At 67.6% G+C, this 55,155-nt stretch carries 53 protein-coding genes and 1 tRNA gene; 35 read left to right on the forward strand and 19 right to left on the reverse strand.

Translation table 11 applies throughout. The annotated features are described in order from the left end of the window. The 5 genes from AC3WPZ_RS08785 to AC3WPZ_RS08805 form a co-directional block, all read left to right on the forward strand. The coding region (locus AC3WPZ_RS08785) for an energy transducer TonB family protein (protein WP_492439212.1) at positions 1-490 on the forward strand (490 nt) is incomplete at its 5' end. A 32-nt stretch (positions 491-522) separates the two neighbouring features. Beyond that, a complete protein-coding gene (locus AC3WPZ_RS08790) occupies positions 523-2,082 on the forward strand; it encodes a putative porin (protein ID WP_492439214.1) in 1,560 nt (519 codons plus the stop codon). Further along, entirely contained in the window at positions 2,069-2,926 is an 858-nt protein-coding gene (locus AC3WPZ_RS08795) for an ankyrin repeat domain-containing protein (protein WP_492439216.1), read from the forward strand. Before AC3WPZ_RS08790 ends, AC3WPZ_RS08795 begins: the two co-directional genes overlap by 14 nt. Further along, on the forward strand, positions 2,926-3,579 hold the full coding sequence (locus AC3WPZ_RS08800) for a hypothetical protein (protein ID WP_492439218.1): 654 nt from the start codon (positions 2,926-2,928) through the stop codon (positions 3,577-3,579). Before AC3WPZ_RS08795 ends, AC3WPZ_RS08800 begins: the two co-directional genes overlap by 1 nt. A 14-nt stretch (positions 3,580-3,593) precedes the next feature. After that, positions 3,594-4,415, forward strand: a complete 822-nt coding sequence (locus AC3WPZ_RS08805; RefSeq protein ID WP_492439220.1) for a DUF3047 domain-containing protein — start codon at positions 3,594-3,596, stop codon at positions 4,413-4,415. A 6-nt stretch (positions 4,416-4,421) separates the two neighbouring features. On the opposite strand, the gene AC3WPZ_RS08810 is transcribed toward AC3WPZ_RS08805, so the two are convergent. The 3 genes from AC3WPZ_RS08810 to AC3WPZ_RS08820 form a co-directional block, all read right to left on the reverse strand. Then, positions 4,422-4,682: a hypothetical protein gene (locus AC3WPZ_RS08810; protein WP_382160839.1), complete on the reverse strand. Its 261-nt coding sequence runs from the start codon at positions 4,680-4,682 to the stop codon at positions 4,422-4,424. A gap of 170 nt (positions 4,683-4,852) precedes the next feature. Further along, on the reverse strand, positions 4,853-6,031 hold the full coding sequence (gene epsL / locus AC3WPZ_RS08815; protein ID WP_492439222.1) for an XrtB/PEP-CTERM-associated polysaccharide biosynthesis outer membrane protein EpsL: 1,179 nt from the start codon (positions 6,029-6,031) through the stop codon (positions 4,853-4,855). Positions 6,032-6,075: 44 nt separating this feature from the next. Beyond that, on the reverse strand, positions 6,076-7,497 hold the full coding sequence (locus AC3WPZ_RS08820; protein WP_492439223.1) for an undecaprenyl-phosphate glucose phosphotransferase: 1,422 nt from the start codon (positions 7,495-7,497) through the stop codon (positions 6,076-6,078). Between the two features lie 197 nt (positions 7,498-7,694). Between AC3WPZ_RS08820 and AC3WPZ_RS08825 the strand changes: the two genes are divergently transcribed. The 3 genes from AC3WPZ_RS08825 (at position 7,695) to AC3WPZ_RS08835 (ending at position 11,510) form a co-directional block, all read left to right on the forward strand. Beyond that, entirely contained in the window at positions 7,695-9,188 is a 1,494-nt protein-coding gene (locus AC3WPZ_RS08825; RefSeq protein ID WP_492439225.1) for a mannose-1-phosphate guanylyltransferase/mannose-6-phosphate isomerase, read from the forward strand. 148 nt (positions 9,189-9,336) lie between these two features. Then, positions 9,337-10,893, forward strand: coding sequence for a PhoX family protein (locus AC3WPZ_RS08830; protein ID WP_492439227.1), 1,557 nt, complete (start codon positions 9,337-9,339; stop codon positions 10,891-10,893). Positions 10,894-10,922: 29 nt separating this feature from the next. Then, positions 10,923-11,510 carry a PEP-CTERM sorting domain-containing protein gene (locus tag AC3WPZ_RS08835; protein WP_382160824.1) on the forward strand — a complete coding sequence of 196 codons (588 nt, stop codon included), beginning with the start codon at positions 10,923-10,925 and terminating at the stop codon, positions 11,508-11,510. A 55-nt stretch (positions 11,511-11,565) separates the two neighbouring features. Here the strand turns inward: AC3WPZ_RS08835 and AC3WPZ_RS08840 are convergent, their stop codons facing one another. Beyond that, positions 11,566-12,750: a benzoate/H(+) symporter BenE family transporter gene (locus AC3WPZ_RS08840; protein WP_492439230.1), complete on the reverse strand. Its 1,185-nt coding sequence runs from the start codon at positions 12,748-12,750 to the stop codon at positions 11,566-11,568. 170 nt (positions 12,751-12,920) lie between these two features. Here AC3WPZ_RS08840 and pdxR point away from each other — a divergent pair, with 170 nt between their 5' ends. The 4 genes from pdxR (at position 12,921) to AC3WPZ_RS08860 (ending at position 17,608) form a co-directional block, all read left to right on the forward strand. Further along, a complete protein-coding gene (pdxR, locus tag AC3WPZ_RS08845; protein ID WP_492439269.1) occupies positions 12,921-14,405 on the forward strand; it encodes a MocR-like pyridoxine biosynthesis transcription factor PdxR in 1,485 nt (494 codons plus the stop codon). A 49-nt stretch (positions 14,406-14,454) separates the two neighbouring features. Then, positions 14,455-15,654 carry an MFS transporter gene (locus AC3WPZ_RS08850; protein WP_492439232.1) on the forward strand — a complete coding sequence of 400 codons (1,200 nt, stop codon included), beginning with the start codon at positions 14,455-14,457 and terminating at the stop codon, positions 15,652-15,654. A 116-nt stretch (positions 15,655-15,770) separates the two neighbouring features. Continuing rightward, positions 15,771-16,643 (forward strand): dihydrodipicolinate synthase family protein, encoded by an 873-nt coding sequence (locus AC3WPZ_RS08855; protein WP_492439234.1) that lies wholly within the window; start codon positions 15,771-15,773, stop codon positions 16,641-16,643. After that, on the forward strand, positions 16,643-17,608 hold the full coding sequence (locus AC3WPZ_RS08860; RefSeq protein WP_492439236.1) for a tripartite tricarboxylate transporter substrate binding protein: 966 nt from the start codon (positions 16,643-16,645) through the stop codon (positions 17,606-17,608). Before AC3WPZ_RS08855 ends, AC3WPZ_RS08860 begins: the two co-directional genes overlap by 1 nt. 21 nt (positions 17,609-17,629) lie before the next feature. Here the strand turns inward: AC3WPZ_RS08860 and AC3WPZ_RS08865 are convergent, their stop codons facing one another. Continuing rightward, a complete protein-coding gene (locus tag AC3WPZ_RS08865; protein ID WP_492439238.1) occupies positions 17,630-18,538 on the reverse strand; it encodes a LysR family transcriptional regulator in 909 nt (302 codons plus the stop codon). An 86-nt stretch (positions 18,539-18,624) separates the two neighbouring features. On the opposite strand from AC3WPZ_RS08865, the gene AC3WPZ_RS08870 reads away from it, so the two are divergent. Genes AC3WPZ_RS08870 through AC3WPZ_RS08880 form a run of 3 tightly spaced genes read left to right on the forward strand, consistent with a single transcriptional unit; the run spans position 18,625 to position 20,854 of the window. After that, on the forward strand, positions 18,625-19,071 hold the full coding sequence (locus AC3WPZ_RS08870) for a cupin domain-containing protein (protein ID WP_492439240.1): 447 nt from the start codon (positions 18,625-18,627) through the stop codon (positions 19,069-19,071). Positions 19,072-19,123: 52 nt separating this feature from the next. Then, complete coding sequence (locus AC3WPZ_RS08875) at positions 19,124-20,080, forward strand: Bug family tripartite tricarboxylate transporter substrate binding protein (protein ID WP_492439271.1); 957 nt, start codon at positions 19,124-19,126, stop codon at positions 20,078-20,080. 18 nt (positions 20,081-20,098) lie between these two features. Next, positions 20,099-20,854 carry a GntR family transcriptional regulator gene (locus AC3WPZ_RS08880; RefSeq protein WP_492439242.1) on the forward strand — a complete coding sequence of 252 codons (756 nt, stop codon included), beginning with the start codon at positions 20,099-20,101 and terminating at the stop codon, positions 20,852-20,854. Positions 20,855-20,876: 22 nt separating this feature from the next. Here the strand turns inward: AC3WPZ_RS08880 and AC3WPZ_RS08885 are convergent, their stop codons facing one another. Together AC3WPZ_RS08885 and AC3WPZ_RS08890 are read right to left on the reverse strand one after the other, a co-directional pair. Further along, positions 20,877-23,924: a transglycosylase domain-containing protein gene (locus tag AC3WPZ_RS08885; RefSeq protein ID WP_492439244.1), complete on the reverse strand. Its 3,048-nt coding sequence runs from the start codon at positions 23,922-23,924 to the stop codon at positions 20,877-20,879. Between the two features lie 64 nt (positions 23,925-23,988). After that, positions 23,989-24,984: a LysR family transcriptional regulator gene (locus AC3WPZ_RS08890; RefSeq protein ID WP_382323471.1), complete on the reverse strand. Its 996-nt coding sequence runs from the start codon at positions 24,982-24,984 to the stop codon at positions 23,989-23,991. A gap of 107 nt (positions 24,985-25,091) precedes the next feature. Between AC3WPZ_RS08890 and AC3WPZ_RS08895 the strand changes: the two genes are divergently transcribed. Further along, entirely contained in the window at positions 25,092-26,111 is a 1,020-nt protein-coding gene (locus AC3WPZ_RS08895; protein WP_382323472.1) for a bile acid:sodium symporter family protein, read from the forward strand. Here the strand turns inward: AC3WPZ_RS08895 and AC3WPZ_RS08900 are convergent. Beyond that, positions 26,101-26,952, reverse strand: coding sequence for an alpha/beta hydrolase (locus AC3WPZ_RS08900; RefSeq protein WP_444688354.1), 852 nt, complete (start codon positions 26,950-26,952; stop codon positions 26,101-26,103). The two genes, AC3WPZ_RS08895 and AC3WPZ_RS08900, sit on opposite strands and share 11 nt — an antisense overlap. 126 nt (positions 26,953-27,078) lie before the next feature. On the opposite strand from AC3WPZ_RS08900, the gene AC3WPZ_RS08905 reads away from it, so the two are divergent. The 12 genes from AC3WPZ_RS08905 to otnI all read left to right on the forward strand — a co-directional run bounded on the left by AC3WPZ_RS08905 (position 27,079) and on the right by otnI (position 37,573). Next, a complete protein-coding gene (locus AC3WPZ_RS08905; protein WP_382323474.1) occupies positions 27,079-27,867 on the forward strand; it encodes a FadR/GntR family transcriptional regulator in 789 nt (262 codons plus the stop codon). An 80-nt stretch (positions 27,868-27,947) separates the two neighbouring features. Beyond that, entirely contained in the window at positions 27,948-28,382 is a 435-nt protein-coding gene (locus AC3WPZ_RS08910; RefSeq protein ID WP_382323475.1) for a VOC family protein, read from the forward strand. Further along, entirely contained in the window at positions 28,382-29,476 is a 1,095-nt protein-coding gene (locus tag AC3WPZ_RS08915; RefSeq protein WP_444688353.1) for an ABC transporter ATP-binding protein, read from the forward strand. Before AC3WPZ_RS08910 ends, AC3WPZ_RS08915 begins: the two co-directional genes overlap by 1 nt. Positions 29,477-29,499: 23 nt before the next feature. After that, positions 29,500-30,834 carry an ABC transporter substrate-binding protein gene (locus AC3WPZ_RS08920; protein WP_382327257.1) on the forward strand — a complete coding sequence of 445 codons (1,335 nt, stop codon included), beginning with the start codon at positions 29,500-29,502 and terminating at the stop codon, positions 30,832-30,834. Positions 30,835-30,846: 12 nt separating this feature from the next. Next, positions 30,847-31,737 (forward strand): carbohydrate ABC transporter permease, encoded by an 891-nt coding sequence (locus tag AC3WPZ_RS08925; RefSeq protein ID WP_382323478.1) that lies wholly within the window; start codon positions 30,847-30,849, stop codon positions 31,735-31,737. Beyond that, on the forward strand, positions 31,734-32,567 hold the full coding sequence (locus AC3WPZ_RS08930; protein WP_444688352.1) for a carbohydrate ABC transporter permease: 834 nt from the start codon (positions 31,734-31,736) through the stop codon (positions 32,565-32,567). The genes AC3WPZ_RS08925 and AC3WPZ_RS08930 overlap by 4 nt, the downstream gene beginning before the upstream one ends. Before the next feature lie 28 nt (positions 32,568-32,595). Continuing rightward, positions 32,596-33,189 (forward strand): cupin domain-containing protein, encoded by a 594-nt coding sequence (locus AC3WPZ_RS08935; RefSeq protein ID WP_382323480.1) that lies wholly within the window; start codon positions 32,596-32,598, stop codon positions 33,187-33,189. Between the two features lie 19 nt (positions 33,190-33,208). Next, positions 33,209-33,922, forward strand: coding sequence for an alpha/beta fold hydrolase (locus tag AC3WPZ_RS08940; protein WP_382323481.1), 714 nt, complete (start codon positions 33,209-33,211; stop codon positions 33,920-33,922). A 20-nt stretch (positions 33,923-33,942) separates the two neighbouring features. Beyond that, entirely contained in the window at positions 33,943-34,833 is an 891-nt protein-coding gene (ltnD, locus tag AC3WPZ_RS08945) for an L-threonate dehydrogenase (protein ID WP_492439249.1), read from the forward strand. After that, positions 34,830-36,098, forward strand: coding sequence for a 3-oxo-tetronate kinase (gene otnK, locus AC3WPZ_RS08950; RefSeq protein ID WP_444688351.1), 1,269 nt, complete (start codon positions 34,830-34,832; stop codon positions 36,096-36,098). The genes ltnD and otnK overlap by 4 nt, the downstream gene beginning before the upstream one ends. Then, positions 36,095-36,757 carry a class II aldolase/adducin family protein gene (locus tag AC3WPZ_RS08955; RefSeq protein ID WP_382323484.1) on the forward strand — a complete coding sequence of 221 codons (663 nt, stop codon included), beginning with the start codon at positions 36,095-36,097 and terminating at the stop codon, positions 36,755-36,757. The genes otnK and AC3WPZ_RS08955 overlap by 4 nt, the downstream gene beginning before the upstream one ends. Positions 36,758-36,769: 12 nt before the next feature. Next, positions 36,770-37,573, forward strand: coding sequence for a 2-oxo-tetronate isomerase (otnI, locus tag AC3WPZ_RS08960; RefSeq protein WP_492439252.1), 804 nt, complete (start codon positions 36,770-36,772; stop codon positions 37,571-37,573). A 22-nt stretch (positions 37,574-37,595) separates the two neighbouring features. Here otnI and AC3WPZ_RS08965 read toward each other — a convergent pair whose 3' ends face one another. Continuing rightward, the gene (locus AC3WPZ_RS08965) at positions 37,596-39,050 is read right to left on the reverse strand and encodes a sulfatase family protein (protein ID WP_492439254.1); all 1,455 of its coding nucleotides are present in this window, start codon (positions 39,048-39,050) and stop codon (positions 37,596-37,598) included. After that, entirely contained in the window at positions 39,050-39,991 is a 942-nt protein-coding gene (locus tag AC3WPZ_RS08970) for a Bug family tripartite tricarboxylate transporter substrate binding protein (RefSeq protein WP_444688349.1), read from the reverse strand. The genes AC3WPZ_RS08965 and AC3WPZ_RS08970 overlap by 1 nt, the downstream gene beginning before the upstream one ends. Before the next feature lie 164 nt (positions 39,992-40,155). On the opposite strand from AC3WPZ_RS08970, the gene AC3WPZ_RS08975 reads away from it, so the two are divergent. Beyond that, positions 40,156-41,091: a LysR family transcriptional regulator gene (locus AC3WPZ_RS08975; RefSeq protein WP_382327253.1), complete on the forward strand. Its 936-nt coding sequence runs from the start codon at positions 40,156-40,158 to the stop codon at positions 41,089-41,091. A 14-nt stretch (positions 41,092-41,105) separates the two neighbouring features. On the opposite strand, the gene AC3WPZ_RS08980 is transcribed toward AC3WPZ_RS08975, so the two are convergent. Genes AC3WPZ_RS08980 through AC3WPZ_RS08990 form a run of 3 tightly spaced genes read right to left on the reverse strand, consistent with a single transcriptional unit; the run spans position 41,106 to position 43,358 of the window. Further along, positions 41,106-41,411 (reverse strand): YciI family protein, encoded by a 306-nt coding sequence (locus AC3WPZ_RS08980; RefSeq protein WP_382325486.1) that lies wholly within the window; start codon positions 41,409-41,411, stop codon positions 41,106-41,108. Positions 41,412-41,443: 32 nt separating this feature from the next. Beyond that, positions 41,444-42,298, reverse strand: coding sequence for an isocitrate lyase/PEP mutase family protein (locus AC3WPZ_RS08985; protein WP_444688348.1), 855 nt, complete (start codon positions 42,296-42,298; stop codon positions 41,444-41,446). 43 nt (positions 42,299-42,341) lie between these two features. Next, positions 42,342-43,358: a Bug family tripartite tricarboxylate transporter substrate binding protein gene (locus AC3WPZ_RS08990; protein WP_444688347.1), complete on the reverse strand. Its 1,017-nt coding sequence runs from the start codon at positions 43,356-43,358 to the stop codon at positions 42,342-42,344. Between the two features lie 153 nt (positions 43,359-43,511). Here AC3WPZ_RS08990 and AC3WPZ_RS08995 point away from each other — a divergent pair, with 153 nt between their 5' ends. Next, positions 43,512-44,396, forward strand: a complete 885-nt coding sequence (locus AC3WPZ_RS08995; RefSeq protein WP_382323489.1) for a LysR family transcriptional regulator — start codon at positions 43,512-43,514, stop codon at positions 44,394-44,396. Between the two features lie 76 nt (positions 44,397-44,472). Here AC3WPZ_RS08995 and AC3WPZ_RS09000 read toward each other — a convergent pair whose 3' ends face one another. The 4 genes from AC3WPZ_RS09000 to AC3WPZ_RS09015 form a co-directional block, all read right to left on the reverse strand. Next, positions 44,473-45,171 carry a TetR/AcrR family transcriptional regulator gene (locus AC3WPZ_RS09000; RefSeq protein ID WP_492439274.1) on the reverse strand — a complete coding sequence of 233 codons (699 nt, stop codon included), beginning with the start codon at positions 45,169-45,171 and terminating at the stop codon, positions 44,473-44,475. Positions 45,172-45,250: 79 nt separating this feature from the next. Beyond that, positions 45,251-46,420 carry a CaiB/BaiF CoA transferase family protein gene (locus tag AC3WPZ_RS09005; RefSeq protein WP_382327247.1) on the reverse strand — a complete coding sequence of 390 codons (1,170 nt, stop codon included), beginning with the start codon at positions 46,418-46,420 and terminating at the stop codon, positions 45,251-45,253. Then, positions 46,417-47,490 carry a hypothetical protein gene (locus AC3WPZ_RS09010; RefSeq protein WP_382160781.1) on the reverse strand — a complete coding sequence of 358 codons (1,074 nt, stop codon included), beginning with the start codon at positions 47,488-47,490 and terminating at the stop codon, positions 46,417-46,419. Before AC3WPZ_RS09010 ends, AC3WPZ_RS09005 begins: the two co-directional genes overlap by 4 nt. Positions 47,491-47,497: 7 nt before the next feature. Then, complete coding sequence (locus AC3WPZ_RS09015; RefSeq protein ID WP_382323490.1) at positions 47,498-48,664, reverse strand: acyl-CoA dehydrogenase family protein; 1,167 nt, start codon at positions 48,662-48,664, stop codon at positions 47,498-47,500. Positions 48,665-48,819: 155 nt separating this feature from the next. On the opposite strand from AC3WPZ_RS09015, the gene AC3WPZ_RS09020 reads away from it, so the two are divergent. Genes AC3WPZ_RS09020 through AC3WPZ_RS09035 form a run of 4 tightly spaced genes read left to right on the forward strand, consistent with a single transcriptional unit; the run spans position 48,820 to position 52,793 of the window. Then, the gene (locus AC3WPZ_RS09020; protein WP_492439256.1) at positions 48,820-50,010 is read left to right on the forward strand and encodes a CaiB/BaiF CoA transferase family protein; all 1,191 of its coding nucleotides are present in this window, start codon (positions 48,820-48,822) and stop codon (positions 50,008-50,010) included. Next, positions 50,007-51,032 carry an NADPH:quinone oxidoreductase family protein gene (locus AC3WPZ_RS09025; RefSeq protein ID WP_492439258.1) on the forward strand — a complete coding sequence of 342 codons (1,026 nt, stop codon included), beginning with the start codon at positions 50,007-50,009 and terminating at the stop codon, positions 51,030-51,032. The genes AC3WPZ_RS09020 and AC3WPZ_RS09025 overlap by 4 nt, the downstream gene beginning before the upstream one ends. Before the next feature lie 26 nt (positions 51,033-51,058). After that, on the forward strand, positions 51,059-52,021 hold the full coding sequence (locus tag AC3WPZ_RS09030; protein ID WP_382323493.1) for a Bug family tripartite tricarboxylate transporter substrate binding protein: 963 nt from the start codon (positions 51,059-51,061) through the stop codon (positions 52,019-52,021). 1 nt (position 52,022) lies between these two features. Continuing rightward, positions 52,023-52,793, forward strand: a complete 771-nt coding sequence (locus AC3WPZ_RS09035; RefSeq protein WP_492439260.1) for an enoyl-CoA hydratase/isomerase family protein — start codon at positions 52,023-52,025, stop codon at positions 52,791-52,793. 61 nt (positions 52,794-52,854) lie between these two features. On the opposite strand, the gene AC3WPZ_RS09040 is transcribed toward AC3WPZ_RS09035, so the two are convergent. After that, positions 52,855-52,945 (reverse strand) — tRNA-Ser (locus AC3WPZ_RS09040). 105 nt (positions 52,946-53,050) lie between these two features. Between AC3WPZ_RS09040 and AC3WPZ_RS09045 the strand changes: the two genes are divergently transcribed. Continuing rightward, the gene (locus AC3WPZ_RS09045) at positions 53,051-54,484 is read left to right on the forward strand and encodes a sensor histidine kinase (RefSeq protein WP_382160734.1); all 1,434 of its coding nucleotides are present in this window, start codon (positions 53,051-53,053) and stop codon (positions 54,482-54,484) included. A gap of 42 nt (positions 54,485-54,526) precedes the next feature. Here AC3WPZ_RS09045 and AC3WPZ_RS09050 read toward each other — a convergent pair whose 3' ends face one another. Further along, positions 54,527-55,120, reverse strand: a complete 594-nt coding sequence (locus tag AC3WPZ_RS09050; RefSeq protein WP_204732508.1) for a LuxR C-terminal-related transcriptional regulator — start codon at positions 55,118-55,120, stop codon at positions 54,527-54,529. Positions 55,121-55,155: the final 35 nt, after the last annotated feature.

The following is a 55,155-nucleotide window of genomic DNA, read 5'->3' on the forward strand; positions in this document are numbered from 1 at the left end:
GCCCAAGACACCGCCGCCCCCACCGCCACCGCCGCAGGAGCAGCAGAAGATCGACGTGCCCAAACCGGACGCGGCGCCCGAGCAAGCCGCTCCCGCGCCGCCGGCCGGCCCCACCTCGTCCTTGCCCGACAACGGCACTGGCGGCGCCTTCGGCCTGCCACCGGGGGACGGCAGCCTGCGCATCGGGCCTGTGGGGGGCAGCGGCGGCGGCAACCGCTTCGCCTGGTACGGCGCGCTCGTGAAGGAGCGCATCACCGACGCCGTGCTCAAGGACAAGAAGCTGCGCGAGGCCACCGACTACCAGCGCGTGGTCAACGTGTGGGTCGACCCCAGCGGCCAGATCACGCGCGTCGAGCTGGTGGGCGCGAGCCCGGCGCCCGAGCTGGACGAGGCGCTGCGCCTGGCCTTGCGCAGCCTGGCGCCGGTGCGCGAGGGCGCGCCCGGCGACATGCCCCAACCGATCCGGCTGCGCATCTCCGCGCGCTCCTGACGACCCCAACCCCTTTCCTGCCGAGACACCCCATGAAATCACCCCTGCACCACGCGATGCGCCAGGTCTCCCTGGCGGCCCTGATGGTCGTCGGCCTGGCCGCCACCGCCCATGCCGACGAACGCGAAGACCTGGAGACGCTCAAGCAGACCACGCTCAATCTGATCCAGGCGCTGGTGGACCAGGGCGTGCTGCCGGCCGCCAAGGCCGACGCGCTCGTGAAGCAGGCCGAGGCCAAGGCCCGCGCGGCCGTGGCCGAAGCGAAGAAGACCGAACAGTCCACCGTGCGCGTGCAGTTCGTGCCCGAATCGGTGCGCAAGCAGATCGCCGACGAGGTGCGCGAAGAGGTGGTGGCCCAGGCCAAGATGGAGCGCTGGGGCGACGTGAACGCGGTGCCCGAGTGGGTGGACCGCTTCCGCTTCGAGGGCGATGTGCGGCTGGGCTACCAGCGCGACATGTTCGACGAGGGCAACGCGCCCGAGATCTTCCACCAGGTGGACGGCCAGAACGTGAGCAACACGCTGGAAGACCGCGACCGCACCCGCCTGCGCGCGCGCCTGGGGGTGAGCGCGCGCGTGACGCAGGACCTCACGGCCTCGCTGCGCCTGACCACCGGCAGCAGCAGCGACCCGGTGTCGACCAACCAGACCCTGGGCAACTACGGCAGCAAGTACAACTTCGCGCTCGACCGCGCCTTCCTGCGCGCCCGCTCGCCCGACTTCCTGCCCTGGCTCACCACCACGGCCGGCCGCATCCCCAACCCCTTCTTCAGCACCGACCTGGTGTGGGACGACGACCTCGCCTTCGACGGCATCGCGCTGCAGTTCGAAGACCCCGCGGCCGCCACGCGCACCTGGCGCCCCTTCGGCACCGTGGGCTGGTTCCCGCTGCAGGACAACGAGAAGTCGGCCAGCAACCAGGCGCGCAACAAGTCGCTGCTGGCCGCGCAGGTGGGCGTGGAGTGGGTGCCCAGCAACGACCTGCGCGCCAAGCTCGGTCTGGCGATGTACGACTACCGCAACGTCAGCGGCGTGCGCAATGCCTTCAACAGCAACACCCAGGACGCGACCCAGCCCGCCTTCCGCCAGAAGGGCAACTCGCTGTTCAACCTGTCCAACCCCGCGAACCTGGGCGGCCCCTTCGGCCTGGCGGCGGACTACCGCGTGCTCAACCTCACCGGCACGGTGGACTACAACCTGTTCAACCCGGTGCACCTGATCCTGAGCGCCGACTATGTGCGCAACATCGGCTTCAACCCGTCGCGCGCGCTGGCGCGCTCGGGCCGGCTGCTGCGCGAGGAGGACACCGGCTACATGGTGCGCGCGGCCGTGGGCATGCCCAACATGCTGCTCAAGGGCGACTGGCAGCTCTCGCTGGCCTACCGCTACCTCGAGGCCGACGCCGTGCTCGACGCCTTCACCGACTCCGACTTCCACCTCGGCGGCACCAACAACAAGGGATTCATCGTCGGCGCGCAGTACGGCCTGAGCCGCAACACCTGGCTCAGCGCGCGCTGGCTCTCCAGCCGCGAGATCAGCGGCCTGCCGCTGTCCATCAACACCCTCCAGCTGTACTTCAATGCGAAGTTCTGAGGACGCTCGCCGCCTGGCGTGGTGCACCACGCTGGCCCTGGCCGCCGGCCTGGGGGCCTGCGCGCAGCACGACCCGCGGCAGCTGGCGCTGCGCGACCGCATCGAGCAGGGCGCGCTCACGCCCGAGGACAGCGAACGCTTCTTCACCGGCGAACGCGAGCACCAGGCGGTGGTCAGCGCGCGGCGGGACGTGCCGCCCCGGCTCGCCAGCGCGCTGGACCGCGATCTCGCGCAGGCGGTGGCGAGCGGCGAGGTGGAGCGCGCGCGCCAGCTGATCAAGGACGGTGCGCAGGTCAACGCGGTGGACGCGGGCGGCCAGACCGCGCTGCTGATCGCCGCGCGCGCCGGCGACCTGGAAATGGCCCGGCTGCTGCTGCGCTCGGCGGCCGACCCCAATGGCCGGGGCGGCCCCTTCACCCCGCTGGGCGCGGCCGCGCTGCACGGGCACGCCCCGCTGGTGCGCCTGCTGCTGCGCGCGGGGGCCGAGGTGGATGCCGTGGGCCTGAACGGCCAGACGCCCCTGATGAACGCCATCAAGCTCGACCGCCTCGAGGCGGCGGCCCTGCTGCTCCAGGCCGGTGCCGACACCCGCACGGCCGACCGCAGCGGGGACGACCCGCTGGTCGCCGCGATCCACGAAGACCGGCCGCGCATGCTGGACCTGCTGCTGGCCCACGGCGCGGACCCCAACCGGGCCGACGCCAACGGCCTCACGCCGCTCTACTGGGCGCGCCAGCTCCAGCGCGATGCCCTGGCGCAGCGCCTGCTGGCGGCCGGCGCGCGCGAGGACCAGCAACGGCAGACCCTGCGGGCCAGCCGCCCCTACCCGAAGGAGGATTTCTGATGCGCAAAGCCACATGCCGGGGCCTGATCCTCGCGCTGCTGATGGTGGGTGTGGGTGGCGTGGCCACCGCCCAGGACGACAAGCGCGCCACGCGCGAGCGCGAGGCCCTGCGCCGCTCCCAGCAGCAGGCCCAGAAGGCCACCCAGGACCTGGGCGCGCTGCAGGAAAAATTCAACGCCGCCGAAAAGGAGCGCGAGCAGCTGGCCGGTGAGGTGGACGGCGCGCAGAACCGCGCGCGCAACGAAGCCGCGCGCGGCCAGCGCCTGCAGCGCGAGCTGCAGGCCGTGACCGGCGAGCGCGAGGCGCTGCGCACCGAGAAGGCCGCGCTGGAGCAGCGCCTGCAGGCGAGCACAGCGCGCGGCGCCCAGCTCGAACGCGACCTCGCCGCCGCGCAGCAGCGCGGCCAGCAGCTGGACGCGCAGGGCGCGACCCAGCGCGAGCAGATCACTGCCTGCGAAACCCGCAACAGCGGGCTCTACGCCACCGGCCGCTCGCTGATCGAGCAGTGCCGCGACCGCAGCGAGAACGACAGCGTGCTGCGCCTGGAGCCGTTCACCGGCATCCACCGCGTGGGCATCGAGAACATGCTGGAGTCGCACCGCGACCAGCTCGACGAACACCGAACCCCGCCGGCGGCCGCCGCCGGCCGTTGAAGGAGCAGCGCCGCATGGCCAAGGGAACGATGCTGGCGGCGCTGATCGCCGCCGCCGTGCTGGCCGGCTGTGCCTCGCGGCCGCTGGACGACAGCGATGCCGAGGCCGTGCCGGCGTCGGCCTGGGCGCGGCAGATGCACTGGGCGGGCGCCGACGGCCGGGCCACCTGGACGCACCTGCGCTACGGCAGCCAGACGCCCACGCACTACAGCCCCACCTTGCACGAAGGGCGTGCCGCGCTGCTGGCGCGCAGCGAGGCGGGCAACAGCACGCTGCGCATGAAGCTCGCGCCGCAGGACGTGGGCGCGGCGCGCTGGCTCTCGTTCTCCTGGTTCGTGCCCGCGCTCAACGAGCAGGCGGACCTGCGCGACGCGGACATCGACGACGCGGTGGTGCGCGTGATCCTCGCCTTCGATGGCGACCGCAGCCGCATGGCGCCGCGCGACCACATGCTGTCGGAGATCGCGCAGCTCGTCTCGGGCGAGCCCTTGCCCTTCGCGACGCTGATGTACGTGTGGGACCACCGCTACCCGGTGGGCAGCGTGATCCCCAACCCGCACACGCAGCGCATCCGCAAGCTGGTGGTGGAGTCCGGCCCGCAGCGCCTCAACCAGTGGGTGGACGTGGAGCGCGACATCGAGGCGGACTACCGCCTGGTGTTCGGCGAGGCGCCGGGCCGCCTCACGGCCATCGGGGTCATGAGCGACTCCAACAACACCGGTGAAAAAGTGCAGGCCTGGTTCGGCCCGCTGAGCCTGTCGGCCGAGCCGCGCCACGGCCTGCCGCTGCGCTCGGCGGAGGTGGACCGCTCGATCGAGGGCCGGGACCTCCGTTGAACGGGCTCAGGCCTTGGCTTGAGCGAGTTCCGCGGCCTGCACCGACACGTCCAGCAGGCGGGCCTTGCTGCTGTAGTGGCGGTCCAGGCGCCACTCGTTCAGGATCTCGATCGCCAGTTCGAAGCGCGGGTAGTTCATCGCGTAGAGCTGACCGAGGGGAAACGCCTGGTCGGATTCCAGCGCGATCACGAGCGCGGACAGCGTCTTCGAATCGCTGTTGTCCGGGTTGGCTTGTATCAGCTTGCGGGCTTTCTTGACGGCGAGCATGGTGGGTCCTTTGCGAGGGTGGGAGGCGGTTCAGGCGGAGGGGGAAGCTCGATTCATGCTAGCGCAACGGACGCAAAAAACGCGCCCGGTGCCGCGATAAAAGTGCACCCGAATGAACCGTCATGTAACCGACATTTTTCTGTCACAGTCCATGCCTTTCGAGCGCCCATTCACTGCGAGGTGCGCAGGCTCAGGCCGACCAGCGCCTGTGTGCTGGAGAACGCCAGGCCGGGGCGGTTGCCGCGCCGCTGGGTGTGCTGCAGCGAGGTGTTGAGCGAGAGGTTGCGGCTCACCGCCCAGCGCAGGCCCAGGCTGGCCTCCTGCGTGGCTTCGCGCGTGGGGTCGGGCGCTCGGCCCGGGGGCGGGCCGAGGAAGCGGCGGCGCGTTTCGCCCAGGCTGGCCTGCAGCGTGGTGCGCGCGGCGATCTGCCACACGTGGCCGAGCTGCAGCTTGTCGGTGCGCACGTGGCTGGCGTTGAGCGACTGGTAGCTCGACACGTCGGACGACCACTGCAGGGTCCACAGGGTCTTGGCCGTGGCCGACCAGCGCAGCGAGAGCGCGGCGTTGGTGCCGTCGTAGTCGCGCAGCGCCAGGCGCTCGTGCCGGCGCTGCAGGTGGACGAGGTTGAGCTCGACCGTGGTCTTGGCGCTGGCGAGCCAGCGCACGTCGAGCACCTGCTCGTCCTGGTCGAACTCGGTGTCGCGCAGCAGCACCGGCGGCCCCAGGCCGGCCAGGGTGCTGCCGCTGCCCTTGCGCAGCCGCCAGGTGACGGAGCTGCCGGAGCTCGCGTCGTAGCGTAGCCCGGCCTCGGCCGAGCGCAGCACATAACTTTCTTCACCGAGCAGGGGCTGCTCGTTCTGGTTGCGCGTGCGCAGCACGCCCGCGACCAGGCGCCAGGCGCCGTCGATCTCGTACACCGCGTCGAAGGCCTCGTGCCGCTGGGTGCGCTGGTTGCCGCTGGTGAGCACGCTGGCGTCGTCGAAGCTGTTGACGCTCTCGTCCTGCTCGGCGCGCAGGCTGCCGCGCAGGCGCGGCGTGAGGGCCCAGCGCCAGGCCAGGTCGTAGTTGGTGGCCAGCAGGTCGAGCCGCTGGTGGGTGCGGTAGCGGTAGTCGACCAGGCTCACGTCGAGCTCGATGCGCTGCAGGCTGTGCGTCTTGGCGTAGCGCAGGCCGAGCGAGCTGATGTCCATGGTCTCCCCGGCGCTGGGCCGGCCCAGCACGGTCTGTGGCCGCACGCCGTCGGGCAGGCGGAACAGGTTGTCGTCGTGCCGCAGCGTGTACGAGGCGGAGAGGTCCAGGCCGTCGGTGTCCTGGGCCAGGGCGGCGCCGGCGGATCCGAGGGCGAACAAGGCGGTCGCCCAACGGGCGAGGCAGGCAAGGCGAACCATGTCGGTCAATACGCCTGCTGGTCTTTGAACACCAGGCGGATCGTCTTGAGCACGATCAGCAGGTCCAGCTTGAGCGACCAGTTGCGCAGGTAGTCCAGGTCGTACTCGATGCGGCCTTCCATCTTCTCCAGCGTGTCGGTCTCGCCGCGGTAGCCGTTGACCTGGGCCCAGCCGGTGATGCCGGGCTTGACCTTGTGCCGCACCATGTAGCCCTTGATGAGCTTGCGGTACAGCTCGTTGTGCGCCACCGCGTGCGGGCGCGGCCCCACGATGCTCATGCGGCCCTGCAGCACGTTGATGAACTGCGGCAGTTCGTCCAGCGAGGTCTTGCGCAGGAAGGCGCCCAGCGGCGTGATGCGCTTGTCGTCGCGGCGCGCCTGCTGGATGTTCGGGCCGTCCTCGGCCACGGTCATCGAGCGGAACTTGTAGACCACGATCTCTTCGCCTTCCTGCCCGTAGCGGCGCTGCTTGAAGATGACCGGGCCCGGCGAGCCGAGCTTGACGGCCAGCGCGATTGCCAGCATGACCGGGGCCAGGCCCAGCAGGATGAGCGAGGCCAGCACGGCGTCGCTGCCGCGCTTGAGCAGGCCGTTGAGGCCCTGGAACGGCGTGTCGCAGACCGAGATCACCGGCATGCCGCACAGCAAGGTGGGCTTGCTCTGGATCAGGTCGGTCACGAACATGTCGGGCACGAAGTAGATGGAGGCGGTGGTGTCCTTGAGGTCGTCCAGGATCTTCAGGATGCGCGGCTGCGAGGCCATGGGCAGCGAGATGTAGATCAGGCTGATGCGCTGGCCGTGGATCACCTCGGCCAGGTGCTCGAAGCGGCCGAGCAGGGTGAACGGGGCATCGGTCCGCAGGCGCTCGCGGCTGCGGTCGTCCACGAAGCCGACCACGTCGATGTTGTTGAAGACGGCGGCCTTCAGGCTGTGGGCCAGGGCCAGGCCCTGGTGGTTCATGCCGACGACGAGGGCGCGGTCGGGCGGGCCCTGCAGGCGCACCAGGGCGGGCGCGGCGCGGCGCAGCAACAGCCAGGCGAGGGTGTCCACCACCGGCACCGCCACGGCCCAGGCCATGAGCAGGTCCGGCGGGTAGGCGCGCAGGTAGCCGGTGACCAGGCCCGCGGCCAGCAGCAGGCCCAGGGTGGCGCCCCAGCTCAGCAGCACGTCGATCACCAGCGCGCGGGCGGAGACGGTGAGGCGCGCCGGGCCGGGGAAGGTGAGGGCGAACACCACCAGGCCCAGGATGAAGTACTCCGGGTGGATGCCGCCATCCATGGCGCGGGCCAGCGCCCAGAGGCAGGCCACGCCCACCAGCGGGCTGAGCGAAATTTCCAGCGCATGCAACAGGCCGCCCCGGCTGGAGGCGCTCGGGTGGCTGCGTGGGAGGGTGGTGGGCGAAAGGCCCTGGGCGGTCGTCTGGGTCAAGGGAGTTCCCCCGGTGCAACGGGCTGTCGCCAGGGGCGGAACGCGCCGATGGCAGGGGGCCAGTCTGCCGGCCGTATGTGACACCTTGAATGCACGATGAAGACAGGCGCGGGACAACTGGCAACGGTGGCGCCGCGCTGTCATGCAGGCCACATGCAAGCCCCCTACATTCGCGCTTTTTCTTCCAGGTCTCCACCATGCCTTCCATTTCCGTCGTTCCTGTCGTTCTCTCGGGCGGCTCCGGCAGCCGCCTCTGGCCCCTCTCGCGCGACCAGCACCCCAAGCAGCTGCTGGCCCTGGCCGGGGCCGATTCGCTGCTGCAGGCCACGCTGCGCCGCGTGGCCGAGCTGCCGGGCCTGGGCGTGGCACGGCCGCTGGTGGTGTGTGGGGAGGCGTACCGCTTCGTGATCGCCGAGCAGCTGCGGCAGATCGGCTGTGAGGGGCAGATCGTGCTGGAGCCCGTGGGCCGCAACACGGCACCGGCCATGGCGGTGGCCGCGCACGCGGCGGGCAGCGAGGGCGACGATCCGCTGATGCTGGTGATGCCGGCCGACCACATGATCCCCGACGCCGCCGCCTTCGGCCGCGCCGTGGCCGCCGCCGCGCCGCTGGCCATGGCCGGTGCGATGGTGACCTTCGGCGTGGCGCCCACCACGCCCGAGACCGGCTACGGCTACATCCAGCGTGGGCCGGCGTTCGCGCTCGCCGCCGACGGCACCACCGTCTGGTCAATCGCCCGCTTTCTGGAGAAGCCCGACGAAGAGACCGCCGAACGCCTGGTGCGCGAGGGCGAGTGCCTGTGGAACGCGGGCCTCTTCATGGTGCGCGCCTCGGTCTGGCTGCAGGCGCTGCGCCACTGCCGGCCCGACATCGCCACCGCGGTCGCCACCACCTGGGACGCGCGCCGCACCGACAGCGACTTCGTGCGCCTGCCGATGGCGGCGTTCGCGGCCTGCCCGAGCGACTCGATCGACTACGCGGTCATGGAGCGCCTGGTCGCGGGTGGCGCGCGCGACCCGGCGCTGCCGCATGGCGTGGTCGTGCCGCTGGCGGCGGGGTGGTCCGACGTGGGCGCGTGGAATTCGGTCTGGCAGTGCCTGCCCAAGGACGAGGCGGGCAATGCGGTGCAGGGCGATGTGGTGTTGCGCGATGCGCGCAACACGCTGGTGATGGCCGAGCGCCGCCTGGTGGCCTGCTGCGGCGTGGACGACCTGGTGGTGGTGGAGACCGCCGACGCGGTGCTGGTGGTCCACAAGGACCGGGCACAGGAGGTCAAGCAGATCGTGGAGCAGCTGCGGCGCGAGGGCCGCGCCGAAGCGACGGCCCACCGCAAGATCCACCGCCCCTGGGGCTGGTACGACAGCGTGGATGCGGGCGCGCGCTTCCAGGTCAAGCGCATCCTGGTCAAGCCGGGTGCCGTGCTCTCGCTGCAGATGCACCACCACCGCGCCGAGCACTGGATCGTCGTCAAGGGCACGGCGCAGGTGACCTGCGACGACCGCCAGTTCCTGCTCACGGAAAACGAGTCCACCTTCATCCCGCTGGGCAAGACCCATCGGCTGGAGAACCCGGGCCGCTTCGATCTGGAAATGATCGAGGTGCAGTCGGGCTCCTACCTCGGTGAAGACGACATCGTGCGCTTCGACGACGTGTACGGCCGCGTGCCGGCCGCCGCGCCGCTCATGCGCTGAGGGGTTGCAAGGGTCCGTTCGGACCATTTTTCTTTGCGGCGCCGACATCAAACGCAGCCCATCGTCCAGCGCGGTGTCACCGCGGGTTCATGGCCTCGCGGGATGCTGGGGACTCCCGTTTTCCCCACCACTCCCACGAGGAACTTCCATGTCAGACCAGTCCAACGGCCATCCCGATCTTTCCCGCCGCAACATGCTGCTGGGCGGCAGTGCCGCGGCCATCACCGCCGCGTTCACCGGCCCCATCACCGCGATGGCCAACACCATCGACCAGGGCTACAACGCCAGCTGCTCGCCGGCCGATGCCTCCGCGCTCGTCACCAGCCCCTACGGCCCGACCGCCCCGGTGAACGACATGGTCACCGGCCTGCCCCTGATCGAACTGCCCGCCGGTTTCAGCTACAAGAGCTACGGCTGGCGCGGCGACATCATGAGCGACGGCCTGCCCACCCCGGGCAACCACGACGGCATGGGCGTGGTCGTCTCGCGCCGCGTGGGCCGCAGCAACGAAATCATCCTGGTGCGCAACCACGAGCAGGCCACCTCCACCAACGCCGCGAACATCATCGGCGGCAGCCGCTCCAACGTCGCCAAGTACGACACCGGCCTGACCGGCAGCGACTACCAGATCGGTGGCAACACCAACCTCGTGTTCCGCGACGGCAACTGGGCCGAGAGCTACGCCACCTTCGGCGGCATCTACCGCCCGTGCGCGGGCGGCGCGTCGTCCTGGGGCAGCTGGCTGAGCAACGAAGAGATCGGCAGCAACGCCATCAGCAGCGAAGGCAAGAAACACGGCTACATCTTCGAGATCCCGGCCGACACCAGCCTGAACGCCGCCAACGTCAACCCCATCCGCGACATGGGCCGCATGGCGCACGAAGCCAGCGCGCTGGACCCCGACACCGGCTACTGGTACCTGACCGAAGACGCGGGCAACGCCAACACGCTGTACCGCTTCCTGCCGAACAACATCAACGGCGGCCTGGGCTCGCTGCACGAAGGCGGCCGCCTGCAAGGCCTGGCCGTGCGCGGCCGCCCCGGCGCCGACCTGCGCTTCCCCACGCTGTGCCAGGAATTCCAGTGCGACTGGGTCGAGATCGCCGATCCCGATGCCGACCGCGCGTCCATGAGCACCTCGGTGGGCACCGTCACCGGCAGCGGCCCGTTCCGCGGCGCCTACGCCAACGGCGGCGCGATCTTCGGCGCCAACGAAGGCTGCTGGGTCGCCAACGGCGTGGTGTTCTTCACCGACAAGGCCACCAGCTCGGCCACCTCGTCCCTGCCGGCGCGCGCGGGCGTGATCTGGGCGCTGGACCTGTCCACCCTGGTGCTCAAGGCCATCTTCGTGAGCCGCGACCGCGTGGTCGGCAACTCGCCCGACAACATCTGCGTGAGCCCGCGCGGTGGCCTGCTGTTCAACGAAGACGGCGGCAACAGCAGCCCGACCAGCCAGCCCATCCCCTCGCAGGACCTGAAGGTGCTCACGCCCGCCGGCAACAGCTACATCTTCGCCCGCAACAACTACAACTTCACGCGCGCCCAGCTCGACGCCGTCGGCAAGACCGGCGCCACCACCGGCAACCAGCGCAACACCGAATGGGCCGGCAGCGTGTTCAGCCCCGACGGCCGCGTGCTGTTCGTGAACATCTACACCGGCGTCACGCTGGCCATCACCGGCCCTTGGACCAAGGGCAGCCTTTGAACCCCCGCACCCCGCAACAGGACCACACCATGAAAAAACCACTTCTCTCCCTCGCCGCCGCCGCCGCCCTGCTGGCCGCCATGCCCGCCCACGCCATCAGCTTCAACGGCGTGATGGGGGGTGATTCGGAGTTCCGGGACTTCAGCACCGACGGCCTGCTGTCGTTCGACATCGACTTCTCGTCGCTGGCGCCCATGACCCTGAACTACACCATCGACGCGGCCGACCTGATCGGGGGCAGCCTCTCGTTCAACGCCCTGCTGGCCAACTTCCTGGGCAACGCCGGCTTCGAAGGCCTGTCGTTCAGCCTGAGCACCGGCACCTTCGGCAACCTGGGCACGGTCACGCCGCAGTTCGGCGCCGTCAGCGCGATCAACTTCAACGGCAGCAACGCCAGCGTGAACTTCTCGCAGCCCGAGTTCCTGGACGTGGCCATCGGCAACTCGCTGAACAACGGTGGCGTGAACTGGTCCATCAACGGCCTCAACGCCGGCGACAGCCTGAGCATCACCGTGGCCGCCGTGCCGGAACCCGAAACCTATGCCCTGCTGCTCAGCGGCCTGGGCATGGTCGGCTGGCTGTCGCGCCGCCGCCGCCCGCAAGCCGTCGCCGCCTGATGGGTTGATCCTCCGGGCTCGCACCGCCCACCCGCTGGGGCGGTGCGGGTCCGGGTCAGCGTGGGGTCTCCGTGTGGAGTGCCAGGTGGGCGGCCAGGCCGATCAGCAAGCCCCAGAAGGCACCACCAATGCCCAGCATCTGGACGTTGGCGGCCGCGGCGAGAAACGTGATCAGCGAGGCTTCGCGTGTCTTCGCGTCGGCCATCGCGGCGGTCAGGCTGCCGCCAATGGTGCCCAGCAACGCCAGGCCCGCCAGGGTGGCGATGAACGTGGCCGGCAAGGCCATGAAGACGGCCGCCAGCGTCACGCCGAAGACGCCGACCAGGATGTAGAGCACGCCCGCCGCCATGCCGGCGACCCAGCGCTTCGAGGGGTCTTCATGTGACGCCTTGCCCGTGCAGATGGCCGCCGTGATGGCCGCCACGTTGAAGGCATGCGAGCCGAAGGGCGCCATGAGCAGGGACCCCAGGCCGGTGACCGCCACGATGGGGTTGGCGCTCGTGCGGAAACCGTCGTTTCTCAGCACCAGCATGCCGGGCATGTACTGCCCCGTGAGCGTGATGAGGAAGAGCGGCAGGGCCAGGCTCAACAGGGCGTGGACGCTGAAGTCGGGCTGCGTGAACACGGGGCTCGCCACGCGGAGTTCGAGTCCGCCGAGGTCCACCCGCCCTTGCGCGAGCAGGTAGGCCAGGCCGAGCAGGAGGACGCCCACGATCGCGTAGCGCGCGGTCAACCGTTTGAGCGTGAGGTACGCGCCGATGAGAAGGCCCGCGAGCCATGGGTCGAGGCTCATGCCTGCGAAGGCGCCGATGCCGAACTGCAGCAGGATGCCCGCCAGCAGGCCCGCGGCGATCCCTGGCGGGATCCACCGGATGAGCTTCTCGAAGCCACCGGTCAGGCCGAGCACCACGAAGGCCGCCGCCGACATCAGGTACGCACCGACCGCCTCCGCGTACGAGGTGGTGGCCAATGCCGTGACCAGGAAGGCGGCCGCTGGCGTGGACCAGGCGGTGATGATGGGCTCGCGGCTGAACCAGCTCAGCAGAACGCCCGTGACGCCCACGCCAATGGAAACGGACCACACCCACGAGGCGGTCATCTCCGGACTCAGGCCGGCGACCTTGGCCGCCTGGAACACCAGGATGAACGTGCCGCCGTAGTTGACGATGACCGAGACGATCCCCGCGACCACGGGGTGGGTGAGATCATGGACGTGAAAGCGAGGGACGGCGGTTGACATGGTGTGCGGGACATCCTGTGGGCGGAGGCGGGGACACGGTTGAAAGCCTGGTTTTTACGGGGAAATTGGTTGGTTGTGTCCAGCCATTTTTGACACATCTATCAGACCATTTGGGCAATGCCTGAATGGTAGGATCCGGTCGATTGAATCCAAAAACACCGCCAGACCAATTGTTCAAGCATGCCCAGCTCGAATCCGTGAAGGCCTGGATCGGTGACCCGGCCCAGCGTGCCTTGCCGCTGCATGCGCGGATTCAGCGCGCCATCCGGCAGCTGATCCTCGATGGGGTCCTGGATGCCGGCAAGCCACTGCCTGCTTCCCGGATGCTGGCGATGTCCCTGGAGGTTTCGCGCGACACCGTGGAGGCCGCTTACGGCCAACTGCACGCCGAGGGCTTCATCGAGCGCCGGGTGGGCAGTGGCAGTTTTGTGTCGGGGCGCGCGCGGAGGTCGCCCAGCCGCCATGCCGCGCGGCGCCCGAGCGCGCAGCGGGAAGCCGCGCGCCTGAGTGAACGTGGCGCCGCGATGTTCCGGCAAGGTGGCGTGCGGGAGTTCCTCGGTTCGCGCCCTTTTGCACCTGGCGTGCCGGAGACGCGGTCTTTCCCCATCCAGGTGTGGGAGCGCCTGCAGCGGCAGGTCTTGAAGGAGCACGGCAGCCAGGCCCTGGCCCACGGGCCCGCGCAGGGCGTGGAGTCCTTGAGGCGGGCCATTGCCGACCATGTCAACCTCGAGCGCGGGGCCCATGCGAGCCCTGAGCGTGTGCTGATCCTCACCAGTTCGCAGCAGGCGCTCACCCTGTGCGCGAACGTGCTGCTGGATGCCGGCGACAGGATCTTCGTCGAAGACCCCGTCTACCACGGGGCGCGCAAGGCGTTCGATGCGGCGGGCCTCGAATGCGTTCCCGTTCCCCTGGACGCCCAGGGCATGCGGACCGACCACCTGCAGGCGTCGGGCGTGCCCGGCAAGGCCGTCTTTCTGACGCCCTCCCATCAGTTCCCCACGGGCGCGACGCTGGCGCTGGACCGTCGCCTGGCGGCGATCGAGTGGGCTCGGCGAAACCAGGCGTGGATACTGGAAGACGACTACGACAGCGAGTTCCACTACGCCGGCAAACCCACGGCCTGCGTCCAGGGGCTGGATGCCCATGAGCGGACCCTCTACATCGGCACCTTCACCAAGTCGCTGTTTCCGGGCCTGCGCATTGGCTACATGGTGCTGCCCGCGCCGCTCGTGGAGCCCATGACCGCCGCGCGCACGCTGTTGGACGGGCACAGCGCCCCGATTCCCCAGCTCACCCTGGCCCGATTCATGGAAGGCGGGCACTTCGGGGCGCACGTGCGCAGCATGCGAGGGATCTATGCCGGGCGCCGCGACAGGCTGGCCGATCTGCTGGGCCGGCACCTGGCCGGATGGCTGGAGCCTCATGTGCCGGCTGGCGGGCTGCAGATGCCTTGTCTGCTGAAAGGCGGGATGCCCGAGCGTGACGTCGTCGATGCGGCTGGCCGCGCGGGCCTGGACCTGCTGGGCCTGAGCGGGCTTTACGTGGGCCGCCAGCAGACCCCGGGTTTCGTGATGGGGTTTGCCGCGCACACCCCGGCGGAACTGGACGCCGCCGTGAAGAAGCTCAGGAAAGTCTTCGAAACATGGGGCCGCTAGCGCAAGGCGCCCGCCGAGGCGCGCGATCGCCATCGAAAAGGAACAGGCAATGAAACCATCGGCCAACGGCCTGCTGACGCAGGTGTCCATCGTCCATCTGATCAGCCACCTGCACATCATGGCGGTGCCCGCCATGCTGCCCTTGCTGCCCGCTGCTATGCAGGTGGGCTTCGTGGAGCTCGGTGTCGCGATTGGCGTGTTCAACGTCGTTTCGGCCGTGGTGCAGGCCCCCCTGGGCTTCCTCGTGGATCGTTGGGGTGCCCGACGGATGTTGATGGCCGCGCTCGTGCTGGGAGCCGCCGCGTTCGCGCTGGTGGCCGCCGTGCCCACCTACCCGGCGCTGCTCGTGGCCATGGCCATCGCGGGCCTGGCGAACGGTGTGTACCACCCCGCCGACTATTCGCTGCTCTCGCGGGGCATCGCGCACGAGCGCATGGGCCGGGCATTCTCGATTCACACCTTCGCCGGGTTCCTGGGGGGCGCGCTGGCGCCGCCTCTCATGGTCGGCGCGGCACTGGCCTGGTCGCCTCGCTGGTCGTTCGCCATCGCGGCCCTGGCCGGCGCCATCGGGTTCGCGGTCCTGCTTCTGGGCGGTCGCGAGCCGGTGGTCCAGGCCAGCGCATCGCCGCGCGCAGCCGAACGGCCGCGAACGGGTTCCGCGATGGCGCCGGTGGCCACCCTCGCGGTGCTCACGCTGCTGTTCACCATGCTCAGCCTGAGCACCGGTGCCATCGAGCGGTTCTCGGTGTCGGCTCTGGTGCAGGGGTTCGATGTCTCGCTCGGCGCGGCCAACCTCGCCTTGACGGTGTTTCTGTTCGCCAGCGCGATCGGGGTGCTCGCCGGTGGGGTGCTGGCCGACCGCACCGCCCGCCATGGCCACGTGGCGGCGGCCGCGTTCGCGATGGCCGCGATGCTGGTGGTGGGGGTCATCCAGGTCCCGCTCTCCGCGCCGGCGCTCGCCGTGGCCTATGGCGCCATCGGGTTCCTGAGCGGCATCGTCGCCCCCTCCCGGGACATGCTGGTTCGCGCGGCCTCACCGGCGGGCGCCGAAGGCAAGACCTTCGGCATCGTGTCCACCGGTTTCAATGTGGGGGGTGTCATCGGCCCGGTTCTGTTTGGCTACCTGCTCGACAAAGGCCTGGCCAGTGGCGTCCTGTGGGCCTCGGTGTGTTTCATGGCGATCACGACGGCCATGGTCCTGTTCCAGGAGCGGAAGGAACCCATCCGTCCCGCGCTGATCCGGCGCTGACGCCGGTTGCCGCGCGCTGGCGAAAGGTATCAAGCGCACACAAAGATTGAATTGGACGGCCAGGGGGGCCGTTTCTAGACTGCGTGCAGTTTGGAAACGGAACAACCCCTATGCAAATGAATGGCATCGTTGGCTACCTGCTCACCCCTTGCGATGCAAGCGGCCAGGTGGACCACGCTCTCCTGGCTCGACATGTCGAGCGTCTCGTGAACCTGGGGGTGCACGGCCTCGCACCGCTGGGCAGCGTGGGCTGTCTGCCCTACCTGGGTGACGGCGAGCGCGACGCCGTCATCCGCACGACCGTGGCGGCCGCGGCCGGCCGCGTTCCGGTGCTCGCGGGGGTGTCCAGCCTGGGCACCGCCCAGACGATTCGCCATGCCCGGTTCGCGCAGGAGGCCGGGGCCAGCGCCATCCAGGTGCTGCCCAGCACGTACTGGACGCTGACGGAGGCGGAGATCTTCGAGTACTACCGGCAGGTCGCGGAAGCGGTCTCCATCCCGGTGATGGTCTACAACAACCCATTCACCACCGGCCTGGACCTGCCGGTCGATTTTCTGCGCCGGCTCACGGCCTTGCCGAACGTCTCGCTCATCAAGGAAGCCAGTCCCGACGAGACCAAGATCGCACGCCTGCGGGAGGCCTGTCCCGATCACGTCGGCATCTTCGTCGGCCTGAACCGCATGGCACAGCGGGGATTCCAGGACGGCGCGGCGGGCTGGTGCACGGCCGCGCCCAACGTCTGCGCGTCCTTCATTCTCAACTTCCATCGCTGCATGGCCGCTGGCGATGTCGCCGGCGCCCAGCGCTGGTTCGCCCGCCAGTCCGAGCTGCTGAATTTCCTGATGGACCACGGGCTGCCACGCACCGTCACGGCCGGGCTCGAGCTTTGCGGTGTGCCGGCGGGGCGGCTGCGTGCGCCCTTGTCCCCTTTGACGCCAGCGCTCCACACGGCGATGAAAGACATTCTTGAAACCATGGAGATCATCTGATGACCCGCATCCTTCGCCGCCTGGCGGCATCTTGCCTGGCCGCTGCCGCGCTCGTGACCACCGCGCACGCGCAGAACTACCCCACTCAGCCGGTTCGCCTGGTGGTGCCTTTCGGTGCGGGCGGTGTCACCGACATCACCGCGCGCGTGTTCGCCGAGGGGCTGTCCCGTGAACTCGGTCAACCGGTCGTGGTGGAGAACCGCGCTGGCGCGGGGGGCGGCATTGCGGCCGGTGTCGTCGCCAAGTCCCGGCCCGATGGGCACACGCTGCTGGTCATCACCAATGGCATGTTCGCGGTCAATCCCCTGATCTATCCCAGCCTTGCCTACGACCCCCGGAAGGACTTCACGTACGTGGCCATGCTGGCGAACACGCCCACCATCCTCGCGGTCCATCCGAACAGTCCGTACGCTTCGCTGCCCGAACTGATGAAGGCCGCGGCGGCCGAGAAGGACAGGCTCAGTTTCTCGACGGCGGGCGAGGGCTCGGACAACTACCAGGTCCTCCAGTTGCTTCAGCAGGCGACGGGCACCCAGCTGCTGCCGGTGCCCTACAAGAGCGGCAGCGAGTCCTTGACGGCGGTGATCACCCGCACGGTGGATGTCACGGCGATTTCGGCGGTGACGGCGGTCAGCTTTGTCGAGTCCAAGCAGATCCGCCCGTTCGCGGTCACCTCCTCCAGGCGCCTGGCCCATCTGCCGGACATCCCGACGGTCAAGGAGGCGCTGGGCAAGAGCGTGGAAGGCGGCTCGCTCTCGGGCGTCGCGGCACCCGCTGGAACCCCCGCGGAGGTGGTGAAGCGGCTCAATGCCGCGATCGCCAAGGTCGCCGCCAGCCCCCTGGTGCAGGAGAAGATCTACTCGAAGGGCAGCGAAGCGGTCGACCCCACGCAGGCCGCGTTCGAAAAACGGGTTCGCGATGAACAGGCGAAGTGGGCCGCGCTGCTGAAGCCGGCGGCCAGGTAGGCGCGAGAGCGCCGCGCGGCTTCAGAAACCGGGTGGCGCCGCCAGCACTTCGCGGGCCGTGTCCACGAACCAGGGCACGGCCGGGTTGATCGACCTGGAGGGTGTCGCCAGCGCCAGGGGATAGGTCAAGGCCTGGTCTTCAGAGTCGGTCAGCGGCACGAAGCGCACGTGGTCGATGGCGATGCGGCGCGAGGCCTGGGGCACGATGGCAATGCCCAGGCCCGCCGCGATGAGGGGCAGGGTGATCAAGGCATGCGAAGACTCCTGGAGCGCCTTGGGGTGGAAGCCGTCGCGCCGGCACAGGGCCATGACCTCGCCCGCGAAACCCGGGCTGTCGGAATGGGCCAGGGTCACCAGCGTCTCTTCGCCCAATTCGGAGAGCTTGACGGTTTTCCGGTTCGCGACAGGGTGGTGGGACGGGACCGCCAGGACCAGGTGCTGCCGGGGCAGCGCCATCCACTCGATGCCGGGGACACCGGAAGAGGGCGGCACCAGAAAAGCGGCATCGAGTTCGCCCCGTTGCAGCTCACCCAGGATCCCCACGGTGCTGCCACTGCTCAGGTGCAGGCGAACCGAAGGAAAGCTGGCCGCGAAACGGTGCAGCAGGACGGGCAGCAGTTCCAGCGATGCACTGGGGACGGAACACACCCGCAAGCTGCCGATGCGGCCCTGGTCGGCATCGCGCGTGGCCTTGATCGCGGCCTCGGCGCCATCGAGGAGGCGTTGGGCTTCGCCGAGAAAGACACCACCCGCCATGGTCAGGCGAACGCCCAGGCGATCGCGCTCGAAGAGCTGCACGCCCAGATCGGACTCCAGCCGCTTGATGGCGATGCTCAGAGGGGGCTGCGTCATGTTCAGGCGTTCGGCGGCCTTTCGGTAGTTGAGTTCGGTCGCCAGCACGACGAATTGGCGCAGTTGTCTGAGGTCCATGGGGTGTCTCCACAGTGGATTTTTGTATCCAGTAATTTTTCGCGAGCGTTCCTAGAATGCCGCTTCTTTTTAACAGGAGTCCCTTCATGAGCATTGTTGATTCGACCGTCGCCCCGCTGGTCCACCAGATGCCCCAGTACCGCCGCCCGGAAGACATGGGGTGGGAGATGGGGCGTTTCAAGAACAAGACCAAGTTCCTGTTCCACACGCGGCCCGAGTGCCCGACAGAACCCAATGCCGGCTTCCTGCGCTACGAGCCTGGCGCGGGATTCAAGCTGCACAAACACGATTTCGCGCAGGTCTGGTATGTGATCGAGGGCGAGTTCGACATGGGTGGCAAGTTGTTCGGCCCGGGCACGGTGGTCTTCCACCCGGACCCCCACATCGAAGAGGCGCTCACCACCGAGACCGGCGGCACGATTTTTTTCGTCCAGTACCAGGGGCCCACCAGCGGGGCGCGCCCCGTCTACGAGGGGCGCATGAACATCCAGGGTGATGTCCCGGAACTGACCGCGTCGGATTTCGAGCGCTGAGCACCACAGCAGCGGTCCATTTTGAGAACTCCAAAGAGGCAAAACCGTGTTCATGTCCTTCTTCCAAAAGGTGCTGGTCGGCACCATGCTCGCGATCCACCTGATGGGTCCCACCCACGCTGCCGAGCACTGGCCGACCCGGCCCATCACGCTCGTGGTGCCCTTTGGTGCGGGTGGCATCACCGATGTCACGGCCCGCACGGTCGCGAAGCTGCTTCAGGAAGAGCTCGGGCAGCCCGTCGTGGTGGACAACAAGCCTGGCGCGGGCGGCAACATCGCCGCGGGCAGCGTCGCGCGCGCCAAGGCCGATGGCCACACGCTGATGGTGATGACCAATGGCATGGTGGCGGTCAATCCGCTGATCAACAAGGCGCTCAATCACGACGCCATCAAGGACTTCACCTACATCTCGATGATCGCCAACACGCCCCTGGTGCTGGTGGTGTCCGAGAAGTCGCCCATCCGCGATCTGCGCTCTTTGGTCGCGCTGGCCAGGCAGCAGCGCGAAGGTGTCGCGTTCGCGAGTTCAGGACTGGGGACGTCGATCCACCAGGTGCTCGCGTCGCTGCAGCAGGCCACCGACACCACCTTCCTGCACGTGCCCTACAAGAGTGGGGCGGAGGCCGCCAATGCCTTGCTGTCGGAGGCGGTGCAGGTCACGGCGGTCGAGACGGTGGTGGTGGGGCCCTTTGTCGAGTCGGGCAGGATGCGCCCGCTGGGCGTCACCTCGAGCCAGCGCGTGCCGAGACTGCCGAACATCCCGACCGTCGCCGAGCAGCTCGGCGCGGAGTTTGACGTGGGGTCCATTTCCGGCGTGGTCGCACCCGTTGGCACCCCCCCGGCGATCGTCAAGAGGCTGGAGGAGGCCATGGCCAAAGTGCTCAGGAGCGAAGGCATGCAGGTGCTGTTCATGCAGGGCAGCCAGCCCATGCCGGCGGGCGCCGAAGCCTTTCAGACGCGCATGCGCAAGGAGGTGACCAAATGGAAGGACGTTTTCGGCGTTCGCTGACGAGGCGGGAGCGTGCGGATGGATGAGCGAGCGCCTGGCGAGACGGACCGGTTGCAGCAGCTGGTCGAGTCGATCGCGGCGAAGATCTTCAACGGCACCTATGCGCCAGGACAGAAGCTCCGGCAGGAGACCCTGGCGGAGGAGTACGACGTGAGCCGCACGCCGGTGAGAGAGGCGCTTCGGCAGCTCGAGATCAAGGGGCTGGTCGTCCAGCAAAGGCGCTATGGCGCCACGGTGCTTGCCCCCACCACCAAGGACATCGGCGCCAACTACTGGTTGCGCGGGGAGCTCGAGGGGATGGCGACGGAGCTGGCGGCCCGATGGATATCGGACGCCGACCTGCATCGGTTGCAGATCGTCCATGCCGAATGCGTGGCGTCGGTTCGAGCCCTCCATGAGACGGTCAACGCCGCGGGCGGTGCGCCCTGTCCGACGGCGGCCGAGCCCATGCGCCACTGGGTGGTCAAGAACCAGGCGTTTCATGCGCTGATCTACAGCGCCTGCGGCAATGCCTCGCTGGAACGCAGCATCCGCGATCTGCATCTGGACTACACCCGGAACATCCTCAACATGACCGTGTTGGGCATGCACGAGTCCCGGATGCGAAAGAACATCGAGCACCACGCCGCCATCGTCGAGGCCTTGGTGGCGAGAGACGCACTTGCTTCCAGAGACGCGATGCGGACCCACATCCAGGCGTCCGGGGCGTTCGTCGTGGACTGGCTGGAGAAGCGGCCCGCCCCCCGGCGATCGCGCACAGGCCGGCGCTTCTGAGGCGCCGACGATCACCGGTGCCTCAGGGCTCGCGCGGGCAACCGCTGCCGGGCCTGCCGTCCAGGTGGGGCATCAGCACCGGCGCCATGGAGCGCAGGATCTGCACCGGCAGGCCGGAGGTGAAGCGGTAGCCGGCCGCGTCCGGTCCGATCACATAGGCGGTCACGCTGCCGAAGTGCCGTGGTCCCAGGTAGAACACGAAGGTGGCCGTGCGGTTCAGGGCCACGCCACCGCGCCGGTTCACCACCACGCGGTTGTCGCCGGTGCCGGTCTTGCCTCCGGGCGACAGGTCTTCTCCCGAAGCCGACTGAAAACTGCCCGAGAGCCGACGGGCGGTGCCGGCTTCCACCACTTCCGACAAGGCCTTCTTCAAGGCCTGGGCCACCTCGGGCGCCATGACGCGCTCACCTTCCGTCGGCGTGGGCCGCAGCGCGGTTTCCCACGGCGTGCCCTGCGCGAAACGCAGGTCGGCGATGCGCAGCGTGGGCCGGCGCACCCCGCCGTTGACGATGATGCCCATCAGCTCGGCCAGGGCGGCGGGCCGGTCCCCGGAGCTGCCCAGGGCCGTGGCCAGCGACGGCACCAGATGGCCGAAGGGGTAACCCAGCCGGGTCCAGCGGCGGTGGATTTCCAGGAAGGCTTCCACCTCCAGCATGGTGTGGATGCGGGCATCCTGCGCGTCCTTCGCGCGCGTGCGGAACAGCCAGCGGTAGACCGCCTGGCGCTCGGCGGCGCTGGCGGCGACCGCCTCGTCCAGCGTGGCCCGGGGGTGTTGCCGGCGGTAGGCCACCAGCCAGAGTTCCAGCGGGTGCACGCGGGCCACGTAGCCCCGGTCCGGCAGATCGAGGGCGTCGAGCGCGAAGCGCTCGTACAGCTGCGCCACGCGCGGCGCCTCGGGCGCCTTGTCGCCCAGGCGGGCCGAGAGGAAGGCGCCCAGGGCTTCGGGCGATGCCGTGGGCTCCAGGTAGCGGAACACCGCGGTCAGCCGGTCGGCGCCGGGGCGCAGGCCGTCGAGCAGCATGTCGCTCAGCTCGGTCGGGGTGCGGTTGTCGGTCTTGCGCCAGAAGCGGCGCAGGAAGGCCTGGCCTTCGCGGTCGGCGAACAGGGCCAGGTAGGTGTCGCGGCGCGGATCGAGGTGGTCCTCCAGCAGCCGCGCGGTGTCGCCGGGCCCCTGGTACATGGTGTGGCGCACGATCTCGCGCAGCAGGCGCACGAAGGGCAGGTTGATGGAGGCCTGCATGGCCTCGCGCAGGCTGGGTTGTCGCGCGTCGTCCTTCTTGTTGAAGTTGTTGAAGCTGTGCAGGCCGCCGCCGGTGAAGAACTGCTCGTGCGGGCTGGCGGAGAAGCGCCGGTCCATCGCCGCTTCCAGCATCGCGCTCAGGCCGTGGTCGTTCGGGCCCGACAGGTAGTCCACGGCCCAGCGGCTCAGGCTGTCCTGCGGGCTGACCTCGGTGGCTTTCAGCGCGGCGGGTTCCAGCGGCGCGAGCCGGGCGTGCAGCTCGGCGACCAGCTCCAGGTAGGTCGCCAGCACCCGCAGCTTGGCGGTGGAGCCCAGCTCCAGCTTGCTGCCTTCGTTGATGTCCAGCGGCTGCTGCGTCGTGTCGGTCTGCACCCGCACCAGGTTGCCCTGCGGCGTGCTTTCCAGCAGGGTGAAGCTGTAACGCACCTCGCCCAGGGTGTCGGGCTGCAGCAGGCGCTCGCCCATCAGCTCCTGCGAGCGGGCGAAGGCCGGCTCGGTCAGGCGCCCGAGGTAGGTGCTGACCGCGTCCTGCAGCTGGCCGTTCAGCGTGGTGCTGGCCTGGGCGTCGAGCCGGTCCAGGCTGTAGAGCGAGGTGCCGAGCAGGCCGGCCAGCCGGGTGCGCACGGCGGTCGTGCCCTTGCTCGCCGCGGCGGGCAGCAGCGGCGGGTTCTTGGCCATGTCGCGGAACACCAGCTTCTGCCGCAGGGCGGCGTCGCGCCAGGCGGCGTCGATGATGCCGGCCTCGGTCAGCAGGCGCAGGTGGGCGTCGGTGGCGCGGTCGAGTTCCTGGCGGCCCTGCGCGAGGTACCACGAGGGCCGGCGGTGGGCGATCATCAGCGCCACCGCCTGGCGCAGGACGCGGCCACGGGCCGCGCCGTCGCCAGGGGCCGAGAGCGCGGCCATGGCGCGATCGAAGTCGGTGCCGAACCACACCCACAGGCCGTCGCCCAGGCCATGCACCTCGCCATGGCGGGGCGCCGCCGACAGCGGCACCGTGTTGAGGTAGTCCAGCACGAGCTGGCGGCGCACCGGCAGCGTGTCGGTGCCTTGCTGGTAGGCCCGCACCGAGGCCGAGGCCATCTGCCGCAGTTTCTCGCGCGCGTCGTGCGTGATGCCGCCGGGCGAATGGCGGTACTTCTCGATCTGCGTGGCCAGCGTGCTGCCACCGTGCGCGTCGATGTCGGGATCGATGTGGCTGCCCAGCTGCGCGAGCACCGCGCGCGTGAAGCGCAGCCAGTCCACCGCCGGGTTCATCTGCGGGCGCTCGGGGTCGAGCAGGTCGCGGTTCTCGATGAAGAGCAGGGCCTGCACCACCACCGCGGGCACGCTCTCGAAGCTCTCGAAGCGCCGGTAGGGGTAACGGAAGGCGTGCAGCGATTCCCGGCTGCAGTCGAACACGGTCAGGCCGGTGTGGGTCTTCTCCGCGTAGGGGGCGAACCAGCCGCGCTCCAGGTGGGTTCGCAGGGCATCGTCCTGGCGCGACTGCTCCGCGATCTCGAAGCCGCGCTCCTGCAGGCGGGTGGTGAAGGCCGGAAGGCTGGTGTAACCCATGCGTTCGTCGAACGGGCCGTGCGTGGGGAACCGGATGGGGTCGGCCGGACCGGGGGCGACGTGGGAATTCAGGGTGGCCGCATAGCCGTGCAGTTCCCGCGCCTGCCAGTGCGAGGTCTGCATCTCCCGGCGCAGCAGCAGCGCGGCCACCGCGCCCAGGATCAGGAGGACCAGCAGGAGCACCCGCCACCGCAGGCGAAAGCCGGGTGGGCGCTGGTACCCGGGTGGGTCACCGGCGTGGCCCTTGTTGGGCGCTGCCTCCATCTGTGGTTCGACCATGCTGTGTTCCATTGGCTTCAAAGCCCCTGTGCGGATCCTGTGCGTGTGTGGACCGTGCCCAGGGTCATCTTGCACCTGCGCGGGTGCGCTGTCGGGCAGACCGGACCGGCGGCGACGCCACCGCGACGGGGACGGGTGCGGTGTGATGGCTGTCACGCCTGCGGGGTGCGGTGCGCTCGGCGGCGACCTGGCGAACCAGTCGCCAGGCCAGCTCCGCCGGGGGGGTCAAGGTCCGGTGGGCGCGGCGCACCAGCGCGATGTGCCGGTCGATGCGGGGCAGCAGCGGGCGCATCACCAGGCCCTGCAGCCCCGCGGGCGGCAAGGCCAGCATGGGCACGACCGAGATGCCCAGGCCGGCGTCCAGCATGCGGAAGATGGTGGTGACGTGGCCCACTTCCTGCGCCACGGAGGCCTCCACGCCGTGCAGGCGCAAGGCCTCGTCGATCAGGCCCCGGCTGCCGGAGGCGTGGTCCAGCAGCACCAGCGATTCGCCGGCCAGATCCGCCCATTTCGCGCCTCGGCGCCGGGCCAGGCGGTGTGAAGGCGGGCAGACGAGGCAGAAGGGCTCGGACAGGATGGTCTCGGCCTGCAGGTCGTCGCGCGCGCCTGTGTCGATCACCACACCGAAGTCCACCTCACCCGCGAGCACGCTGGCCAGGGCATCGTGCTGGATGCGATCCAGCAGCAGCAGGTCCAGCCCCGGGTGTTCGCTGCGGCAGCGCGCGATGCATTCGGGCAGCAGGTTGGCCGACAAGGTCGGGCTGCTGGCCACGCGAACCCGGCCATGGCGCTGCGTGGCCTGGCCTCGCGACTCCTGCAGCACGGCATCCAGGTCTTCCAGCACGCGTTCGAGTTGCACGGCCAGGCTGCGGCCGGCATCGGTCAGCACCACCTCGCGCGTGGTGCGGTCGAGCAGCTTGAGCCCGAGGTGCTGTTCCAGTTCGGTCACGCAGCGGCTGACCGCGGGTTGGGACAGGCCGATGTGGGTGCCCGCCCGCGTGAAGCTGCCCTGCGAGGCGACGGCCTTGAAGACCCGCAACTGCCGCAAGCTGACATTCATTTGATATTGGTATCAATGGATCCGATAAATTCATTTTACTGTCGTCGGCGGCTGCGGTTCAATGGCCGTCCCACCGATTGACACGCGCGACGCCGCGCGCCCCTGCCATGGCCCGTTCCCGGCTGCTGCCCGACAACTTCACGCTGTACCTCGTTGCGACCGTCGTTCTGGCCAGCCTGTTGCCGGCCCGAGGCGGGTTCGCCCAGGCGCTGAGCTGGGCCACCACGGTGGCGGTGAGCCTGCTTTTCTTTCTGCACGGAGCGAAGCTCTCGCGAGCGGCCATCTGGGCGGGCATCGGGCACTGGCGCCTGCAGCTGATGGTGGTGTCCACCACCTTCGTGCTGTTTCCCTTGCTCGGCTGGGTGCTGGCGCCGCTGTTGCGGCCGCTGGTGACGCCCCACCTCTACATGGGCATCCTGTACTTGTGCGCGCTGCCCGCCACGGTCCAGTCGGCGATCGCGTTCGCCTCCATGGCGCGCGGCAACATTCCCGCGGCCGTCTGCAGCGCCTCGGCCTCGACCTTGCTGGGCGTGGTTCTCACGCCCCTCGTGCTCGGTCTGCTGCTGACGCACAACGCCGCCATGGGCGATCCCTTGCAGGCCGTGGGCCGCATCAGCGTGCAACTCCTGCTGCCCTTCATTGCCGGCCATCTGATGCGGCCCTGGGTGTCGGGTTTCCTGCAGCGCCGCGCCTCCATCATGAAAGTGGTGGACCAGGGCTCCATCCTGCTGGTGGTGTACGCGGCGTTCAGCCACGCCGTCATCGCCGGGTTGTGGTCGCAACTGCCGCTGACGGCCCTGCTGGGCCTGCTGGCCGTGTGCGCGGTGCTGCTGGCGCTGGTGCTCACGCTCACGGTCTGGGGCAGCCGCCGGCTGGGCTTCTCGAAGGAAGACGAGATCGCCATCGTCTTCTGCGGATCGACCAAGAGCCTGATCAGCGGCGTGCCCATGGCCAACGTGCTGTTTGCCGCGCCCGTGGCGGGCGCGATCGTGTTGCCGCTGATGGTGTTTCACCAGATGCAGCTGATGGTGTGCGGGGTGATGGCGCAGCGGTATGCGCGCCGGCAGGGCGATCAGGCCACGGCGGTCGAGGGCCTCACCCCGTCAGCGCCGGCGCTCAGGCGCTGAGGGGCTTGCGCGCGCCGTAGTCGCCCCGAAGAACACGCTCGAACCAGTCGCGGATCTGCTCCCCCAGATCGTTGCAGGCGGTGTTGAACTGGGCCACGGCGCTGACGTGGTTGTGGTCCATGAGCTGGATGACGCGGGGCATGGGGCCCTTTTGGCGGTCCGCCACCGTCGCCAGGCGGTGCGCCAGATCGAGCGCATAAAAATCCAGCAACGGGTTCTCGTACTGGGCCAGGGCGATCAGGGTGGGCGGCGCGTCCGGCCGCGCCAGGCCGATCGGCTCGCGCCCCGCGTACAGGGATGGGTCCTCGCCGTAGTACGCGCGCACGCCGTGGGCGTTGGGGTTGTCGGCGCGGGTGTCGGCCACCACGCGCGGGCTCAGCAGCACGAGGCCGGCGACGGGCAGTCCCTCCGGCGGCCGCACCCGGTCGTCCCAGACCGCGCTGGCGCAGTGGGCGCAGGCCGCGGAGTGCCCCATCAGGAAGATCCGTTTCGGGTCGCCTCCCCACTGCCCGGCATGCCGGGCGATCCACAGGAGCGCGTCCCGGACGTCTTGCGCCCCCGCCGGCCAGCTGGCCTGCGGGGCGAGGCGGTATTCGACGTTGAACGCCAGAAAACCCTGTCTGGCGAACTCCGCGGGGACGTTGGCATGGATCCAGGGCGTCTGGTCCTTGTCGCCGCGCACGAACGCCCCGCCATGAACGAACACCAGAATGGGCAGGTCGCTCGCGCCCTGCGGTGCGAACACATCGAGCACCTGGCGCGCGTGCGGCCCGTACGGCACGTCCCTCAAGGTGGGTTCGATGGCGTTGGCGCGCAGCAGCGGTGCCCACGCTTCGAACATGGCGTCCCGCCCGGCCGTGATGTCCAGGTGCCAGCGAGGCCCCCAATATTGCAACGCGGCGAGGAGATCGGGGGTTAAAGTTCGGCCCATGCGATAAAGTCGTAGTATGAATATTGGAGGCCCATTATGTCCGTCACGCCGCACTTTCCCGCCATCGCACCCAGTGCCCGGCTTTCCGAGCGGGTGGCCGATGCGTTGACGGCGGAAATCCGTTCGGGGCGGCTGCGCCCCGGCGACAAGCTGCCGACCGAGCCCGAACTGGCGGAGCAGTTCTCCGTCAGTCGCACCGTCGTGCGTGAGGCGGTGTCGCGCATGAAGTCGGTGGGCCTGGTGGATTCGCGCCAGGGCAGTGGTGTGTATGTGCTGGAGGCCACCATTCCGCCGCTGAGCTTCGACGCGAGCTATGCGGTGTCGAAAGAAGCGGTCATTCAGATGGTCGAAGTCCGACGCGCGCTGGAAGCCGAGGTGGCCGGCCTGGCGGCGCAGCGCCGCACGGCGGCGGACGTCCGGCAGATCCGGCAGGCCATCGCGACCCTGGACAAGGCGGTGGAGGCGGGCGGCGACGGGGTGCAGGAAGACGTCGCGTTTCACCGCGCCATCGCCGATGCGGCGAGCAACCCCTTTCTTCTGAGCACGCTGCAGTACCTCAGCCGGTTCCTCCATGGGGCCACGCGCGTGACACGCGCCAACGAGGCCCGGCGCGGCGATTTCGCGCGCCAGGTGAAGGAAGAGCATCAGGCCATTCTGGCGGCCATCGAGGCCAGCGACCCCGCCGCGGCCCGGGCGGCCGCCTTCGACCACATGAACAACGCCATCCGCCGCATCGAGGAAGCCGACCCCGCGTTCTGGCGCCAGGAGGGCGCCGTGTTGGCCCGGGTGCTGATGAGCGGCCTGGCGCCCGACGCGTCCCCCTAAGCTCGACTAAGGGATAACCATGATGTCGATGGCGGTCCAAAGTCATATGATGACCATATCAATATCCCGCGAGGTGTGACATGCACATCCAGCACATCGACCATTTCACCCTGCGCGTGCACGAGGACCGGCTGCCGGAATTGCGGGATTTCTACGTCCGCGTGCTCGGGCTGCGTGAGGGCGATCGCCCGGCGTTTCCGTTCCCTGGGCACTGGCTGTACGCGGACCAGCAGGCCCTGGTGCATCTCGCCGGCAACGCGCCTCCGGGTGAATCCGAACCTTGCGGCGCCTTGCCCACCGGCAAGCTCAATCACGTCTCGTTGCGCGCCACGGGGCTGAAGGAAACCCGCGAGCACCTGGCGGCGCAAGACGTCGACTGGATGGAGGCGCCCGTGCCCGGCATGCCCTTGCACCAGGTGTTTCTGCACGACCCGGTGGGGCTGAAGATCGAACTCACCTTTCACTCGGCCGAGCTCACGCTGGCCGGCCCCTCGACCCGACCCGCTGCGCACTGATGTCCTATTTGCAACTTCAAAAAATCGCCAAACGTTTTGGTGATGTCCAGGTGGTCCAGGAAATGGACCTGAGCGCCGCCGCCGGCGAATTCATCGTGCTGGTGGGGGCGTCGGGCTGTGGCAAGTCGACCACCTTGCGCATGATTGCCGGCCTGGAGTCGCCCACGTCGGGGCGCATCCTGATCGATGGCCGCGATGTGACCGCCGCCACGCCCGCCGACCGCGACATCGCCATGGTGTTCCAGAACTACGCGCTGTATCCGCACATGGACGTCGCGCAGAACATGAGCTTTGCGCTGGAGCTGGCCGGCACGCCGAAGTCCGTTATCGCGCAGCGGGTGGACGCGGCGGCCCAGGTGCTGAACATCCAGCACCTGCTGGGCCGCAAGCCCAAGGAGCTCTCCGGCGGCCAACGCCAGCGGGTGGCCATGGGGCGCGCGATCGTGCGCGAGCCCAAGGTCTTTCTGTTCGACGAGCCGCTGTCCAACCTGGATGCCAAGCTGCGTGGCCACATGCGCATCGAAATCGCGATGTTGCACCGCCGGCTCGGCAAGACGACGGTGTATGTCACGCACGACCAGATCGAGGCGATGACGCTGGCCGATCGCATCGTGGTGATGGACCAGGGGTGCATCCAGCAGATGGGAAGTCCCGACGAGGTCTTCAACCGCCCGCTCAACCGCTTCGTGGCGGGTTTCATCGGCAGTCCGACCATGAACTTCCTGAACGCCACGGTCAGGCGCATCGACGGACAACTGCGCTTCGAGGGCGCCGGTTTCGGCGGCGAGGTGCCCGGGGCCATGGTGGCCGCGGCGCAAGGCTTCGTCGGCCAGCCGGTCGTGCTGGGCATCCGCCCCCAGTCCATCCGGCTCGGTGCCAGCGATCAGGGCCTGGGATTCTCCCTGCGGGTCCATGTCTGCGAGTACCTGGGCACCGAGAGCGTGCTCAGCGGTTCGCTCCAGGACGAGGCCGTCACCTTGACCGCGCCGGGCAATCACATGGGGCTCATCGGTCAGACGGTTCCTGTCCATGTTTCGCTCGAAAGCCTCTACGCCTTTGAACCGGGCGAGCACGGCCGATCCCTCGGCCTTTGATTCAACCAACCGGAGACACCAGCATGAAAAGACGTCAACTGCTTCAAGGGGCCGCCGCAAGCGCGGCCCTGGGACCCTGGGTGCACACGCTGGCACAGGACCGCTACGCCAAGTACAAGGGCCAGACCATCGTCGTCAACTACCCGGCGCATCCCCATTACGACCAGGCCGAGAAGCTGTTCGCCGAATTCACGGCCGAGACCGGGATCAAGGTCGAGCGCGACAAGATGCAGTACCTGCGCATGAAGGACAAGCAGGTCCTCGAGATGGGCAAGCGGGGCAACGGCGACTACGACGTGGCGGTCTACGTCGTGATGTGGAAGACCGAATACGTCAAGAAGGACCTGCTGGAGCCGCTGGACGGCTACTTCGCCAACAAGGCCCTGGCCGACCCCGGCTGGGACCAGAAAGACATCATCGGAAAGTACTGGGAAACGAACGCGTTGGTGGGCGGGCCCAAGATGTACCTGCCCGGACCCGGTGCCCGGCCCTATGGCATTCCGTTCGGGGCCGAGACTGGCGTGCTGGCGTACCGCACGGACATCCTGGAAAAGCACAAGATCGCGGTGCCGAAAACCTACAACGACCTGCTGGCGGCTTGCCGCGTCATCAAGGACAAGGAAGGCATCGGTGGTCTCACCTCGCGCGGGCAGACCGGGCATCAGGTGACCGCCGCCTGGCTGCTGCACCTGACGCCCCATGGCGGTGAGGTGTTCGACAGCAACTGGCGGGCCGCGTTCAACAACGCGCAAGGCGTGCGCGCCGCCGAGATCCTCAAGGAAATCGTGGACACCGGTCCCGCCGGCATCCCGAGCTACGGCTTCGGCGAAATGCAGAACGCCTTCCTGCAGGGCCAGGCCGCGATGTACCTCGATTCGGTCGCCATCATGGGGCCCGTGCAGGACCCGGCGAAGAGCCGCATCGCCGGCAAGGTCGGCTACGCCGTGCACCCCAAGGGCACCCAGCATTCCGCTCAGAGCGGCGGCTTCGCCATGGCCATCCCGAAGAACGCCCGCAACAAGGACGCGGCCTTCCTCTTCATGCAATGGATGACCAGCAAGCAGGCGGATCTCAAGATCGCGATGTCGGGTGGCAACATCAACCGCTGGAGCACGCTGGACAACGCGGACGTCGGCAAGAAGTACGCCCTGGAGCTGCCGGCGCTGCGCGAGTCCCTGAAGATCGCCAACCCGGACTGGCGGCCGCTGATCCCCGAGTGGGACCACATCAGCCAGCAGATCATCGGGCAGGCCCTGCCGGACGTCATCACCGGCCGCAAGCCCGCCAAGCAGGCGCTGGATGCCGCCGTGAAAGCGGCCGAGGACGCCGTGCGCCAGGGCGGCTGGCTCAAGAGCTGAGGCAGGCGCCCGATGACATCCGCTCGCCTGGCGCGACTGACGCCTTACATCTACATCCTGCCGGCCGTGCTGGTCATGCTGGCGGGGTTGATGTACCCGATCCTGAGCGCGGTGCAGCTCAGCTTCTACGACTGGTCGCTGGGCACCGACTTCGAGACCGCCAGGTTCGTCGGCCTGGATGCCTTTGTCGAGATGCTGAAGTCCGAGCAGGTGTGGACGTCGATGGGCGTCACCGTCGCCTTCGTGCTGATCGCGGTGTCCGCGGAGCTCGTGCTGGGTGTCGCGCTCGCGCTGTTCCTGGAGAAGCCGGTGCGCGGCATGCGCTTCTTCCGCACGATCTTCGTGTTGCCCATGATGATCGCGCCGATCTGCGTGGGCCTCATCTGGCGCTACCTGTTCGATGCCAACTTCGGGCCCGTCAACCATGCTGTCTCGTGGATGGGGCTTTCGCCCCAGGCCTGGCTGGCCGATCCCGTGCTGGCGTTCACGGCCATGGTGGTCACCGACATCTGGCAATGGACGCCCTTCGTGCTCATCATGGTGCTGGCCGGGCTGCAGGGCCTGGATGAAAGCGTCATGGAAGCGGCGCGCATCGACGGCGCGAACTGGTGGCAACAGATCGTCCGGGTGAAGCTGCCGATCCTCAAACCCATCCTGATCGTGACGCTGCTGGCGCGAATGATCGACGGATTCCGGGGCCTGGAGGTGATCTACGTCATGACCTTCGGCGGCCCTGGCCTGAGCACCGAGCTGTTCTCGCTGCACATCTTCAAGGCGGCCTTCATCAGCCAGAAGCTGGGCTATTCCTCGGCGTTGTCGATTCTCCTGCTGGTCATCGTCTCGGCTTTGTCCATCGCCATCCTGTTGATCTCCAATCCGCTGAAAACCAAGGCCCGTCGATGAGCAATCCCGAAACAGTGCCGCGCGGTTCCCCGCTGCACTACCTGATGTTGACGCTGCTGGCCACCTCGTGTCTTCTGCCGCTGGTCATCATGACGATGACGTCGTTGAAAACCGAGGCGCAGATCTTCGACACCCAGTGGTCGTGGCTGTTCGCGCCCACGCTGGACAACTACCGTTCGGTGGTTCAGGACAACCACATCGAGCGCTACATGCTCAACAGCCTGAAGGTGTCCCTGGCGGCGACGCTGATCACGCTGATGCTGGGCACGATGTGCGCCTACGCCATGGCCCGCTTCCGATTCCTGGGCCGCGAGCCGCTGAGCTATTCGACGCTGATCCTGCGCACGCTGCCGCCGGCCGTGCTGGCGGTGCCGGTGTTCGTCATCTGGTCCGCCTGGGGCATCGGTGACACGCTGTCCGGGGTGGTGCTTGTGTATGTCGCGCTGAACCTGCCGTTCACGATTTGGCTGCTGTATGGGTTCATCGACCAGCTGCCCATCGAACTGGAGGAGGCCGCGGCCATCGATGGTTGCGGCCCCTTCAAGGTGTTCTACAAGATCGTCCTGCCCTTGCTCAAGCCCGGTCTGGCGGCGGCGGCCATCTTCACCTTCCGCCTGGCCTGGAACGAGTTCATCCTGAGCTTCATCCTGACCAACCGGATCACGCGAACGCTGCCAGCGTCCATCTCCAACTACATCACCGACACCGGCGTGGAGTGGGGAAAGATCATGGCCGCGGGCGTGCTCATCGCACTGCCTCCGCTCATCTTCACCTTCGTCGCCGCCAAACAGATCATCACCGGTCTGACTGCGGGCGCCGTCAAAGGTTGACAGCCCAAAAACCTTGAAGGACCTCACCATGGACAGACAAGCATTGATCGATTCCTGGGACGAGTACGTCGCTCCCTCCCAAGCCCTTTCTCCGGAAGAGATGGCCAGGCGCGTGGCCCGCTGGGGCGGCATTCCCGCCAGCCCGCGCGCCTTCGTCGACACCTACGTCAAGGGCCACGAGCGCACGCTGTACAGCGTGATCGGGTCCGGTGTCACCGACGACCCGAACTTCAAGCCCAGCATCGCCGCCGCCGAGAACTTCCACGTGGACTACATCGTGGCTCCCCAAGGCTGCGGCGCGGCCATGCACTGGCACGACAGCGAAGAGGTGTTCGTCGTGCAGGCCGGTCGCTGGGAGGTCGACTGGATCGATGGCGCCACGGGCAAGACGCATACCGTCACGCTGGGTCCACGCGACACCATCAGCGTACCGCCCTTCGTCCACCGCGCGTTCCGCAGCCTGGACGGTGAAGACCCGGTGACCGGTGGCATGCTGGTCTCCATCCTGGGGGGCAAGACGCCGGGCCGGGTCAAGTGGGACGCCGCGCTGGCCGAGAAGGCCAAGGCCGTGGGGGCGGGTTTCAGCCCCGATGGCATGGCCGCGCAGGCTCAGGATGTCTGATCGCGAGGTCGTGACGCCCATGCAATCGACGCACGAAGGCCCCGTGGTGTTGGTGCACGGTGCATGGCACGGTGGCTGGTGCTGGCAGGAAGTCGCCCGCAAGCTGGAGCAGCGTGGGCGCCGGACCTTCGCGCCCACGCTGAGCGGCCTGGCCCATCGGCGCGCCGAACTCAGCCGCGAGATCAGCGCCGACACCCATGTGAACGATGTGGCGCAGCTCATCGAAGCGCTTGACCTGCAACACGTGACCCTGGTGCTGCATTCCTATGCCGGCCTGCTCGGCCCGGCCCTGCTGCACCGCCTGGGTTCGCGCCTGGCCGAGATCGCCTGGCTGGAAGCCGTGATTCCCACGCCGGGCCAGGCCATGCTGGAACTCACCACGCCCGAGGCGGCCGAGCGCTATGTCAAGGCCGCCGCCACGCAGGGCGAAGGTTGGTGGATGCCATTGCCCGACGTCGCGCAGTTTCAACTGCCCTCGCCGGAGATGGCGCAGGCGGTGGCCCGCCAGCTCACACCGCAGCCGTTTCGCACCTTCTCGGAACCCGTCACCGTGCCCCAGGCCGACGTGACCGCCTTTCCCGGGCGGTATCTGCTGGCCAGTGACCGGAACCCACAGCCCTATCTCCGGTACGCCGCCGTGGCGAGCGCCGCGGGATGGCCTGTGATCCAGGCGCCGGGCGGTCATCTGATGATGTTGACGAACAGCGATGCCGTCGTCGATTTCCTGACTTGAACCCTTCTGAAAGAACTGAAATGAGCCATGTTGGCGTGGTGGGACTGGGCGCGATGGGCCTTGGCATGGCGAAGTCGCTTCGCCGCGCGGGCTTCGCGCTGCAGGTGTTTGATGTGCGCTCGGACGTGGCGCTGGCGTTCGCCAGCGACGGTGGCACCGCTTGCGCGACGCTGGCCGAACTGGGGGCCGCCAGCGACGTGGTGATCTCGGTCGTCGTCAACGCCGCGCAGACCGAGAGCGTCCTGTTCGGGGCCGACGGGGTGGCGGCCACCATGAAGGCCGGCAGTGTCTTTGTCATGTGCTCCACCGTGGACCCCAAGGTCTCGCAGGATTTCGAGGAGCGTCTGGCGCGCAGCGGCATCCTTTACATCGACGCCCCCATCTCCGGTGGTGCGGCCAAGGCCGCCAGCGGCGAAATGACCATGATGACCTCGGCCCGGCCCGAAGCCTATGCCAAGGCGGATGCCGTGCTCGACGCGATCGCGGGCAAGGTGTACCGCCTGGGGAACCGTGCCGGCGCGGGCAGCAAGGTCAAGGTCATCAACCAGCTCCTGGCGGGGGTGCACATCGCCGCGGCGGCCGAAGCCATGGCGCTGGGGCTGCGGGAAGGCGTGGATCCCGACGCGCTGTACGAGGTCATCACGCACAGCGCGGGCAACAGCTGGATGTTCGAGAACCGCATGGCCCATGTGCTCGCGGGCGACTACACGCCGTTGTCGGCGGTCGACATCTTCGTGAAGGACCTCGGCCTGGTGCTGGACATGGCCCGCTCCAGCAAGTTTCCCCTGCCGCTGTCCTCGACCGCGCACCAGATGTTCATGCAAGCCTCGACCGCCGGTTTCGCGAGAGAGGACGACAGCGCCGTGATCAAGATCTTTCCCGGCATCGAACTGCCGGTCAGCCCGTCATGACGCTCTTGCTGGGCTGCATCGCAGACGATTTCACCGGGGCGAGCGATCTGGCGAACAACCTGGTGCGCGCCGGCATGCGGGTGGTTCAGACCATTGGCGTGCCTGCCGGGCCGCTCGGCGCCGAGGTGGATGCGGTGGTGATCGCGCTCAAGTCCCGAACGGTTCCGGCGCGCGAGGCCATCGAGCAGTCGCTGGCGGCCTGGCGCTGGCTCCATGCGCAAGGCGCGGGCCAGATCTACTTCAAGTACTGCTCGACCTTCGACAGCACACCCGAGGGCAACATCGGACCGGTGACGGACGCGCTCATGGACGCCATGGGCTGCGATTTCACCATCGCCACACCGGCGTTCCCGGACAACGGACGGACGGTTTTCAAAGGCCATCTGTTTGTCGGTGACGCGCTGCTGAGCGACAGCGGCATGAAAAACCACCCGCTCACGCCGATGACCGATGCCAACCTGGTGCGGGTGCTGCAGGCGCAGTGCCGCCGCACGGTGGGGCTGATCGACTACCGCACCGTGGCGGCGGGCGCCGAAGCCGTGCGCACCAGGATCGAGGCGCTCAGGCGCGGCGGGGTGGGCATCGCGGTGGTCGACGCCTTGTCCAACGACGATCTCCTTCGCCTGGGGCCTGCGCTGGCGGATCTGCCGCTGCTCACCGCCGGGTCCGGCGTGGCCATCGGCCTGCCGCCCAACCATGGGCTGGCGCCATCGGCCCAGGCCAGTGCGCTGCCCGCGGCGGCAGGGTTGCGGGCCATCGTGTCCGGCAGCTGCTCTCAGGCCACCAACCAGCAGGTGGCGCATTTCATCGCGGCGGGTCAACCTGCCTTCGCGCTGGACCCCCTGCGCATCGCGGCCGGTGAAGACGTGGAAGGCGCCGCGCTCGACTGGGCCGCGCCGCTGCTGGCGCAAGGCGCCGGGCCCGTGCTGCTGTACTCCACGGCGGCCCCCGACTCGGTGGCCACCACCCAGCGCAGGCTCGGCGGCATGGAGGCGGGCGCGTTGGTCGAACAATGCATCGCCGGCATCGCGCGGCGGCTGGTCTCGCTGGGTGTGCGGCAGCTGGTCGTGGCCGGTGGCGAAACCTCCGGCGCCTGCGTGCAGGCGCTCGGCATTGTCCAGATGCAGATCGGGCCGCAGATCGACCCCGGGGTGCCCTGGTGCCATGCGACAAGCGATGACGGCGTGGGCCTGCATCTCACACTGAAGTCCGGTAACTTCGGCAGCGAGGATTTCTTCACCAAGGCCTTCCAGGTGCTGGCATGAACGAAGCCAACGCGCGGGAGGAGATCTGCCGCATCGGCGCCAGCCTGTTCGAGCGCGGGTACGTTCATGCCACGGCCGGCAACATCAGCGTGCGCCTGGACGACGGGTTCCTGATCACGCCGTCTGACGCCTGCCTGGGCTTTCTGGATCCGGCGCGGCTGGCGCGGCTCGATGGGAACCTGCGGCAAGTCAGCGGCGACCGCGCCAGCAAGACCATCGCGCTGCATGCGAGCATCTACCAGGCGGCCACCGTGTTCGATGCCGGCACGCAATGCGTCATCCACACGCATTCCACCCACTGCGTGGCCCTGACGCTGCACAGACCGTCGCCCGAACTGCTGCCGGCGCTCACACCGTACTTCGTGATGAAGGTGGGCCATGTGCCGGTGATCGACTACCGCCGCCCGGGCGCACCTGAGGCCGCCGATGAGGTCGCTCGGGTCATTGCGCGCTATGGCGCGCTCGGCACGCCGATCCGCGCCGTGATGCTGTCCCGGCTGGGCCCCAATGTCTGGCACGACACGCCCGGGGCCGCCATGGCGGCGCTGGAAGAGCTGGAGGAAACGGCCCGGCTGTTTCAGTTGGCTGGCGCCCACGCGGCGCCGCTCGACGCCTCACACATCGAAGAACTGCGCCGCCAATTTGGCGCCCGCTGGTAGGAGTCCGACCCCATGCCCCGTTTTGCCGCCAACCTCTCCATGCTCTACCCAGAGCTCGAATTTCTGGACCGATTCGAAGCCGCCGCGAAAGACGGATTCCAGGCGGTCGAGTACCTTTTCCCGTATGCCTACCCCGTGCAGGAACTGGCCGCCCGATTGAAGGCCAACGGGCTTCAACAGGTTCTCTTCAACATGCCGCCCGGCCACTGGGACGCGGGCGAGCGCGGCCTGGCCTCGCTGCCCGGCCGCCAGGCCGAGTTCCGGGCGGGTGTGCACCAGGCCCTCGAATACGCGGCGGCGCTGGACTGTCCCCGGTTGCATGCGATGGCCGGCCTGATGCCCGAGGGCGCACGGCGCGAAGATGTGCAGTCGGTCTACCTGGACAACCTGCGCTGGGCCGCCGAACAGGCGGCCCAGGTGGGGCGCGACGTGCTCATCGAGCCCATCAACCCACGGGACATTCCCCGCTTCTTCCTGAACCGCCAGGATCACGCGCACCAGATCGTCGAAACGATCGGGCTGTCGAACCTCAAGGTGCAGATGGACCTGTATCACTGCCAGATCGTCGAAGGCGATCTGGCCATGAAGCTGCGCCAGTACCTGCCGACCGGGCGCGTGGGCCACCTGCAGATCGCCGGCGTGCCGCAACGCCATGAACCCGACATCGGCGAAGTGAACTTTGCCTACCTGTTCGATCTGATCGACGAGATGGTCGCGGCAGGGCAGTGGGACGGCTGGATCGGTTGCGAGTACAGGCCTCGCCGAGGTGCCGTGGCCAACGGCACCTCGCCGGGCCTCCAGTGGATGCGCGCCTGATCCGTGGCGGCCAACGTGGACCTCAGGCCTGGTTGCCGATGAGTTGCACGGGCTCGCCGGGGATGGGCGTGTAGCTGCTGCCGCCTCTGGCCAGAATCTTTTCCGCGCCACCGTGGGCCTCGATGAGCGCTTGCTGGTCCCGCTTGGCCGCCAGGTCCGTGGCCTGCGGATCGCAGATGGCGTCCAGCGCTTGCCTGAACCCCGCGAGCACCGCCGCCATGGACGGCGATGTCCCGAGGTCCATCACCTCTTCGGGATCGGCCTCCAGATCGAACAGCTCGGGATCAAACCCCGTGTAGTGGATGTACTTGTATCGGCCCTGGCGCAGCATGTACGCCGCGCTCACCCCGCCGGCCGCGTGGTACTCGCTGAACACGATGCGCTGCGCGTCGCAGGGCGCATCCGCGATGTCGAAAATCGAGCGGCCGGGCAGGTGCGCCGGAACCAGGCCTTCCTGGCCCACGCATTGCAGGATGGAGGGGAAGAAGTCCACATGGGAGACGGGCGTCTTGACCCTGCGGCCCGCGGCGACACCCGGCCCCGATGAGATCAGGGGGACGCCAGCGGACTCCTCGTACATGGTCGATTTTCCCCACAGGGCGCGGGAACCCAGGTTGTCCCCGTGGTCGGAAAGAAAGACCACGCGCGTGTTGTGAGCCAGGCCCGTTTCCTCCAGTGCGTGGAGGATCTTCCCGACGTTCGCATCGAGGAAGGAGCAAAGACCCAGGTAGGACGCAATGGCCACGCGCCTTCTCTCGTCGCTTTCGAAGTACGAATCGAATCCGTAGCAGTCATTCCAGGCCTTGATCCACGGGTGCAGTGGAACGCGCTTGGTGGGTACCTGAATCCCGCTGACGGGGTACATCGCAAAGTACTCGGGTGGCGCGATCAGGGGCGAGTGAGGCGACATGAACGACGCGTACAAGACCCACGGCTTGTCGTGGGCGCGGCGCCCCGTGGTGCGCAACCAATCGATCGTCCGGGTGGTGATGTCCCGGTCGTAGCGCGTGTAGCTGCTTTCACCAGGGCCGATGCTGCGCGCCAGATCGGCGGATTGATGGCGGGTCGGCAAGGGGGACCGGATCAAGCCGTACAGATCACCCACACCGGCTTCGATGTGCATCGGAATGATCTGCTCGGTGAATCCGCCGTCGACGTCGTCACCGGTGTAGTGCAGCTTCCCGATGGACGTGACGGTATGGCCGGCATCGCGCAGCAGGTGCGACCAGCTCGGCATGTCGCCGTTGTAGGCGATCGCGTTGTCCCAGCATCGGTTGTCGTGGACGTATTGGCCGGTTGCGAACACCGCACGGGCGGGGACGCAGATGGGCGAGCTGGAGTAGGCGTTCTCGTAGACCGTTCCGCCTCTGGCGAGCCGATCCAGGTTCGGGGTCTTCACCAGGGGGTGGCCGTTGTAGCCGAGCACCTTCTTGTTGTGCTCGTCGTCCATGATGATGAGCAAATTCGGTTCGGTCATCACTCGGCCTTGAGTTTGTTGTCGGTGACGACTTTGGACCAGCGCAGGGTTTCCGAGGCCACCATCGCACCCAGCTGCGCCCCGGTGCCTGGCGCCGCCTCCGCGCCGCCTTTCTGGAACTGGCTCACCACCGCGGGCACCTGCAGCGATTTCTGCAGCGCGGCTTCCAGCACGGCGCGGATGGGCGAGGGCAGGTTGGCCGGGGCGAAGAGCGCGTGCCAGTTGTCGATGACAAAGTCGGGCAGGCCGGCCTCCGCCGCCGACGGCACCTCAGGCAGCGCCGATGAACGCTTCTCGGATGTCACGAACAGGGCATGAACCCGTTTGGATTGGGCCAATGCCGCCGCGGCGGGGATGCCGGCAAACGCCATGTTCACGTCGCCCGCGGACACCCCGACCATGGCCGCGCCGCCGCTCTTGTAGGGCACGTGCAGCATTTCGGCCCCCATCGATCGTTGCAGCAGGACGCCCGCCAGGTGCTGCGGACCACCCACGCCTGGAGAGGCGTATGTCAACTGCCCGGCGGGGCTCTGCCGGGCTTTCTCCTTGAGTTGCGCAAAGGTGGCGGCGCCCAGGTTCGGGGACGTCACCAGCACCAGAGGAACGGAGGCCACCATGCCGATGGGCGTGAAGCTCTTGTTCGGGTCGTACTTGACCGGGTAGAAGGAGGGCGCCAGCGCGACGTTCGACACGGTGCCCATGAGCAAGGTGTGGCCATCGGCCGGGGAGCCTGCCACCAGGGCCGCGCCAATCGTCCCTGCGGCGCCTGCCTTGTTCTCCACCACGACCGCCTGGCCCAGCAGCGGCGCCATCTCGTTGGCCACGGCTCGGGCCAGCGTGTCCGGCGCGCTGCCGGCCTCCGAGCCCACCACGATCCGGATCGCGCGGGACGGGTACTTGTCTTGCGCCAGCGCGGTGCCGACGACCAGGGTGACCGCCATCGCGAGAACGCATCGACGGTGTGCCCGGCCAGTTTTCATGAAAGCCATTCCTTGTCTCCTTCACCCACTCGGGTGTGTCTCTTTCGATGGGCATCATCGGTTTCTCATTGATGCCCGTAAAATGAAAATAATTGATTGTCTGATAACTGGTGGCTATGAGGAAGATGTCCGACCACAAGCAGATTGAACTGCTGATGAACCGCTTGCGGATGCGGCAACTCGCCCTTCTGCTGGCCATCGATGAGCATCGGACCTTGGGTGCGGCGGCATCCTCCTTGGGGATGACACAACCCGCGGCCACCAAGATGCTCCATGAGCTGGAGCAGTCTCTGGGGCAGCAGCTCTTTGAACGTGTGGGACGGACGATTCAGATGAACGCGGCCGGGCGGTGCGCGTTGCTGAGTTTTCGCGGCATGCGCGGCACGCTGGAACAACTCCACCGCGAATTGCATGAGCTGAAGCTGGGGAGTTCGGGCAGGGTGTCGGTGGGCAGCATCATGGCCGCGTCGCCCACCTACCTCACCGGCGCCATCGAAAAGCTGATGCGCGATCTTCCGCTGCTGTCCATCAACATCGCGGTTGGGACCAGCGATGAGCTGATGGGTCGGCTGGACGACGGGGAACTCGATGCGGTCATCGGCCGTGTTCCCCCCGGCGGCGGTGCGTACATCTTTCGGCCGCTGGCGGAGGAGGACATCGCCGTGGTGTGCGCGCCGGGCCATCCGCTGGCGAAGGTGCGCAACCCCTCGTTTGAACAGATCAGCCAGTTTCCCTGGGTGTTCCAGCAGGAAGGCTCACCCATGAGGGAGGTCGTCGCTCAGGAGTTCAGGGAACACCATGCCGCGCTTCCGCGCGGGCTTCTTGAAACGTCGTCCACGTTGATCACCGTGCATCTCATCTCCCGCACACAGATGATTTCGGCCTTGCCGCAGTCGGTCGCGAAAGGCTTCTCGAAGAAGGGGATGTTGGGGATCGTGAAGTACAGGATGCGCAACCGCCTGGCCTCCTACGGCAGCGTCACGCGAAGTGACCGCCCCATGTCCGAGCAGGCGGCGCACTTCCTTCAGCTGGTCCACAAGACGCCGCGTGCCGATTGGTAGCGCGCCTCAGGGGTTCAACCCAAAGGGGGATAGCCACACCGCTGCGGCCACAGGTTGTCGAACGCATGGACCGATGCGCTTGCGTAGAGGCCCGCCTGGGTGAACGGCTCGTTGCGCTGCCAGCGCATCGCTTCCTCGCGACTCTCGAAGTCGATGGCCAGCAGGCTGCCCACCATGGCGGCACCCTCGTCACTTGTCAGGGGGCCCGCAAATGCGATGCGATCGGCCACCTGGGCCAGGTACGCCTTGTGCGATGGCCGCATCGCCTCACGAAGCGCCGCAGCGCCGGGCCGATCCAGCAAGTGAAAAACAAAAATCATGATCGCCTTCTGCTTGTGGACCGCCGTCTTCTTTATCCGCCGTACCGGGATTCGATGTTCGACCAGCGATCGAACCCGACGATCGTCTTGTACTCCTCGAACCCAACGCCGGTGCCCACCAGCCTCAGCTCGCCGCTGCGGATGTCGGCAAGGCTTTCCTGCATGACGCGCACGCTGCGCATCAAGAGCGAAATGCCGTAGATGACGATGCGGAACCCGAGATCTTCCAGTTCCTGCGGGCGCAGGATCGGGGTGCGCCCCCCTTCGAGCATGTTGGCCATCAGGGGCACGCCTGCCAGGCGTCGGCCAATGAGCGCGAGTTCTTCCACCGACTCGGGGGCTTCGATGAACAGGCCGTCGGCACCCGCCTGGGCGTAGCGTTCGCCGCGTCGCAAGGCCTCGTCCATGCCGTAGACCTCGCGGGCATCGGTGCGGGCAATGATGAAGGTGCGGGGGTCGCGGCGTTGCTCCGCGGCGGCGCGGATGCGGCGCTCCATTTCCTCGCAGGGCAGGAGCTCCTTGCCGGCGATGTGGCCACACCGCTTGGGAGAGACCTGGTCTTCAAAGAACAGGGCCTGGGCGCCCATCTTCTCGTAGGTGTGCACCGCATGAACCACGTTCTTGACGTCGCCGTAGCCGTTGTCGACGTCCACCAGCACGGGCAGGTCGGACACCGCGAGGATGTCGCGCACGCCCGCACCGATTTCCCCCAGCGTGGCCAGGCCGATGTCGGGCAGGCCGAATCGAGCGCCGACCAGGGGGAAACCGCCAATGAAGTAGGCTTTGAAGCCCGCCTGCTGGATGAGCAGGGCGGAGATCGCATCGTGGGCTCCGGGGAGCACCAGCGGGCGTTCGCTGGCGACCAGATCGCGGAAGTGGAGGGGCATGGACGTGCTTGGTGTGGTCATGGCTTGAGCGGTACCTTCTTTTTCACTGTTCGATCTTGATGTTGCCCGTGGTGATGACCTTGGCCCATCGGCTGCCATCATCCCGAACGAGCTTCTCCAGGTCCTGCGGCGTGCCGCCCAAAGCCTCGGCGCCCTGGCGTTCAAACTGGGCTCGCAGGTCGGGGTCGCGCAGCGCCGCGTTGATGTGGCGATTGAGCTCCGCCACGATCTTCGGGGGGATCCCCGCCGGCCCCATGAGCGCGAACCACGTCGTGCCGTCGAAACCCGCGAATCCCGCCTCACGCATCGTCGGCAGATCGGGGGCCAACGGCGATCGTTCCGGGCTGCCGATGGCCAAGGCCTTGATCTTGCCGGCCTGCGCCTGGGGCAGGGCCCAGACGATGCTGTCGAAGGTGAAGTCGATCTGTCCGCTGTTGAGCTCGGGCAGGGCTTGAATGCCGGTCTTGTAGGGAATGTGCCGAGCGCGGATGCCCGCGCGCTGGACAAAGTCCGCCGCGATGAGGTGCGTGACGGTGCCACTCCCGCTGGACGAGTAGGTCAGTCCGCCTTCGCGGGAGGCCGCCAGTTGCGCCAGATCCTTGACGGTGGCGACCTTGAGTGCAGGACTGACCATGAGCACGTTGGGCGCCGAGGCGATGCGCGCGATCGCGGTGAAGTCCTTGATCGCGTCGTAGGGCAGCGGGCGCAGGTGGGGCAGCACCGCATGGGTGCTGCTTGTCGCCAGCAGGAACGTGGTGCCATCGGGCGCGGCCTTGGACACGGCCTGTGCGCCGATGGCGCCGGCCGCGCCCGCGCGGTTTTCAATGACGACGGTCTGTCCGACGAGCCCACCCAGCTTCTCTGCCAGGATGCGGGCGAGCGCATCGGTGCTGCCGCCCGCGCCGAACGGCACCACGATGCGAATGGGGCGATCGGGCCAATCGGCGGCCTGCGCGTGGCCACCCAGCAGTGCGCACAGCACGGCTGTGCAGAACACGGTGGCCAGGCTGCGCCTGCCTTTCGCCGCCGCTGGCGATGGAGGGTGGGTCTTGCGGTTCATGGCTGCTTGTCTCCAGGATGGGTGTTGGTCTGATATTCATGCGCACCATGAATAGACCTTCTTCAGAAGGTGCAGCCAATGTAGATATTTCGGAGAATACGGTCCAATGATGCTTTTCCATCTTCATCAATGAATGGAATGCATAATGGATTCATGGACCTTCGACGGCTCGATCTCAACCTGTTGGTGGTATTCGATGCGGTGCTCAGCGAACGCAGCGTCTCGCGCGCGGCGGACCGCCTGGCATTGACCCAACCGGCGGTGAGCCATGCGCTGACGCGTTTGCGCCAGGCCTGCGGCGACCAGATCGTTGTCCGGCGCGGGCACGCCATGGTGCCCACGCCCAAGGCCGTGGCCTTGCAGCAGGAAGTCCGGGCGATTCTGGTGCGGGCTCAGCGGGTGTTTGCGATGTCCAGCGCATTCGATCCCGCGCGCTCCCGGCGGCACTATCAGATCGGTTGCTCGGACCACGCCGCCGTCGCGATCCTCGAACCCGTGCTTGGCCGCATCCTTGCGCAGGCGCCTTTCGTGCGCATTCAACTGACGCACGTGGGGCGAACGCACGCGGCGGACATGATCCGATCCGGGGCGCTGGATCTGGCATTGGGTGTGCTCAACAGCGCCGACGATGCCATCGCCGTGAAGACCCTGAGGGAGGTTCCCTATGTCTGCGTCGCGCGCGCGGGCCATCCCGCCTTCAAGCGCCGACTCACCTTGGATCGGTATCTGGCGGCGGAGCACTTGCAGGTGCTGGTGCAGCCCGGGTCCTTCGGGGTCATCGACCAGACGCTGAGCCGCTTGGGGCAGGAGCGGAACATTCGGCTTGTCGCCGCTCATTTCGAGGCGGCACTGCGCCTGCTTCCATCGACCGACTTGATCCTGACCGTGCCGAAAGACCTCATCGCACGGCAGGAAGCGCGTTGGTCCCTGCAGGCCGTGCCATTCGCCTTGGAGCCCTTCCGGCATCAGATCGCGATGGGCCGGTCGTTCGCCGATGATCCTGGCACGTCTTGGTTGATCGACATGCTGTCTGCCTGAGTCTTCGGTCTCGCTGCGCCGATGTTCGTGTTGGGGGGCCGACCAGGCCGACCTGAGCGGTGGGATGCGGCGCCGTTCAACCGTTGCTGTCGGCCTGCTGGCCGTGCGGTCGCGCGGTCACCGCGCCCACCAGCGGCGGGGCCTCGCGCGACACGCCATGGGTGACCTGCCTGGCGAGCTGCTCGGCGATTCGGTGCCGCGAAGAGAACGTGTCGCCTTTTCGGGGCCGGTACCAGACCGTGATCCAGTTCAGCGAACCCAGAATGCCCTTGGAGGCCAGCGAGGGCTCCACGGCCGCAAGACTTCCGGCCGCGATGCCTTCCCGAAGCACGTTCTCGAACAGGTGCTCGTAGGCATCGCGCATCGCAACGACTTCCTTCAGAGCCTCCCTCTCCGAAGCGCTGGTCGTGGTGGACTGGTGAAGCTCCACGCCCTGGACGGTGACCCGCTGGTAGTGCAAGTGCTCCATCATCACCATCGCATGCCGATAGGACATGCTTTGCAGCTTCTGGACAGGGTCCAGCGACTGGTCCTGCACCACCGGCAACTGCGCGCGCAGGTTCAGCACCATCGCACGTTTGTGCACGGCAAAGAACAGGTCGGCCTTGCTGCGGTAGTGGTAGTAGACGCTGCCCTTCGTGGCACCGATCTGGGCCGCGATGACATCGATGGACGCGGCCGCAAATCCGAAGTTCGTGAAGGCCCTCGCCGCCGCATCGAGCAGGGCCAGTTGCGTCGCCGGCATCGACTCGTAGTCGGTATCCACCCAACCCATGATGTTGTCCGGAAGTTCCACGAAATGCCCTCTCTCCACGCGCGCAGGATCGTCGATCCTACTACGGGCGCGGACAGCATCAGGCCTGGTCGAACGGGTCGGCATCGGGCTCCAGCGTCGTGCTTCCCAGAGGGGGCGTCCCCTTGCGAATGCTCCCTGGCGTGTCGGAGAGCTTGATCGGAATGCCGGGACCGACATAGTCGGGTTGGCGAACCACCATCTGCCGGTACTGGGCGTGCTCGGAGGCCGCAACGCTGGCGATGTCCAGAATCGGGGCGGCCGGCACGCCGTCCGCCAGCAACCGCTTGCCGAACTCGTCACCATCCACCTTGGAAAAAGCCCGGGACAACGCCACTTCGAGCGCCTCGCGGTTCTCGACCCGCAGCGTGTTCGTCGCGAAACGCGGGTCCGTGGGCAGGTGGGGCGTCTGCAGATGCGTGCACAGCTTCGCGAACAGCCGGTCGTTCGCCACGGCGATGAACAGGGGGTAGGAGGCCGTCTTGTACACGTTGTAGGGCACGATATTGGCGTGCCGGTTGCCCGTTGGGCCCGGCACCTTGCCCGAATGGAGGTAGTTGCTCAGGAAGGGGTGCGCCACCGACACCGCGCAGTCGTAGAGACTGACGTCCGCCATCTGGCCCCGGCCCGTCCGGGCGCGGGCCTGCAGGGCCAGCAAGACCGCCATCGCCGCATTCATGCCGGTGGTGAGGTCGACGACGGGCACGCCGATGCGCACCGGCTCAGCGCCTTGGTCGCCATTGATCGAGAGCAGCCCCGCCATCGCCTGCACGGCGGCGTCGTAGCCTGGCAGCCCGCCGTAGGGTCCGGTATCGCCGAAGCCCGTGATGCGGCAGTGGATCAGGCGCGGGTAGCGCTCGGTGAACCATTGGACGTTGGGAATGCCCCAGGATTGCAGCGTGCTGAGCTTGAAGTTCTCGAGCAGGACGTCGGCCGTCTCCAACATGGCGTAGAGGCGATCCCGTTCCTCCGCCTTTCCCAGGTCCAGCACGACGCTGCGCTTGTTGCGGTTGACGGCGTTGAAGTAGGCCGAGTGCCCGTTGACAAAGGGAGGGCCGAAACCGCGGCACTCGTCGCCTTCCGGACTCTCGATCTTGAGCACGTCCGCGCCGTGGTCCCCCAGGATCTGCCCCGCAAAAGGGCCGGCGAGCACGCGCGCCGCATCGACCACCTTCAGTCCCGCCAGCGCGCCCAATCCGGGTTGCGAAGTGTTCTCGGTGTGTGTCGTCATTCCTGGATGCTCCAGCGCAGCTCGTGCCCGCCATGGATTTCCTGGTGCGCGAAACCCAGGGAGAGCCGGCGGTTGTGGGCTTGCAAGGCCCCTTCGAAAAGGCCATTCCAGGCGAGGTCCAGGCCGGGGTCCCACTCGGCCACCCCTTCGCGGAATGCCCAGCCTTGCTGCCTCACCTCCCAGCCACCGCCGGTGCGGGTCAGATCGGCGCTGTCACCGTGAGCGAGCGCGATCGACTGGAGGAAGCGGCCAAAGCCAGCGGCGTCCGTCCCGAAGTCCTCGCCGAGCCGGCGCGAGGTCGCGTGGTAGAACTGCATGCCGATCATCTTGGCCGCCAATCGAAGGCGCGAAGAGGCCTCGTCGGGTCCCCACAAGGCGAGCGCGGTGGGGAACGCGGAGCGCACGTACTCCATCGCGTAGTTGCGATGCGCTTTGTCCAGGCGTTCTTGGGGCCAGGTCTGGGTCGGCAGCTTCGGCGCCTTCTGGGGATCGAAGTCCGGTGCATCCTCGTGCCGGGCGAAGCGCAGCCGCTCGTGCGGCGCCAGGTCGCGGTCGTACTCGAAGTAGTAGCCCTCGAGGCCCGATTGGCCATCGACCGTCTGTTTGGTGCACACGAAACCCAGGCGCGGGTTGTTCAACATGGTGCCGTTCTGGGCGTGCCAGCCCAGGAGCATCGCCCTGGAGACTTCGGGCGGAATGCCGCACAGCGCGGTGTCCGCCCAGATCCACCGCGGCGCGGCGTACCGGATCCAGGCCTTGCGTTCGGTCTCGGGCATGAACTCCACGGAGACGCCGCCGATGTGGTTCGAGAGGTAGTGGTACTGCGCGGCAGCGACGGCGGGCGGCAGCTGGTCGATGCCGAGCTTCTTCAGCCCTGGCAGAAACCGCTCACGCCGTTGGCGGCAGAAAATCTCATGGACCAGCTCCTCCGCTTTGGCCGTGCCAAGTCGAGACACGGCGAAAAGCACGATGCCCGTGAAGTAGGCGTGATAGAGCTCAGCGACGGCGCGCCATGCACCGGACTGCTCTGTGATGGAAGGGTCGTGCGGCATCTTCGAGGTGGATTTCATCGTTGCGTCAGGAGTGGGAAGCCGAGGCTTCGCGCTTGATCGCCCGGGCGATCACCAGCCGTTGGATCTCCGAGGTGCCCTCGTAGATTTCCGTGATTCGCTGGTCACGATAGCAGCGCTCGACCACATTCGGCTTCACGTAGCCTCGACCGGCCAGCACGGACATCGACGTGTCGCAGATCTCGTGGGAAGCCTCCGTGGAGAAGAGCTTGGCCATGGCGCCGAGCGCACTGACGTCCTTGCCCGCGTCGTAGGCCTTCGCGGCTTCGAAAACCATCATGCGCGCGGCAGAGAAGCTTGTCGCCGCGTCGGCCATCATGAAACCAACGCCCTGGTGGTCGATGATCGACTTGCCGAAGGTCTTGCGCGACGCCGCGAACTCGGCGGCCGCCCGGTAGCTGCACAGGGCGATGCCGAGCGCCTGCGCCGCGACGACGATCCGTCCGACATTGAGCGTGGACAGCGCGAGCTTCAACCCTTGCCCTTCCTCGCCGACCATGCTCTCTTGTGGCACCCAGACGTCCACCTTCAGGTTCGTCGTCGTCGTGCCGCGAATGCCCATCTTGTCTTCGTAGAAGTCGACGACCGCGCCCGCCGTTGACCGGGGCACCCAGAACGCCGTGATGTTGTTCCGCGCACCTTCTTCGCCCGTGCGGGCAAACACGATGAAGTGCGTCGAGTGCCCACCATTCCCGAGCCAGCACTTTTCACCCCGGATGCGCCAGCCGTCACCTTCACGGACGGCCGTGGTCACGACCGCCGCCGCGTCCGATCCGGCGCCACGCTCGCTCAACGCGAAGTTGACCGCCTCCCCCTTGCGGGCCAGCCCCCCGAGCAATGCCTGCTTCTGCGTTTCGTTGCCGCCAAGGAGCACCGGGAAGGCGCCAAGAGACAGCGCCGCCATGATCGCCGCGGTCGACCCGCAGCCAGCACCAATGGCCTCCACCACGGCGACCAGCGACACGAGAGACGCGCCACCACCCCCATAGGCCTTGGGCAGAAACATGCCCGAGATGCCGGACTCCCGCAGCGGGTCCAGGTGCTCGATCGGATAGCGCTGCTCGCGATCGATGGCATCGGCGGCCGGCGCGAAGTGCTTCGCGGTGAGTTCCTGCGCGAGACCCTGCCAACGCAGCGACTCATCCTCCAGCGGCATTTCCCATAAGACCGACATCTGTTTCTCCGTGTTTTGAGGCGCCGTGCGCCGATGAATACTGATTGGTATCTTACGGCTTCATCGATTCCTATGCAATGGGTCTATGTAGCAATGCACCTATTGCCAAACTCACAAGATACTTGTTAGTATGTTGAAAACATACGCAGGATGTCATGACTGGACCATTGCTTGGAATTCGAGTGCTGGACGCGACCGCGGCCCTTTCAGGGCCGGTCGCGACACAAATCCTGGGTGACATGGGGGCCGATGTCATCAAGGTGGAGTCGCCTGACGGCGACACCATCCGCGGCATGGGCCCCGCCCGCCATGACGGCATGGGGGCGATGTTCCTGCACACGAACCGCAGCAAGCGCAGCATCGTTCTCGACCTGAAGGAGGGCGCCGCACGAGAGGCGTTTGTTCGCCTGGCGGGCACTTGCGACATCGTCGTGTGCAACACGCGACCGAAGGCCATGGCGCGCCTGGGCCTGGACTACGCGAGCCTCAGCAAGGAAAGGCCTGGCCTTGTCTACGTGAGCATCGTGGGTTACGGGGCCGGTGGGCCCGACTCCGACAAGCCCGCCTATGACGACCTGATCCAGGCCGTTGCAGGCATCCCGTCGCTCCACGCGCCTGGCGAGCCGCCGCGCTACGCGCCCATTGCCGTCGCGGACAGGGTGACCGGCATCTGCGCCGCCAACGCCGCGCTGGGTGCCATGGTGCACAAGCTGCGCACAGGTCAGGGCCAATGCGTCGAAGTCCCCATGTTCGAGACCATCGCAGCGCTCGTCCTCGCCGACCACATGGCAGGACTGACGTTCGAGCCCTCCCTGGGCCCGCCCATCTTCCAGCGGTACGTGTCCATCCGGCGGCCGTTCCCGACCACCGACGGCTCCATCTGCCTCATGGTCCTGACGGACAAGCAGTGGCGCACCTTCTTCCACACCGCCGGCCAGCCCGAGATGATGGACGACGAGCGCTTCACGACGGTGGCAAGCCGCACCCGGCATCTCGAGGCGCTCTACGACATCGTTGCCTCACTGCTCAAGCAGCGACCCACGGACGAGTGGATCGCCCTGCTGCAGGAGGCCGACATCCCGGTGGCCAAGCTGGAGACGGTGCAGTCCCTCATGTCGCATGCGCATTTGATCAAGACGGGGTTCTTCCAGGAACTGCAGCACCCCAGCGAGGGCGCCATCCGGACGGTCGCAAAGACCAGCAACTGGTCTCTCACGCCAACGGGACCAACCAGGCCGACGCCGAGGCTGGGCGAGCACACGCGCGAAATCCTCGCGGAATGCGGTTATTCGCCGCAGCAGGCAGACCTGCTCATCGCTGCCGGCGCAGCCCGGGAGGCCCGATGAAAGCCGTCGTGTGCCGTGAGTACGGCGGCCTCGGCACCGCCAGGCTGGAGGAGGTGCCTTCGCCAATGATCCGGCCGGGATGCGTGCGCATCCGGGTGGAAGCCTGCAGCGCGAGCTTCGCGAGCCTTCTGGTCATGGAGGGCAAGCACCAGAACAAGGCGCCCTTGCCACTGATTCCCGGCACCGAACTGGCCGGCGTGATCACCGAAGCGGGCGAAGGCGCATCGCGGTTTTCCATCGGCGACCGGGTCATCGCGGGGGTTCAGTCCGGAGCCTATGCCCAGGAAGTGATTGCGCCCGAAGAGACGGTGTTCGCCCTGCCTGACGGGGTGAGCTTCGACACGGGCGCGCAGATCCCCACGATCTACGGCACCGCGTTCGGTGCGTTGGCCTGGCGGGCGAAGGTCGAGCCTGGTGAAGTGGTGCTGGTTCATGGTGCAGGCGGCGGGAGTGGCCTGGCGGCCATCGAGGTCGCCAAGGCGTTGGGGGCGCGCGTGATTGCCACGGCAGGTTCGGAAGAGAAGGCGGCGATCGCGCGGGCCCATGGTGCGGATCTCGCCATCAACTACCGGACAGACAACTGGCGGGAGGCTGTCCTCGCGGCCACCCATGCCCGCGGCGCAGACGTCATCTACGACCCGGTCGGAGGCGAGACGTTCGACCTCTCGCTACGATGCATCGCACCCGACGGGCGCATCATTCCCATGGGATTTGCCAGCGGCACCATCCCGACCATCCCGGCCAACATCGTGCTGGTCAAGAACATCACCATCATCGGGGTGTACTGGGGCTACTACTTCGGCTGGGGCAAGCACCCGGTGCCGGCCACCAACGACACCAGGCTGCGGCGCACCTACGCCCAACTGTTCGCGTGGGTCCTGGAGCAGAAGCTGCGCCCCCGTGCGCACGCTGTCCTTCCTCTCGCCAATTTTCGCGAGGCCCTCGAAATGATTGCCTCTCGCGAGGTCATCGGCCGCGTCCTGATGCGGCCACAGCAAGAGACTGCGCCGTCAGCCTCGTAAACCACCTGAACCCAGAAGGAGACACCATGTTGATTCGCCGAGCCTTGTGCGCCATTCCGCTGCTAGCCCTCATCGGGGCCGCGCACGCGCAAGACAAGTACCCGTCCCGCCCGATCATGCTGGTCTCGCCCTATGCCGCCGGCGGGGCAACAGAGACCTTTGCACGTCTGCTGAGCGAGGATTTCTCGGCCATCATCGGGCAGCCCCTGGTCATCGAACAGAGAGCGGGCGCCGCCGGAACGATCGGTGCGCGGTACGTCGCGACCAGCAAACCGGATGGGTACACGCTTCTCGCGAACACGTCACAGCACGTGATGTACGAGGGCATGTACCGGAAGCTGTCCTTCGATGCCATGAAGGACTTCAAGCCCGTCGGCATCCTGGGCTCGTCGCCGATCCTGGTCGTCGTGGCCGAAGCGTCCCCGTACAAGAGCTTCAAGGACGTGCTCGAAGCGGCCAAGACGAAGGACATCACCTACGCATCTGGCGCGCTGGGCTCCTTGCCGCACCTCACAGGTGAGCGCGTCGCGAGCCTGGCCAAGATCAAGATGACCCATGTCCCGTTCTCGGGCAACGCGCCGGCGGTGACCAGCACGCTCGGTGGACACGTCGACATGATGTACTCCACCGCTCCCAGTGTCATCACGCAGATCAAGGGCGGCAAGATGCGGGCCTTGGCGGTCTCGACCAAGGAACGCATGCCCGAACTGCCGAATGTGCCAACCATCGCCGAGTCCGGCATGGCCGGCTTCGACGTCACGGCCTGGTATGCGGTGTGGGCGCCGAAAGACACCCCCAACGACGTGGTGCGGACCCTCAATGAAACGCTGCGCGCTGCCTCTGCGAAGCCGGCGACCCGCAAGCGCATGGCCGACGCGAGCGTGACGCCCAGCAACCTGACCGCCGAGCAGTTCGCGACCTTCGCGGAGCGCGAGCGCCAGGTTTGGCTGCCCGTGATGAAGGCTGCCGGCCTGGAGCCTGAGAACTGACATGGCCGACGGTGGCGTTGAGGTCCGCGTCGACGGACATGTGGCCTGGGTGACGATCAACCGGCCCGAGCGGATGAACGCGTTGGCCAAGGCCACGTTCGCCCAGCTCGCGGAGGCCTCGCTCAGGCTGGACGACGATCCGCAGGTTCGGGTCGTCGTCTACACCGGCGCCGGTGAGCGCGCGTTCTCCGCGGGCGTGGACCTGAAGGAGCTCGACGCTGCCGGCCGCATGGCGCACCCCATGGGCGGACGGGAGCGAAACCTCAATGAGCTTGTGCTGGAGATGTCCAAGCCCACCATCGCCGCCATCAACGGCGTCGCCGCCGGCGGCGGGTGCGAACTCGCGCTTGCTTGCGACATCCGGATCGCGGCGCAAGGCGCAAGAATGGGCCTGCCGGAAGCCAAGGTGGGGATGGGGGCCAACTTCGGTAGTGTGGTCCTGCCCTTGTTGGTCCCGCGAGGTATCGCCCTGGAACTGTTGTACACCGGGCAACTGGTCGACATGGAGGTGGCGCAGCGGATCGGCCTGGTGAACCACGTGGCGCCTCAGGCCGAGCTCATCGAGCGGACCCGTGCGCTGGCAACCCAGATCGCGGACAACGCACCGTTGACGGTGCAGCGCATGAAGGCCGTCAGCTTCAAGAGCATCGGACTGCCCGCCTCGGCAGCCTTGCGCTTGAACGTGGGCCCGAATCCGTACATCTCTGAAGATCGGCTCGAAGGCAACCGCGCCTTTGTGGAAAAGCGCAAGCCCGGATTCCTTGGCCGCTAAGGCCGCGCCTGTTTCGTAGGGAGTCTGAACGGGTCGCGACCCCTCGAGCGTCATCAAGGGGTGGCGGAGAGGGTGGGATTCGAACCCACGGTACGTTGAAAACGTACACGGGATTTCGAGTCCCGCGCATTCGACCACTCTGCCACCTCTCCGTGTTCGAAGCCTCGGATTCTAGCAGGCTGCGGAGCGGGGTTTGCCGCAGGTGGTTCGGGCAGGCCGGGTGAGACAATGCGCCATCGCTTGTCCGCTGGTCCTTCATGCTCGTCGATACCCAACCCGCCACCTACCAGCATGTGCCCGCTTCGCCCGAAGTGCGCGACCACTGGGTCAATTCCCAACTCATCGGGGTCCTGATGGACAACATGGGGCCCTCGCTGCTGGCGGGGGTGCTCTCCCTGCCGGTGCTGGTCTACCTCATGGCCGGCCAGGCGAACACCATCGCGCTGGCGGTGTGGGCAAGCTTGACGCTCGTCATGCTGGTGATGCGCTACCGCCTGATCGGCATCTACCGGCTGCGCCACGACAGCCTGGAAGGCCCGCAGCGCATGAATTTCGTGGAGCGCTACCAGTGGTCCTGGACGGCCATGGCGCTGCTCTGGGGTGGCCCGGTGTTGCTGAGCTACCAGCAGTCCACCCAGGCCACCCAGTTCGTGTGCGGGCTGGTCGTGCTGGGCCAGGGCCTGCTCACCCTGACGGCCTTCAGCGCCTACCTGCCGGTGTTCCGCCAGTACGCCAATGCCCTGATCTTCTCGGTGTTCGTCGGGCTGGCCTGGAACACCTTGTGGATGCTGCACAAGCCCGAAGCGGTGCAGATCGGCCTGGTGCTGATGGCGCTGCTGTTCGTCTTCTGGGGCTTGCTGATCATGGCGGGCCGGCGCCTGCACGAGGTGCACCGCTCCAGCTTCGAGCTGCAGTTCTCCAACCAGGAGCTGATCGATTCGCTGACGCTGCAGACCCGCGCCTCGCTGCGGGCGGTGGCGACCAAGAACCGTTTCCTCGCCTCGGCCGCGCACGACCTGCGCCAGCCGGTGCACGCGCTCAGCCTGTACGCCGACTGGCTGGCCACCGAACCGGAGATGGCGCGCGACATCGCGCCGCGCATCCTGCAGTCCACGCGGGCGATCAATGAGCTGTTCGACTCCCTGTTCGACCTGACCCGCATCGACGCCGGCAACTACAAGGTGCGCCTGCAGCACGTGGACGTGAAAAAACTGTTTGCCGACCTGTCGCTGCAGTTCGAGCCGGTGGCGGTGGGCAAGTCGCTGCGCCTGCGCACGCACACCCGGCCCTGCACGATCTGGTCCGACCCGGTGGTGCTGCGCCGCATCCTGGGCAACCTGGTGTCCAACGCCCTGCGCCACACGCAGCACGGCGGCGTGCTGCTCGGGCTGCGCCACCGCGAGGACATGCTGGTGTTCGAGGTATGGGACACGGGGGTGGGTATTGCCCGCGAGCACCAGCAGGCGATCTTCCAGGAGTTCTTCCGGGTGTCGCAGCATCAGGGCACCGAGGACAGCCTGGGCCTGGGCCTGACCATTGTCTCCAAGCTCACCTCGCTGATGGGCTACCAGCTCGCCTTGAACTCGGTGGCCAACCGGGGCAGCGTGTTCCGCGTGATGCTGCCCGACTTCACCCAGCGCGAGCCGCTGGAGGCGCACCCGACGGCCTCGGGCGTCAACTCCGGTTTCTGAGGGGGTGCCTGGCCGCCCGGTTGGGGCGGGCCAGGAGGGTGATCAGAGGTCGAGCAGGCCGGCGGTGCGGGCCAGGTGGCTCGCCTGCGAACGGCTCTTCACGTTGAGGCGGCGGAACAGCCGCCACAGGTGCACCTTGACGGTGTGTTCGCTGATCTGCAGCTGTTCGGCGATGTCGCGGTTGCTCAGGCCCCGGTCGAGCATGACCAGCAGCTGCTTCTGGCGCTTGGAGAGCTTGTCGGGGATGGTGGGCGCGTTTTCGTCTTCCACCTCATCGGCCAGGAACTCGCGCAGCACCTTGGCGATCTGGGCGGCACCGGCGGACTTTTCCACGTAGGCATCGGCGCCGGCTTCCCGGGCCAGGTCTTCGTAGTCGGAGGAGGGCGAGGCCGAGAGCACGATCAGGGACGTGTCGGGCAGCATCTGGCGCACCTCTCGCACGCCCGAGACGCCGTTGGTGTCGGGCAGCTTCAGGTCGAGGCAGACCAGCTCGGGCTCGCCATGCTCGGCGATGGCCTTGCTCACGGCCGCCAGACGTTCAAGTTCAACGACCTGCGTGGAAGCACGCAGGCGTCGCAACAGCATGACGACGGCTTCGCGCATCAGCGGGTGGTCGTCGATAACAAAAATACTCATGTCTGGCGGGCCGGTAATAACGGAGGTCGAGTTGA

The organism is Hydrogenophaga sp. FW305-3-2-15-A-LB1 (assembly GCF_058787875.1).

Bases quoted from the DNA above. Each gene is read 5' to 3' on its own strand.
- AC3WPZ_RS08790 (WP_492439214.1), top strand. From the start codon at position 523: ATGAAATCACCCCTGCACCACGCGATGCGCCAGGTCTCCCTGGCGGCC.
- AC3WPZ_RS08795 (WP_492439216.1), top strand. From the start codon at position 2,069: ATGCGAAGTTCTGAGGACGCTCGCCGCCTGGCGTGGTGCACCACGCTG.
- AC3WPZ_RS08800 (WP_492439218.1), top strand. From the start codon at position 2,926: ATGCGCAAAGCCACATGCCGGGGCCTGATCCTCGCGCTGCTGATGGTG.
- AC3WPZ_RS08805 (WP_492439220.1), top strand. From the start codon at position 3,594: ATGGCCAAGGGAACGATGCTGGCGGCGCTGATCGCCGCCGCCGTGCTG.
- AC3WPZ_RS08810 (WP_382160839.1), bottom strand. From the start codon at position 4,682: ATGCTCGCCGTCAAGAAAGCCCGCAAGCTGATACAAGCCAACCCGGAC.
- AC3WPZ_RS08825 (WP_492439225.1), top strand. From the start codon at position 7,695: ATGCCTTCCATTTCCGTCGTTCCTGTCGTTCTCTCGGGCGGCTCCGGC.
- AC3WPZ_RS08830 (WP_492439227.1), top strand. From the start codon at position 9,337: ATGTCAGACCAGTCCAACGGCCATCCCGATCTTTCCCGCCGCAACATG.
- AC3WPZ_RS08835 (WP_382160824.1), top strand. From the start codon at position 10,923: ATGAAAAAACCACTTCTCTCCCTCGCCGCCGCCGCCGCCCTGCTGGCC.
- AC3WPZ_RS08840 (WP_492439230.1), bottom strand. From the start codon at position 12,750: ATGTCAACCGCCGTCCCTCGCTTTCACGTCCATGATCTCACCCACCCC.
- AC3WPZ_RS08850 (WP_492439232.1), top strand. From the start codon at position 14,455: ATGAAACCATCGGCCAACGGCCTGCTGACGCAGGTGTCCATCGTCCAT.
- AC3WPZ_RS08855 (WP_492439234.1), top strand. From the start codon at position 15,771: ATGAATGGCATCGTTGGCTACCTGCTCACCCCTTGCGATGCAAGCGGC.
- AC3WPZ_RS08860 (WP_492439236.1), top strand. From the start codon at position 16,643: ATGACCCGCATCCTTCGCCGCCTGGCGGCATCTTGCCTGGCCGCTGCC.
- AC3WPZ_RS08865 (WP_492439238.1), bottom strand. From the start codon at position 18,538: ATGGACCTCAGACAACTGCGCCAATTCGTCGTGCTGGCGACCGAACTC.
- AC3WPZ_RS08870 (WP_492439240.1), top strand. From the start codon at position 18,625: ATGAGCATTGTTGATTCGACCGTCGCCCCGCTGGTCCACCAGATGCCC.
- AC3WPZ_RS08875 (WP_492439271.1), top strand. From the start codon at position 19,124: ATGTCCTTCTTCCAAAAGGTGCTGGTCGGCACCATGCTCGCGATCCAC.
- AC3WPZ_RS08880 (WP_492439242.1), top strand. From the start codon at position 20,099: ATGGATGAGCGAGCGCCTGGCGAGACGGACCGGTTGCAGCAGCTGGTC.
- AC3WPZ_RS08885 (WP_492439244.1), bottom strand. From the start codon at position 23,924: ATGGTCGAACCACAGATGGAGGCAGCGCCCAACAAGGGCCACGCCGGT.
- AC3WPZ_RS08890 (WP_382323471.1), bottom strand. From the start codon at position 24,984: ATGAATGTCAGCTTGCGGCAGTTGCGGGTCTTCAAGGCCGTCGCCTCG.
- AC3WPZ_RS08895 (WP_382323472.1), top strand. From the start codon at position 25,092: ATGGCCCGTTCCCGGCTGCTGCCCGACAACTTCACGCTGTACCTCGTT.
- AC3WPZ_RS08900 (WP_444688354.1), bottom strand. From the start codon at position 26,952: ATGTTCGAAGCGTGGGCACCGCTGCTGCGCGCCAACGCCATCGAACCC.
- AC3WPZ_RS08905 (WP_382323474.1), top strand. From the start codon at position 27,079: ATGTCCGTCACGCCGCACTTTCCCGCCATCGCACCCAGTGCCCGGCTT.
- AC3WPZ_RS08910 (WP_382323475.1), top strand. From the start codon at position 27,948: ATGCACATCCAGCACATCGACCATTTCACCCTGCGCGTGCACGAGGAC.
- AC3WPZ_RS08915 (WP_444688353.1), top strand. From the start codon at position 28,382: ATGTCCTATTTGCAACTTCAAAAAATCGCCAAACGTTTTGGTGATGTC.
- AC3WPZ_RS08920 (WP_382327257.1), top strand. From the start codon at position 29,500: ATGAAAAGACGTCAACTGCTTCAAGGGGCCGCCGCAAGCGCGGCCCTG.
- AC3WPZ_RS08925 (WP_382323478.1), top strand. From the start codon at position 30,847: ATGACATCCGCTCGCCTGGCGCGACTGACGCCTTACATCTACATCCTG.
- AC3WPZ_RS08930 (WP_444688352.1), top strand. From the start codon at position 31,734: ATGAGCAATCCCGAAACAGTGCCGCGCGGTTCCCCGCTGCACTACCTG.
- AC3WPZ_RS08935 (WP_382323480.1), top strand. From the start codon at position 32,596: ATGGACAGACAAGCATTGATCGATTCCTGGGACGAGTACGTCGCTCCC.
- AC3WPZ_RS08940 (WP_382323481.1), top strand. From the start codon at position 33,209: ATGCAATCGACGCACGAAGGCCCCGTGGTGTTGGTGCACGGTGCATGG.
- ltnD (WP_492439249.1), top strand. From the start codon at position 33,943: ATGAGCCATGTTGGCGTGGTGGGACTGGGCGCGATGGGCCTTGGCATG.
- otnK (WP_444688351.1), top strand. From the start codon at position 34,830: ATGACGCTCTTGCTGGGCTGCATCGCAGACGATTTCACCGGGGCGAGC.
- AC3WPZ_RS08955 (WP_382323484.1), top strand. From the start codon at position 36,095: ATGAACGAAGCCAACGCGCGGGAGGAGATCTGCCGCATCGGCGCCAGC.
- otnI (WP_492439252.1), top strand. From the start codon at position 36,770: ATGCCCCGTTTTGCCGCCAACCTCTCCATGCTCTACCCAGAGCTCGAA.
- AC3WPZ_RS08965 (WP_492439254.1), bottom strand. From the start codon at position 39,050: ATGACCGAACCGAATTTGCTCATCATCATGGACGACGAGCACAACAAG.
- AC3WPZ_RS08970 (WP_444688349.1), bottom strand. From the start codon at position 39,991: ATGGCGGTCACCCTGGTCGTCGGCACCGCGCTGGCGCAAGACAAGTAC.
- AC3WPZ_RS08975 (WP_382327253.1), top strand. From the start codon at position 40,156: ATGTCCGACCACAAGCAGATTGAACTGCTGATGAACCGCTTGCGGATG.
- AC3WPZ_RS08980 (WP_382325486.1), bottom strand. From the start codon at position 41,411: ATGATTTTTGTTTTTCACTTGCTGGATCGGCCCGGCGCTGCGGCGCTT.
- AC3WPZ_RS08985 (WP_444688348.1), bottom strand. From the start codon at position 42,298: ATGCCCCTCCACTTCCGCGATCTGGTCGCCAGCGAACGCCCGCTGGTG.
- AC3WPZ_RS08990 (WP_444688347.1), bottom strand. From the start codon at position 43,358: ATGAACCGCAAGACCCACCCTCCATCGCCAGCGGCGGCGAAAGGCAGG.
- AC3WPZ_RS08995 (WP_382323489.1), top strand. From the start codon at position 43,512: ATGGACCTTCGACGGCTCGATCTCAACCTGTTGGTGGTATTCGATGCG.
- AC3WPZ_RS09000 (WP_492439274.1), bottom strand. From the start codon at position 45,171: ATGGGTTGGGTGGATACCGACTACGAGTCGATGCCGGCGACGCAACTG.
- AC3WPZ_RS09005 (WP_382327247.1), bottom strand. From the start codon at position 46,420: ATGACGACACACACCGAGAACACTTCGCAACCCGGATTGGGCGCGCTG.
- AC3WPZ_RS09010 (WP_382160781.1), bottom strand. From the start codon at position 47,490: ATGAAATCCACCTCGAAGATGCCGCACGACCCTTCCATCACAGAGCAG.
- AC3WPZ_RS09015 (WP_382323490.1), bottom strand. From the start codon at position 48,664: ATGTCGGTCTTATGGGAAATGCCGCTGGAGGATGAGTCGCTGCGTTGG.
- AC3WPZ_RS09020 (WP_492439256.1), top strand. From the start codon at position 48,820: ATGACTGGACCATTGCTTGGAATTCGAGTGCTGGACGCGACCGCGGCC.
- AC3WPZ_RS09025 (WP_492439258.1), top strand. From the start codon at position 50,007: ATGAAAGCCGTCGTGTGCCGTGAGTACGGCGGCCTCGGCACCGCCAGG.
- AC3WPZ_RS09030 (WP_382323493.1), top strand. From the start codon at position 51,059: ATGTTGATTCGCCGAGCCTTGTGCGCCATTCCGCTGCTAGCCCTCATC.
- AC3WPZ_RS09035 (WP_492439260.1), top strand. From the start codon at position 52,023: ATGGCCGACGGTGGCGTTGAGGTCCGCGTCGACGGACATGTGGCCTGG.
- AC3WPZ_RS09045 (WP_382160734.1), top strand. From the start codon at position 53,051: ATGCTCGTCGATACCCAACCCGCCACCTACCAGCATGTGCCCGCTTCG.
- AC3WPZ_RS09050 (WP_204732508.1), bottom strand. From the start codon at position 55,120: ATGAGTATTTTTGTTATCGACGACCACCCGCTGATGCGCGAAGCCGTC.